The 57,671-nt window shown below is 58.8% G+C and carries 47 protein-coding genes, 1 tRNA gene and 5 pseudogenes (2 of these 53 running past the window's edge); 15 read left to right on the top strand and 38 right to left on the bottom strand.

Annotation, left to right across the window (positions count from 1 at the left end; genetic code table 11):
* From ACVIGB_RS40200 to ACVIGB_RS40135, 14 genes are all read right to left on the bottom strand, one after another.
* A protein-coding gene (locus ACVIGB_RS40200) for a hypothetical protein (RefSeq protein WP_456749292.1) crosses the window boundary here: on the bottom strand, nt 1-461 show its beginning. It extends 634 nt beyond the left edge of the window; the window shows 461 of its 1,095 coding nt (coding positions 1-461); the start codon lies at nt 459-461; its stop codon lies beyond the left edge, outside the window.
* 100 nt (nt 462-561) lie between these two features.
* Nucleotides 562-1,425, bottom strand: a complete 864-nt coding sequence (locus ACVIGB_RS40195) for a hydrogenase expression/formation protein (RefSeq protein WP_456718505.1) — start codon at nt 1,423-1,425, stop codon at nt 562-564.
* 20 nt (nt 1,426-1,445) lie between these two features.
* A complete protein-coding gene (locus tag ACVIGB_RS40190; protein WP_456718506.1) occupies nt 1,446-1,856 on the bottom strand; it encodes a hypothetical protein in 411 nt (136 codons plus the stop codon).
* A gap of 188 nt (nt 1,857-2,044) precedes the next feature.
* Entirely contained in the window at nt 2,045-2,335 is a 291-nt protein-coding gene (locus tag ACVIGB_RS40185) for a HypC/HybG/HupF family hydrogenase formation chaperone (protein WP_456718507.1), read from the bottom strand.
* A 16-nt stretch (nt 2,336-2,351) separates the two neighbouring features.
* Nucleotides 2,352-2,951 carry a HyaD/HybD family hydrogenase maturation endopeptidase gene (locus tag ACVIGB_RS40180; protein WP_456718508.1) on the bottom strand — a complete coding sequence of 200 codons (600 nt, stop codon included), beginning with the start codon at nt 2,949-2,951 and terminating at the stop codon, nt 2,352-2,354.
* Complete coding sequence (gene cybH / locus ACVIGB_RS40175; RefSeq protein ID WP_456718509.1) at nt 2,948-3,667, bottom strand: Ni/Fe-hydrogenase, b-type cytochrome subunit; 720 nt, start codon at nt 3,665-3,667, stop codon at nt 2,948-2,950. Before cybH ends, ACVIGB_RS40180 begins: the two co-directional genes overlap by 4 nt.
* Nucleotides 3,668-3,671: 4 nt before the next feature.
* On the bottom strand, nt 3,672-5,462 hold the full coding sequence (locus ACVIGB_RS40170) for a nickel-dependent hydrogenase large subunit (RefSeq protein WP_456718510.1): 1,791 nt from the start codon (nt 5,460-5,462) through the stop codon (nt 3,672-3,674).
* A gap of 13 nt (nt 5,463-5,475) precedes the next feature.
* A complete protein-coding gene (locus tag ACVIGB_RS40165; RefSeq protein WP_456724962.1) occupies nt 5,476-6,576 on the bottom strand; it encodes a hydrogenase small subunit in 1,101 nt (366 codons plus the stop codon).
* An 822-nt stretch (nt 6,577-7,398) separates the two neighbouring features.
* Nucleotides 7,399-8,661 (bottom strand): serine hydrolase domain-containing protein, encoded by a 1,263-nt coding sequence (locus tag ACVIGB_RS40160; RefSeq protein ID WP_456718511.1) that lies wholly within the window; start codon nt 8,659-8,661, stop codon nt 7,399-7,401.
* Between the two features lie 102 nt (nt 8,662-8,763).
* Nucleotides 8,764-9,444, bottom strand: coding sequence for a molybdate ABC transporter permease subunit (locus ACVIGB_RS40155; protein ID WP_456718512.1), 681 nt, complete (start codon nt 9,442-9,444; stop codon nt 8,764-8,766).
* Nucleotides 9,445-10,195: 751 nt separating this feature from the next.
* Nucleotides 10,196-11,176: a PDR/VanB family oxidoreductase gene (locus ACVIGB_RS40150; protein ID WP_456718513.1), complete on the bottom strand. Its 981-nt coding sequence runs from the start codon at nt 11,174-11,176 to the stop codon at nt 10,196-10,198.
* 10 nt (nt 11,177-11,186) lie between these two features.
* Nucleotides 11,187-11,939, bottom strand: a complete 753-nt coding sequence (locus ACVIGB_RS40145) for a GntR family transcriptional regulator (protein ID WP_456718514.1) — start codon at nt 11,937-11,939, stop codon at nt 11,187-11,189.
* Nucleotides 11,940-11,942: 3 nt separating this feature from the next.
* Nucleotides 11,943-12,938: an aromatic ring-hydroxylating dioxygenase subunit alpha gene (locus ACVIGB_RS40140; RefSeq protein ID WP_456718515.1), complete on the bottom strand. Its 996-nt coding sequence runs from the start codon at nt 12,936-12,938 to the stop codon at nt 11,943-11,945.
* 419 nt (nt 12,939-13,357) lie between these two features.
* Entirely contained in the window at nt 13,358-13,801 is a 444-nt protein-coding gene (locus tag ACVIGB_RS40135; RefSeq protein ID WP_456718516.1) for a hypothetical protein, read from the bottom strand.
* An 896-nt stretch (nt 13,802-14,697) separates the two neighbouring features.
* Here ACVIGB_RS40135 and dctA point away from each other — a divergent pair.
* The 4 genes from dctA (at nt 14,698) to ACVIGB_RS40115 (ending at nt 20,898) form a co-directional block, all read left to right on the top strand.
* A complete protein-coding gene (gene dctA / locus ACVIGB_RS40130) occupies nt 14,698-16,002 on the top strand; it encodes a C4-dicarboxylate transporter DctA (RefSeq protein ID WP_456718517.1) in 1,305 nt (434 codons plus the stop codon).
* Nucleotides 16,003-17,076: 1,074 nt separating this feature from the next.
* Nucleotides 17,077-19,755 carry a PAS domain S-box protein gene (locus ACVIGB_RS40125; RefSeq protein ID WP_456718518.1) on the top strand — a complete coding sequence of 893 codons (2,679 nt, stop codon included), beginning with the start codon at nt 17,077-17,079 and terminating at the stop codon, nt 19,753-19,755.
* The gene (locus ACVIGB_RS40120; protein WP_456718519.1) at nt 19,752-20,408 is read left to right on the top strand and encodes a response regulator transcription factor; all 657 of its coding nucleotides are present in this window, start codon (nt 19,752-19,754) and stop codon (nt 20,406-20,408) included. Before ACVIGB_RS40125 ends, ACVIGB_RS40120 begins: the two co-directional genes overlap by 4 nt.
* A gap of 103 nt (nt 20,409-20,511) precedes the next feature.
* A complete protein-coding gene (locus ACVIGB_RS40115; protein ID WP_456718520.1) occupies nt 20,512-20,898 on the top strand; it encodes a response regulator transcription factor in 387 nt (128 codons plus the stop codon).
* A gap of 855 nt (nt 20,899-21,753) precedes the next feature.
* On the opposite strand, the gene ACVIGB_RS40110 is transcribed toward ACVIGB_RS40115, so the two are convergent.
* A complete protein-coding gene (locus ACVIGB_RS40110; RefSeq protein WP_456718521.1) occupies nt 21,754-22,599 on the bottom strand; it encodes an Effector protein NopP in 846 nt (281 codons plus the stop codon).
* A gap of 445 nt (nt 22,600-23,044) precedes the next feature.
* A complete protein-coding gene (locus ACVIGB_RS40105) occupies nt 23,045-25,009 on the bottom strand; it encodes a glycoside hydrolase family 127 protein (RefSeq protein ID WP_456718522.1) in 1,965 nt (654 codons plus the stop codon).
* Between the two features lie 893 nt (nt 25,010-25,902).
* Here ACVIGB_RS40105 and ACVIGB_RS40100 point away from each other — a divergent pair.
* Nucleotides 25,903-26,211: pseudogene (locus ACVIGB_RS40100) on the top strand (transposase); the annotation flags it as partial.
* 89 nt (nt 26,212-26,300) lie between these two features.
* Here the strand turns inward: ACVIGB_RS40100 and tnpC are convergent.
* The 3 genes and pseudogenes from tnpC to ACVIGB_RS40085 all read right to left on the bottom strand — a co-directional run bounded on the left by tnpC (nt 26,301) and on the right by ACVIGB_RS40085 (nt 28,598).
* Nucleotides 26,301-27,143, bottom strand: coding sequence for an IS66 family transposase (tnpC, locus tag ACVIGB_RS40095; protein ID WP_456718523.1), 843 nt, complete (start codon nt 27,141-27,143; stop codon nt 26,301-26,303).
* A gap of 100 nt (nt 27,144-27,243) precedes the next feature.
* A pseudogene (locus tag ACVIGB_RS40090) lies at nt 27,244-27,300 on the bottom strand (hypothetical protein); the annotation flags it as partial.
* 497 nt (nt 27,301-27,797) lie between these two features.
* A complete protein-coding gene (locus ACVIGB_RS40085) occupies nt 27,798-28,598 on the bottom strand; it encodes an effector protein NopP (RefSeq protein ID WP_456718524.1) in 801 nt (266 codons plus the stop codon).
* Nucleotides 28,599-28,919: 321 nt separating this feature from the next.
* On the opposite strand from ACVIGB_RS40085, the gene ACVIGB_RS40080 reads away from it, so the two are divergent.
* On the top strand, nt 28,920-29,042 hold the full coding sequence (locus ACVIGB_RS40080) for a hypothetical protein (RefSeq protein ID WP_283805538.1): 123 nt from the start codon (nt 28,920-28,922) through the stop codon (nt 29,040-29,042).
* A gap of 437 nt (nt 29,043-29,479) precedes the next feature.
* Here ACVIGB_RS40080 and ACVIGB_RS40075 read toward each other — a convergent pair whose 3' ends face one another.
* Together ACVIGB_RS40075 and ACVIGB_RS40070 are read right to left on the bottom strand one after the other, a co-directional pair.
* On the bottom strand, nt 29,480-30,523 hold the full coding sequence (locus ACVIGB_RS40075) for an IS4 family transposase (RefSeq protein ID WP_456718525.1): 1,044 nt from the start codon (nt 30,521-30,523) through the stop codon (nt 29,480-29,482).
* Complete coding sequence (locus tag ACVIGB_RS40070; protein WP_456718526.1) at nt 30,523-30,930, bottom strand: IS4/Tn5 family transposase DNA-binding protein; 408 nt, start codon at nt 30,928-30,930, stop codon at nt 30,523-30,525. Before ACVIGB_RS40070 ends, ACVIGB_RS40075 begins: the two co-directional genes overlap by 1 nt.
* A gap of 149 nt (nt 30,931-31,079) precedes the next feature.
* Between ACVIGB_RS40070 and tnpA the strand changes: the two genes are divergently transcribed.
* Nucleotides 31,080-31,484 carry an IS66-like element accessory protein TnpA gene (gene tnpA, locus ACVIGB_RS40065; protein ID WP_456718527.1) on the top strand — a complete coding sequence of 135 codons (405 nt, stop codon included), beginning with the start codon at nt 31,080-31,082 and terminating at the stop codon, nt 31,482-31,484.
* Nucleotides 31,481-31,678 carry an IS66 family insertion sequence element accessory protein TnpB gene (gene tnpB, locus ACVIGB_RS40060; RefSeq protein ID WP_456749291.1) on the top strand — a complete coding sequence of 66 codons (198 nt, stop codon included), beginning with the start codon at nt 31,481-31,483 and terminating at the stop codon, nt 31,676-31,678. Before tnpA ends, tnpB (ACVIGB_RS40060) begins: the two co-directional genes overlap by 4 nt.
* 3 nt (nt 31,679-31,681) lie before the next feature.
* Here the strand turns inward: tnpB (ACVIGB_RS40060) and ACVIGB_RS40055 are convergent, their stop codons facing one another.
* The 9 genes and pseudogenes from ACVIGB_RS40055 to glmS form a co-directional block, all read right to left on the bottom strand.
* The gene (locus tag ACVIGB_RS40055) at nt 31,682-31,972 is read right to left on the bottom strand and encodes a tyrosine-type recombinase/integrase (protein WP_456718528.1); all 291 of its coding nucleotides are present in this window, start codon (nt 31,970-31,972) and stop codon (nt 31,682-31,684) included.
* Nucleotides 31,973-32,646: 674 nt separating this feature from the next.
* Nucleotides 32,647-32,808, bottom strand: coding sequence for a hypothetical protein (locus ACVIGB_RS40050; protein WP_456718529.1), 162 nt, complete (start codon nt 32,806-32,808; stop codon nt 32,647-32,649).
* 59 nt (nt 32,809-32,867) lie between these two features.
* Nucleotides 32,868-33,002: a tyrosine-type recombinase/integrase gene (locus ACVIGB_RS40045; protein WP_456718530.1), complete on the bottom strand. Its 135-nt coding sequence runs from the start codon at nt 33,000-33,002 to the stop codon at nt 32,868-32,870.
* Nucleotides 33,003-33,076: 74 nt separating this feature from the next.
* A complete protein-coding gene (locus ACVIGB_RS40040; RefSeq protein ID WP_456718531.1) occupies nt 33,077-33,403 on the bottom strand; it encodes a hypothetical protein in 327 nt (108 codons plus the stop codon).
* Nucleotides 33,400-34,638, bottom strand: a complete 1,239-nt coding sequence (locus ACVIGB_RS40035) for a tyrosine-type recombinase/integrase (RefSeq protein ID WP_456718532.1) — start codon at nt 34,636-34,638, stop codon at nt 33,400-33,402. Before ACVIGB_RS40035 ends, ACVIGB_RS40040 begins: the two co-directional genes overlap by 4 nt.
* 103 nt (nt 34,639-34,741) lie before the next feature.
* Nucleotides 34,742-34,897: an IS66 family insertion sequence element accessory protein TnpB gene (gene tnpB / locus ACVIGB_RS40030; RefSeq protein WP_456718533.1), complete on the bottom strand. Its 156-nt coding sequence runs from the start codon at nt 34,895-34,897 to the stop codon at nt 34,742-34,744.
* Nucleotides 34,894-35,061, bottom strand: coding sequence for a hypothetical protein (locus ACVIGB_RS40025; protein WP_456718534.1), 168 nt, complete (start codon nt 35,059-35,061; stop codon nt 34,894-34,896). The genes tnpB (ACVIGB_RS40030) and ACVIGB_RS40025 overlap by 4 nt, the downstream gene beginning before the upstream one ends.
* Before the next feature lie 26 nt (nt 35,062-35,087).
* A pseudogene (locus ACVIGB_RS40020) lies at nt 35,088-35,336 on the bottom strand (transposase); the annotation flags it as partial.
* Between the two features lie 600 nt (nt 35,337-35,936).
* Nucleotides 35,937-37,763, bottom strand: a complete 1,827-nt coding sequence (glmS, locus tag ACVIGB_RS40015; protein WP_456718535.1) for a glutamine--fructose-6-phosphate transaminase (isomerizing) — start codon at nt 37,761-37,763, stop codon at nt 35,937-35,939.
* A gap of 931 nt (nt 37,764-38,694) precedes the next feature.
* Between glmS and gmd the strand changes: the two genes are divergently transcribed.
* Nucleotides 38,695-39,780 (top strand): GDP-mannose 4,6-dehydratase, encoded by a 1,086-nt coding sequence (gene gmd, locus ACVIGB_RS40010; RefSeq protein WP_456718536.1) that lies wholly within the window; start codon nt 38,695-38,697, stop codon nt 39,778-39,780.
* On the top strand, nt 39,761-40,720 hold the full coding sequence (gene fcl, locus ACVIGB_RS40005) for a GDP-L-fucose synthase (RefSeq protein WP_456718537.1): 960 nt from the start codon (nt 39,761-39,763) through the stop codon (nt 40,718-40,720). Before gmd ends, fcl begins: the two co-directional genes overlap by 20 nt.
* A gap of 330 nt (nt 40,721-41,050) precedes the next feature.
* On the opposite strand, the gene ACVIGB_RS40000 is transcribed toward fcl, so the two are convergent.
* The gene (locus ACVIGB_RS40000) at nt 41,051-42,190 is read right to left on the bottom strand and encodes an MFS transporter (RefSeq protein WP_456724964.1); all 1,140 of its coding nucleotides are present in this window, start codon (nt 42,188-42,190) and stop codon (nt 41,051-41,053) included.
* A gap of 1,166 nt (nt 42,191-43,356) precedes the next feature.
* Nucleotides 43,357-44,247: a sulfite exporter TauE/SafE family protein gene (locus ACVIGB_RS39995; protein WP_456718538.1), complete on the bottom strand. Its 891-nt coding sequence runs from the start codon at nt 44,245-44,247 to the stop codon at nt 43,357-43,359.
* A 446-nt stretch (nt 44,248-44,693) separates the two neighbouring features.
* Between ACVIGB_RS39995 and ACVIGB_RS39990 the strand changes: the two genes are divergently transcribed.
* Entirely contained in the window at nt 44,694-44,912 is a 219-nt protein-coding gene (locus ACVIGB_RS39990; protein WP_456718539.1) for a hypothetical protein, read from the top strand.
* Nucleotides 44,913-45,088: 176 nt separating this feature from the next.
* Here the strand turns inward: ACVIGB_RS39990 and ACVIGB_RS39985 are convergent, their stop codons facing one another.
* Complete coding sequence (locus ACVIGB_RS39985; protein WP_456718540.1) at nt 45,089-48,193, bottom strand: efflux RND transporter permease subunit; 3,105 nt, start codon at nt 48,191-48,193, stop codon at nt 45,089-45,091.
* A gap of 803 nt (nt 48,194-48,996) precedes the next feature.
* On the opposite strand from ACVIGB_RS39985, the gene ACVIGB_RS39980 reads away from it, so the two are divergent.
* From ACVIGB_RS39980 to ACVIGB_RS39965, 4 genes and pseudogenes are all read left to right on the top strand, one after another.
* Nucleotides 48,997-49,072, top strand: a tRNA-Ile gene (locus ACVIGB_RS39980).
* A gap of 408 nt (nt 49,073-49,480) precedes the next feature.
* Nucleotides 49,481-49,830, top strand: a pseudogene (locus ACVIGB_RS39975) (antitoxin Xre/MbcA/ParS toxin-binding domain-containing protein); the annotation flags it as partial.
* Nucleotides 49,827-50,041 (top strand): annotated as a pseudogene (locus ACVIGB_RS39970) (RES family NAD+ phosphorylase); the annotation flags it as partial. The pseudogenes ACVIGB_RS39975 and ACVIGB_RS39970, both read left to right, overlap by 4 nt.
* 231 nt (nt 50,042-50,272) lie before the next feature.
* The gene (locus ACVIGB_RS39965) at nt 50,273-50,527 is read left to right on the top strand and encodes a hypothetical protein (protein WP_456718541.1); all 255 of its coding nucleotides are present in this window, start codon (nt 50,273-50,275) and stop codon (nt 50,525-50,527) included.
* A gap of 18 nt (nt 50,528-50,545) precedes the next feature.
* On the opposite strand, the gene ACVIGB_RS39960 is transcribed toward ACVIGB_RS39965, so the two are convergent.
* The 5 genes from ACVIGB_RS39960 to ACVIGB_RS39940 all read right to left on the bottom strand — a co-directional run.
* Entirely contained in the window at nt 50,546-51,823 is a 1,278-nt protein-coding gene (locus ACVIGB_RS39960) for a type II toxin-antitoxin system HipA family toxin (RefSeq protein ID WP_456724965.1), read from the bottom strand.
* Nucleotides 51,798-52,124, bottom strand: coding sequence for a helix-turn-helix domain-containing protein (locus tag ACVIGB_RS39955; RefSeq protein ID WP_456718542.1), 327 nt, complete (start codon nt 52,122-52,124; stop codon nt 51,798-51,800). Before ACVIGB_RS39955 ends, ACVIGB_RS39960 begins: the two co-directional genes overlap by 26 nt.
* Nucleotides 52,125-52,481: 357 nt before the next feature.
* On the bottom strand, nt 52,482-53,252 hold the full coding sequence (locus ACVIGB_RS39950) for an SDR family oxidoreductase (RefSeq protein WP_456718543.1): 771 nt from the start codon (nt 53,250-53,252) through the stop codon (nt 52,482-52,484).
* Between the two features lie 515 nt (nt 53,253-53,767).
* Complete coding sequence (locus ACVIGB_RS39945; protein ID WP_456718544.1) at nt 53,768-54,325, bottom strand: hypothetical protein; 558 nt, start codon at nt 54,323-54,325, stop codon at nt 53,768-53,770.
* 2,210 nt (nt 54,326-56,535) lie between these two features.
* Nucleotides 56,536-57,671 carry the 3' portion of a Fic family protein gene (locus tag ACVIGB_RS39940; RefSeq protein WP_456718545.1) on the bottom strand. 82 nt of this gene lie beyond the right edge of the window, so only the last 1,136 of its 1,218 coding nucleotides appear in the window; its start codon lies off the right edge, out of view; its stop codon occupies nt 56,536-56,538.

Below are 57,671 nucleotides of genomic sequence, written 5' to 3'. Positions count from 1 at the left end.
GGCATGCCGATCGCGGCCAGCCCAGCCACAATTCTCGCCGTCGCTTCGCGTCGAGCAGGACCGCAGGCCCGTTGTCCGCTACTGATTAGTGCTGACATTCCCCGCATCACGGAGCGAATCGCGGCGGCACTTGCGGTGTCCTGCGCAAGATGTCCGACCAAGAGGCCCCGCAGCAATTCCGCGATGCGCTCGGCGACGACCAGCGTAACACGATGCTGCCTTGTCGTGGGGCTGATCGCTTCGTCGCGCGCCGTCTCGATCGCAGACAGCAGTGCCGCTTGCTGCGCAACGGCACACAATGCGAAGAGCCGCGGGATCTGTTTGAGCAGCAACGAGGCCGGTTTGCCAGCGAACAGCCGCGCGAGCGGTGGCCGGACCCGCGGCAGGATCTCGACCGCGTCAACTACATCGGCAGCAAGCCAGACCGTGACATCGATTTTGTTGCCGATCGCGAAGCTCATATGCACCGCTGCGTCATTAGCTCGCACAAGACATGTCGGCAGCAGCCGTCCGCGCGCAATCTGCGAGATCCCACCGGATTCCAAGCATTCTTTGAGTTCTTCATGTGAAGTATGTCTCCATAATTTCCTGCAGGCGCTCGGCGGAGTCCTCGAAATCCTCGTCGGCAGCCAAGGCAACGATCGGCACGTCTCCGACCTCCACCGTATCAAGGATGACGTTGTCCAAAGAATTGAAGTACTGCACCGACCAGACGTTCCTCACCCCGGTCGCCTGCACGCGGCATGTGCCGTAACCGCGGAAGATGAGCTGGACCGGACCATTGCCCAAACCTTGCTGCAGGAACGCCAAGTCCACAGCACTCATCGGCAGCAACGTCAGATTGATAACATGCGCTCGCATGCCCGACCGCCAGACACGCGCCCGCTCCCGTATTTCCGCTAGCACCGGGAGCACGTTGATGGCGCCGTCCGGCGCCGCGCCAATCACAAGATCGCCAGACGTTAGGTCAGTTGCGGCGCGCTGCACAATCTGCGGGATTGCCCCAACCTCAACATATTCGTGGGTCGGCTCGGACCCGATACGCACGCGCCAGATTCCCGCAAGGACCGCCTCCCGGAGTTGCGCAAAAGAGCCATCTGGCAACGCAACCACGCCGGCGACCTCGCCCTCGCCGAACACTTCGCCAATCAGCTTGCGCTCGAGCTCGCTGAGATTGGCGAGGCCGTACAGCTGCGTCCGAGTGCTCTGCCTCTGGCCGCGAGCGGCAGCGGCGACATTCGACAACAGCACCGTGGCATTCGGATAGTTCCTTGCAAGCTCGTTGCCGTCGCGCCGGGCGCACTTGGCTAGCGCCTCTATAGTCGTCAGCCCGCTATGGAATACATCGAGACTTTCCGTGCCCGTGGCAGACTTGCTCACCACCTGCTCGGCGTCCTCGGATACGACCCGGACCGCTGTCTTCATGATGCGATGTCCCGTTGGATCTATCGGGAGGCATTGCCGGCACAAATGCTACCAGCGTACAGCCAAACGATCGGTACGAGGATGCAGTCGATCTTGACCAAACGGACCAGACGCCTGCCGATGAGGCAGAGCGTATCGTGCCGATGGCACAAAATCAGCGTCGATCGACGACGCAGGCCGAGCCGTCCGACCAGCTTTCCAGCCAACGCATGCGCAGGCACTGCGCCATGCACGCGACGCCGAAAAGCCTCGATCAATTCAGGAAGGCATAATGCGACATGGATGGCCCGGCGCGAATGTACGGCATCGACCGCCAGCAGCACTTCGGGCGCGTTCGCGGAAGCGTGCGTGACCAGGCGTGCATCCGCGCCGATGCTCTCCACCTCGGACGGACAGGGTGCGAGATCATGCCGCGCCGGCTGGAACTTCATCAGGCTCCTTTCTGATAGTCCTTAGTTTGAGCTAGGTGGGATGTAGCAAGGCACGTGCCAATCATCGCCTCGCTGTGAGGGAGACTGGAATCAATCGATCGAAGCATTTGACCTTTCCATGCAGAAGGTGCGCGCGATTGATCGATTTGCGGGCAGGCGCAGTCACCGCAACATCGGCAGCAGAACCGCTAACGTAGGTGCTCGGGCAATTGCGGCTCACGACCGATCAGGTCTGCAAAGAAGGGATCGCAGTCCTGGCCGTTACGGCTGGCGTCAAGCGCGTCGAGTGCTTCCGAGATCAGCCTTGCTTCATCCTCATCCAAGAGCCGCACGGCGCTATCGATATGAACGAGCACCCTGGCGCCGACCGGGGCCCCGTAGAGCAGCATGACCGAGACACGCCGCTGTTCATTGCGGTACTCACAAAGTGCCGTGATGTCGTCCGTCTCAATAATCGTCATTGGCAAACCAAGGCACATGATCAATCGCGAGCCGCTAGATCGGCTGCGCTCCCATCTCATAACTTGCATGGTCGATATTGTTCGCCAACAACCGTTCTGATGCAGGCAGCGGCGCCGTTCGCAGTGTGGCCGGCGAGCCCCACTGTGCCAGGAGTTTGCAAGCCAGTTCAATCGCCGGCGCAATCTGGAAGCGCACCGGAGCTGTCAGCGGACCGCCCCAATGCTCCAGGTCCAGCGCCTGACATCCGATGAGAACGAGGTGTCGCGGGCAGCGGCCAAGCAGATCGGCCACACTCAAGACCTCCTGAAAGCCGGTCTGATGTAGGCTTATCTTCTTGGCACCAGCAAATTTTGGCACCTCGGCATCCCGCATGAGCTTCAACTCTCCGGGCGGGAGTGCAAAGTCGATGGCATCGAACACGATCAGGCAATCGGCCTGCTCAAGATAGCTCACGAGGTAGAGCCCCTGCGTGCCGCCATCAAGGATGGTGACGTTGTCAGCGACTACATAGCGGCGATGGAACTCCTCTACCGCCCGCACGCCGAACCCCTCATCGGCCCACAGGATATTGCCGATGCCAAGCACAAGGATCCGCTGCTTGTTCTCCGGAACTGGTAACCGCGTGCCATTCAATCGCGAAACTCGCGCTCACCCGAAATCATGGAGGAGATGCTCCGGCGCGACATGATGTCCTCCCGGATCACTGCGTAGATGTGAACCAGAACAAAGACCAAGATCACCCACAGGCCGAGATGATGCCAGGTATGGACGTCCTGGCTATTCGGCCAGATTGAAAACACCCAGCCGAACAGCCTGTCCTGCCAACTGTCGCTACCGGCGCCCTGCCCATAAAGTGCAAAGCCTGTGACGATCATGAACGTGATCGTTTGCGTAAACATAAGGAACATTGCGAGCTGAGCCAGGCGGTTGTGCCCGACGCGTCGGTCGGGCTCAACTGCAAGGAACGCGTACCAGCGAATCTCGTGGTGCACTTCGCGCCAAAAGCACCCGCGCCAGAGCGGAACGTAAAAGATCTGCATGGCATGCCGATTTCCAATCAGAGCCGAGTAAATGCGCAGAAGAAAGCCGACGCTGAGCACATATCCCGCAGAGAAATGCACAAATCGGATATAGCCGAACAGGAAATAGCCGCTTGCCTGTCCCGACATCGCCGGTGTGCCCGTTCCAATCAGATAGCCGGTTAGGGCCAGCATCAGAATGGCCGCCGCATTGACCCAGTGCCACAGTCGCACCGGCGCTTCATAAACGTAGGCGCCGCGACGGCCGATACTGCGCTCGGTCGGTGCCGCATCGACGGCAGCGGGGGGCTGCGGAGCCTTGTTCAGCATGGCCCTAACGGACATTGACTGAAGCCATCTCTTGGCCGTCAAGACTCATGACATGGGTCGAGCACGCCAGGCACGGATCAAAGGAATGGATCGTACGCAAGATCTCCAGGGGTCGCAGCGGATCGGCCAACGGGGTGCCGATCAGGGAGGCTTCAAAGGCGCCAATATTGCCCTTGGGATCGCGAGGAGATCCGTTCCATGTCGTCGGCACGACACATTGATAGTTGTCGATCTTTGTGTCCTTGATCCTGATCCAATGCCCAAGCGCACCGCGCGGCGCCTCAGTGAAACCGTAGCCCATGGCCTCCTTGGGCCAGCTTTCCGGCTTCCATCTTGTGACATTGGCAGTTGCCGTATTGCCTGCCTTAATGTGGACGACCAACTTATCCTGGAAGTAACGCAGCTGATGCGCCGCCCACTGACATTCGAGTGCCCGCGCCGCGGTGCGGCCAAGCGTCGAGAACATCGCCGTCAGGGGAAGATTGAGTCCCTTGAGCAGTCTGTCAGTCGGCTCCTTGAACTCGGCTTTGCCCTGCGCATAACCGATGATGTATCGCGCCAAAGGCCCGACCTCGACGGCGTGGCCGCGCCAGCGCGGCGCTTTGATCCACGAATACTTGCCGCCTTCGTCGAGTTCCTTGATATCTGTCTTACTGCCCTTGGCTTTTGGCCCGAGCTCGAAACTCGGTTCGGTGATGCCATCCCATGGATGCAGTCCACAGCAATCGCGCGGGTATTGATACCACGAATGCGTGACGAACTCCTGGATCTGCTCCGGATCACTATGATCGATCGGCAATATCTCCTTGAGATTGCCATCAAGAATGACGCCGCGCGGCAGCTTGAGATTGTTCGCAGAACAGTCGTTGGCGTTTTCGAGGATGTCGCCGTAGGACATTACGCTTTTGCTTGAAAGTCCGCCGCCATGGAGCCAATCCTTATAGAACGAGCCGATCATTGCGACGTCGGGCAGATAGACCTGCTCGACAAACTCGATCGAACGGTCGATGATCGAGGATACGAGATTAAGTCGCTCCATGTTGATCGCACCCACCGCACCAGTTCCGTCGATGTTGATCGCGCAGGGCACGCCGCCGACCAGCCAGTTCGGATGCGGATTCTTGCCGCCATAGACGGCCTGGATTTTGACGATCTCCTTCTGGAAGTCGAGCGCTTCTAGATAATGCGCCAGGGCCATCAGGTTCGCTTCCGCTGGCAGCCTGTAGGCCGGATGCCCCCAATAACCGTTCTTGAAGGGACCTAATTGCCCTGATCCGAAGAATTTAGTCAGCCTGATCTGCAAGTCCTTAAAATAGCCAGGGGACGACAACGGCCACGGTGAGATGGACTGCGCCAGCGCGGAGGTCGACTTGGGGTCGGCTTTGAGCGCGGAGACCACGTCGACCCAATCGAGCGCGTGCAGATGGTAGAAGTGCACGAGATGATCATGCACGAGCAAGCATAGCTGCATGATGTTTCGGATCGAATTGGCATTCTCCGGAATGGTGATCCCTAGCGCATTTTCAACCGCGCGCACGGAGGTCAGCGCATGGGTGCCGGTGCATACACCGCAAATCCGCTCAGTAAACGCCCAGGCGTCGCGCGGATCACGTCCGCGCAAGATGACTTCGATGCCACGCCACATCGTCCCGCTCGAAACCGCATTGCGGATCACGTTGTCGGAATCGACATTGGCTTCGACACGCAGGTGGCCTTCGATCCGCGTCAATGGATCGATGACAATTCGTTTGCCGGAGCGATCGAGATTGTGCCCATTTGGTATCTGTCCGGCCACCGTCGCCCTCTTCTCAATTCCGGCTACTTTTGTGGGCTGTGCGATCCGGCTTGTTGGTCAACCGCTTCACGGCGGTGACCGCCGCATGGGCGGCGACGGTCAGCCCAACAACCCCGGCAGCAGCCATGCCGATCTGATCGGCGTTCTTCTCAATGCCGAACTGCTTGATGGTCGTGAGTCGGTCGTAAAACGAACCCTTGTCCCAAAAGCCGTCCTCGGAGCAACTGAGGCAGCCGTGGCCGGATTGAACCGGAAATGAAACACCGTCGTTCCACCGAAGGGCCGAACAGGCATTGTAGGTGGTTGGCCCCTTGCAGCCCATCTTGTAGAGGCAATAGCCCTTGCGTGCGCACTCATCGTCCCACTCTTCGACGAATTGGCCGGCATCGAAATGGGAGCGTCGATAGCATTTGTCGTGAATGCGCTCGGAATAAAACATCTTTGGGCGCCCTTGGCAATCGAGCTCCGGAAGCTTTCCGAACGTCGTGATGAAAGTCACCAAGCCGCTCATGACCTCTGCGATAGGCGGACACCCGGGTACCTTGATGATCGGCTTGTTCTTGATCACCTGATCGATCGGCGCTGCGCCAGTCGGATTGGGGTTGGCCGTCTGCACGCATCCCCAGGACGCACACGTGCCCCAAGCGATGATCGCCATCGACTCTTCCGCCATCGACCTGAGCTTTTCAACGAACGGCTTGCCGCCGTCAATGCAGAACATGCCCCCCTGCTTCAGCGGCGGATTACCTTCGACCGCAAGCACATACTTGCCTTTATACTTGGCGCGGGCTTCCTCCAGGATGGCTTCAGCCTGGTGTCCAGCCGCCGCCATGATCGTATCGTCATAGTCGAGCGAAATCATCGACAGCAGCGTGTCTTTGATCAGCGGATGGGCCGAGCGGATAAAGCTTTCCGAGCAGCAGGTGCACTCGAGCCCGTGCAGCCAGATCACGGGGACGCGCGGCTTGGTCTCCAGGGCGTCGGCAATAGTGCTTGCGGCAAGCGGACCAAGTCCCAAGCTTGCGGCCGTCAAACTGCAGAATTTGTGGAAACTACGACGCGTGATGCCCTGACGTCTGATCACGCTGTAAAGCGTCTCCGTTGCCCCACCCATGAACCCTTCCATGTGAGTCGTCGTCGGCAGTAACGAACCGCTGACGCAGCAGCAAGAAACAGGCCATCGGAGCGCAACGCTTGACTGGTTGCTAAGCCAGCCTTTCGACTCTTGTCCTATCGGCGAGCCGGCCAGCAAGCCCCAGGCTCGCGCCGTTGAGCCCTGTCACGCCAGTGATGTCGGGCTTTGAACGTCGATGTGAGAACTTCAACAGAGCAGCACAATGATTTGCCAATCCAGGGCGACCACGTCATACCCGCTTTTGCACGATCGGAACACGCGCGCGCATGCCCATTGTTGAAGGAGTTGGTGCAGTTGACGGGCACCGCGCCAGCCGTCCATCTCAATCAGACTTGCTCTCTGCGGACCAATGGCGGGTTCGATCCGCGTCATAGTCCGACTGCGGAAACACGCCAAAGTGGCGGCCCAGCGCCGCACAGAACGCGATGCCGAGCCGCGCAGCGTACATGCTTTGATTTGCAGGGCGGATCGATCCGATCTGTCTGTCATTCAATGTGGCTGCCGCTCGGCATTACCACGGGATCGAGCGCGAAGGTCTGGATGTTCTGAAGCGATCATCTAGGAGTGCATCGCGCGAACCAATCGACGGCAAGGCGCGGTCCTCTTAGCATATCACGACACCGCACTCACCTGCGAGAGTCTCTTCGCGATGCCGGAGGCGTCGCGTTCGTTCCTAGCACCGGCGCAATCTGGCCGAGTATAGCGGGCGCTGACGCTGACGTTCAGTCATCGGTGTCCAGCGGCAACGCCGGTTGCCAACTAGCCAAAAACCGTCGTCGGGCTCGTTCAACGCCGGGCGAATTATCGAAGTATTCCAGCATAGACGATGTACTGGACTTGTTCGCGATAGTACTTCCGGATTTCTCCGGGCGCGGCCGTTCCGACCACCACGATCAGACGCTCCTTCGGGTCGCAGAAAAATTGTGTTCCGTAAGCGCCGGTCCAGGTGAACTCACCTGGATTGCCCGGAACCGCCGAGATACCCTCGCTTATGCGCACAGCCACTCCGAGTCCAAAGCCGAAGCCGGCACGATGCGCCTCCACATTGGCGACCTTATTCTTGATCTCCGGCCCGAGGTGGTTGGAGATCATGTGGCGCACCGTCTTCGGGCCGAGAATGCGCTGCCCATCGAGCTCCCCGCCGTTTAGCAGCATTTGCCCGAAGCGCACATAGTCACCGACGGTCGCAAACGCGCAGGCTCCTCCGCAGTCAAACATTGTCGGACTTTCGAGGAGCTCGATCTCTTGAGGCTTTCCAGTCAGCGGGTCGTCTGGAAACGGATGTGCGAGGCGCTCGCGTTGTGATGTGGATAAATGGAAAGTGGCATCCTGCATCCCGATCGGCTTCCACAGGTTGCTGGCAAGATAGTCGCCCAATCGTTGTCCGCTGACCTGTTCCACAACAGCTCCGAGCACGTCGGTCGAGAGGCCGTATTCGAATTCCGTCCCCGGTTGGTGCGCTAGCGGCAACTTGGTAATGGCCTGGATGAAAGCCTGCTTGTCACCCTTTAGCGGCGGGGCTGCAAAATCCGGGTAGAGACGCGCCACTTGGTCTGGACTATCTGGAGGCACGCCATAGGTGAGACCTGATGTGTGCCGATAAAGATCGTGGATGTAGATCGGAGAACTCTGCGCTTGATACTTTAACGAACCGTCAGGCCGTGGCACCGCGACCTTCATGTTTGCGAATTCCGGGTAATAATCCGTGAGCCTGCTCCGTAGAGGTAGGCGACCTTGCTCCATGAGGGTGAGCCCGGCAACGGCCACCATCGGCTTGGTCATAGATGCAAGCGCGAACATCGCATCGAGCCGCATCGACGATCCTTTTGCAGGATCAAGTTGGCCATACGCCTTGTAATGAATCAGCTTGCCGTCTCGGGCGATTGCAACCACCGCGCCCGGCACGCGCTTGCTTTCGATCTCACGATCGAAGAACTCGTCTAGCTTGGCAAGGCGTTGCTGAGAAACTCCAACGTCATCGGCCATAGCCTCGGGCAGAGGCGCTGAATGCACTGAATTGAAGCTGATTTCAGCAACCACTGCGGCCATAACAAGCTTGTTCATTCTATCTTCGCCAATAGACGGAGCTGGCTTGCGCTGCTCCAGCTCTGGCATGTCTGGTCTGACAAGCCGAAAGCCACTCGATCCGGTCTGGCGCGCCTGCGCTCATGTGCTTCTCGTGGCACCGCGTCTGTCGAGGAGAGCTAAGGTGAAGATGACCGCAAAAGCGAACATCACCATACCGCCCGCAACCACACTCGCCTCGCGCCAGCGTGATGCTTGGACGTAGTCTATGACGTAGGCTGACAATACCTTGGTGCGCCCAGGAATATTGCCGCCGATCATCATCACGACACCGAATGTGCCGATCGTATGAGCAAAGCCAATCACAGCGGCTTTGACCAACTCCAATCGCGCCAGCGGCAAACCGATGGTAATGAAGGCTTGCAACGGAGAAACTCGCGCCGCGGCTTCCAGCGGAGGGTCGCCCATCGCAACAAAGGCGTTGCGGATCGGCTGCACCACCAAAGGCAGCGCCGAGATCACCGATCCGACTACGATTCCTGCGAAGGTAAAGGCGAGCGAGCGCTCGCCCCAGAAAGAAGCGAGAAGCCCCCCCGGTCCGCCGGGCCCGAGCAGCACGAGAACGCAGAAACCGAGTGCCGTCGGCGGTAGCACCAGCAGAAGCGTGATGATCGCTGCCACCGCCTCGCGCAGAACAGTATGTGAACGCGCTAGCCACCACGCGAGCGGCGCACTAATCACCAGGAGGATCATGGTCGTCACGCTGGCGAGCTCGATCGTAAGCGCAACGGATTGCAAAATCTCTGCCGAAAACGCATCCATGGGTGTCAGCCCCCCAGTGAGAGACGGTCGCCGCCTCGGGGCAGTGATCGCCTGCACATCCGGCGCGCCGAGGCATGGGGCGCGCAGCGCCTCTTAGTGGTGCGGACCTTCGCAGCGGCCACTACATTGACGCGCGTCGTTTTCGCGAGCAAGAGCAGCGTCGCAAACTTCATAGGAAACTCCTGTCCCGGGGCCGCTTCGACCGGTCTTGACGGCGGCAGCTCCTCGCTCGTCATCAAGCAATCTCTGTGCCGCTTGCGCAATGTGGTGCACCCTAGGCTCAAGGTGAGAAAATACGCACAGACGAGGAGGTTCGCTGTGGAGTGGATCTTACGCTCTGTCAGGTTTGCGGCATCTTTGTTCCCGAGCAGACAGCGACGGCACAATGATGCGGCAGAGTTTGACGCCATCAGGGTTGTTATTGGATCTTACGGCGCTTCATGATCACTCGACGCAATCCTCAACTGGATTCTGGTTCGAAAATTGCCCCGGCCGTTTAGAGTTCGCTCGAACGCGAGCGCGGCTGAACGCAAGCACAACCCGCCGCATTCCCATTTACGATAATGGACGCGGCTGGTAGCAAGAATATCGGAATTCATGCCTTGCTGGACATTGCCGCAAAGGACCTCCAAGCAGCGACGCCTTCATCCGGTAATCATGTGCGCACCGTGATAAACGAGCGCACAACCTTGCGACATGCAGCTAGTTGTGCCGGAGGCAGGACCTGCCGCCGAAAACGGTTTGCAGCGACCTACAGAGCGTCCGGGCGGTGCCGTATATCGACCGTGATAGTGCCCCGGGCGCGAGAGACACATGCACAGATCTTTTCGTTCGCGCGCTTCTGCGGCTCGCTGAAGAAGACGTCACGGTGGTCAAGCTCACCGTCGATCTTGACGATGTCGATGGCGCAAACGCCACACTCGCCGCGCCGGCAATCCGCAATCACCTGGCAACCGGATTCATTGAGTACGTCCAGCAGCGAGCGATCGCGCGGAATTTTGATCTCGAGATTCCGATCGACAAAGCGGACCCGAAATCCTTCAGTCGGCAGGGAGCCGCTCGACCCGAAGGTTTCGTAGCGCAGGTCGGACAGCGTTCGTCCTGCGCTATCCCAGGCCCGGCGCGCGGCATCGAGCATCCGCATCGGACCGCACAACAGGGTCAAGGCATTGGGCGGCAGCGAGGCGAACAGATTATCGAAATCGAGCCGGCGCCCCGCATTGCCTGCATGGACAATAAGCCGCTCGTTCAGCAAGGGGGCGAGTACATCCAAATAGGTGGCTTGCTCGCGGGAGGGCACAGCATAATGCAGCGTGAAATCGGCATCGCGGCGGGCGAGCACCTGAACTGCCCCAACCAGTGGCGTAATGCCGATGCCGCCCGCGATCAGGCAGTAGTGCCGGCGTGCCCAGTCGATCTGCAGCAACGAGGCAGGCAATGTGATGCTCAGCCGCGCACCCGGCGCAAGGGACCACATGTACCGCGAGCCGCCGCGGGTGTCCTCGGCGCGGCGCACCGCAATACGATAGCCGCCTCGGTCGGCTTCGCCGACCAGCGAGTAAGACCGCGTCTCTGGGCGCCCATCGATAGTGACAGCGACATTGATATGGCTGCCGACCGGATAGGTCGCGCCATCAAATCTTTCCGGTCTGATTAGCAACTCGCGGATCGAAGGCGTCAGATCGCGCGTCGCGACAAGGGTTGCCGGTATCCAGCTTTCAACGAACCGCATGCAGATTTCTTTACTCGCCTGCCATCCTGATAAGCGCCAGCCCCGGCAGTAGGTCAAAATGCGTCTTGTTCTGGAGCACTAAGCGCAAATTGCGCGCCGCCACTCGCGCATGCTCGCGCATGATCGCCTCAGCGCGCGCACCTTCGCGGTTTTCGATTGCGTCGATCACGACGCGGTGTTGATCTTGCGCAATCATGAGCGTGTCGCGCGCGTCCGGCAGTGTCGATTGGGTCATCACAAAGCCGCTTGGGGAGGCAAAGGGCAGCGCGGAGGCGCGATCCACCTGCCGGATCAAGGGCGGGCTACCCGACAATTCGGTCAACATGGCGTGAAGGCGCGCATTGAGTGCGACGTAGGAGGAGAAAGCGTCCACAGAGATTGGATCCTGCCGCACCACGCCGTCGATCTCGTCAAGGCATCGTTTCAGGGGCTCGAGATCGCGCGACGAAGCACCGCGCTCGGCTGCAAAACGAGCGGCGAGACCTTCGAGCGTGCCACGCAGCTCAATCGAATCCATGACATCTCGCTCGGAGAACGTCTTCACCATGAAGCCGCCAGAAGGAATCGCTTCCAGAAGTCCCTCCTCCTCCAGGCGGACCAATGCCATCCGCACCGGGGTGCGCGAAGCGCCGGTCGTCTCAACAGCCTGCAATTCGGAGATCCGCTCGCCCGGCCGCAAGTCGCCGGACAGGATCAGATCGCGCAAGCTGAGCTGGGCACGTACAGTTTGTGAGACGGAGCGATCGCTTTCGCGCTCGGCCATGCCCTACTCCGCGGCCTGCCGACTGTGCGATGGATTCTCGGCGTCGATCATCCGGTCTACCAGGCGGCGGGCCCACATCGCGCCCGCATCGATATTAAGATTGTAAAAGGCGCGGTCAGGATTTTCGTCAATCGCGCGCTGCTGCGCCTCGAGGATGACCTCGTCCTCACGGAAGATGCCAGAAACGCCTTGGCGGAGCTCGGTGGTCAGGCGCTGTTCATTTAAGCGATAATTGCGCACAAATGCCCAGAAATAATGGCAGCTCGTTTCCGTTTCGGGCGTGATCGTGTTGAACACAAGACCATTGACGCCTGCAGCGCGATTGCCTTCGGGCGCGCCGGTTCCAGTGGGCGCCACACCGACGTCGATATTGATCGTGCACGGGGCTTCGAAACGAATGATTTGCCAGCGGTCCACCGGACCAGGTTTTTGCAACTGCTTGGCCCAAAATGGCGGCGCGGTAATCTCCTTCATCCAGCGCGTCACGGTGGCGGTCTTCTCCCCATGAGTGACGTCAAACGGCGCTTCCGCGATGGCGTCATTGCCGATACTGGCGCCGTGCACAAAAGTTTCGTGCGTCAGGTCCATGAGATTGTCGATAACCAGACGATAATCGCATTTCAGATGAATGGTATCACCATCGCCGGCCCAAGCGGGATCATCGTTCCAGTGCATGTCCGGCACCAAGGCCGGGTCGGCTAGCGCCGGATCACCCATCCATAGCCAGACGAAGCGATGGCGCTCGACGACGGGATAGGCACGCACACAGGCGGAGGGATTGATCGTTTCCTGCGAGGGCATGAAGGTGCAGCGGCCCTGCGCGTTGAATTTCAGACCATGATAGCCGCAGACGACGCTGTCGCCCTCAAGGCGGCCTTTTGAGAGAGGCACCAGTCGATGCCAACAGGCGTCCTCGAGCGCTACCACTTCGCCATTGGTGCGCCGATACATCACCACGTGCCTGCCGCAGATCGTGCGCGGCAACAAGGCCTGCTTCACGTCGGCATCCCAAGCGGCCGCGTACTAGACGTTCATCGGAAAGCACTGGCCCATGTATCAACCTCTCCAAGCTGGACACTTTATGTATACAATAGTCAGTAACTTCGGTTGAAGTGTGGCCCTAGATACGCAGTTGAGTGGAAAATTCAGAAATTATGTATACAGAAATGGTCCTAGATTGACTCATCAGCTTGGGTTAGCGCGCGGCAAAACGGCAGTACCCGCTGAGTTCGACCTCGCCGGCGCGCATGTCCGACCGCATCTCGCCCCACAATCTGCGCTGTCCTCATATGGCGATCTGCTGGGTCCCTAGCCTGATCAGCACCGGGCACTGCCCGGCCGGCAGTACAGCCCTCGCCCTTTGCCGGGATCGGACGTGGAGGCCATAGTGCCGAGACCGGCCCGCACTCTCGAATCATCTAGTGCGTCGCGCCCGCGATCTTTGGCAGCCCTGCGCCATATGCACGGCGCTTCTCAAGCGTGCGGCTCCAGATAAGCGCAACCTCCAGCGTGCCCAGCAGCCGCGCGATAGCCGAGATCGGATCGAGCTTGATACCTCCAGGTGAAATGGGCAGCGCGAATGGCAGCACTTCATTAATGCCGACATCATGCAGAAGCGCGCCCCGAAGCGATAGCAAAATCCGATGGGCGACATTCGACACCCAAGCTGAAGGCGCCATTGGTCCGTGCAAGCGGCCGCGACAGTCGGTAATGGCCTCCGCCAATTTGCCGAAGCGCGCCTCTGCACTATTTACGATAGTGGCAGCCCCTCCCCCAATGCGCACGGATGGCGTGAAGGCGCGTTGCTCAAGCATCGCGCATGCTTGAACAATCCGATCAAACCACGGAAACAGTGCGCCCATTCATCTTGCGCCGCGGCAGCCTCGCTGCATGCGCCCGTGCTCGGAGATTCTCATCGAACGACGATTCGGTTCTGTAGCGCGCGCCTACATGCGGGAGCTTTCGCAGCATGTGCGGTGTTCTCATTCGATTTGAAGCCCCTATGTCAACGCCGGTGGCGCCACACCCCTGGCCAACCGCGAGGCCGAGCAGCGGCGACGGTAGCCCGTCTTGAGGTGCCACGTTGTCACTGAAATCGGCAACAGACGGAAGGACTTCAAGGGTCATAAGATTGCTTCTTCTTGGAAGACCTCTGCGAGCTCTTGTACGCACAAGCAGATGTCCGCCTTCTGCTGAACTGTGCGGTCGCATCACCTGGAGACAAATGCCCCGCGAACGGACATGCTTTGCCGCTAGCGAAAATGCAGCGCTTCCATCTCAGAATTTGCAGGCAATCGGGTTCTAGATCTTCGATTTGCCAGACATCCATTGCGTGAATGCCTACGATCGAAACTATCGATTTTACCAATCTCACGCAGTGTCGCATCAATCTTATCAGTCAGCGCATACCGATCACGCTAGGCTTCTAGGTCGAGAAGTGCCCACACTACGCTCAGCCGACCAAAGATGCGTATTATGCCGCCACGTCATGTTCGGGCTTGCGACCGCGGTGCGAGCATTTGGATCGAGCCAATGGCGAGTTTATCCGCGAACACTTGATTGGCCGCAGATCGGGCTTCTGGTGCATATCTTGCTTAGCAAAAAAAGATAACGTAACTGGACGCCTGCCTTTGGGATGACGCGCCGCCTCGCGGATCGTCTTCAATCGGACACGGCTAAAACAACGAGCCTCGCATGATGCTGTCGCCTCTCAACGACGCGGCGGCTTGCATTCGAGTATATTCGGGAAGGAAGCGTCATGACCACCATGGCAACCGCGGCACCCGCGCGCGCGTCGCAGACTTGGTATAAGATCCTCTACATCCAGGTGTTGATCGCCATCGTAGTTGGTGCCTTGGTCGGTTGGCTGTGGCCATCTGTCGCGACCAACGATTGGGTCAAGGCGCTCGGTGACGGATTCATCAAACTCATCAAGATGGTGATCGCACCGATCATCTTCTGCACCGTCGCATCGGGCATCGCGCACATTCAGGATGCAAAGAAAGTCGGTCGCGTCGGCGTCAAGGCATTGGTCTACTTCGAGATCGTCTCCAGCTTTGCGCTGCTGTTGGGCCTTATTATGGGTAATCTGGTCCAAATCGGTCATGGCCTTGCAGTCAAGCCGGACGCTGCAGCGGTCGCCAATTACGTCAAGCAAGCCGAAGCCTCCAAGAGCGTCGATTTCATCCTCAACATCATTCCCGATACCGTGGTTGGCGCGTTCGCTCGCGGCGATGTTTTGCAGGTGCTCCTGTTCGCGATCCTGTTCGGTTTTTCTCTGATGGCGCTGGGAGCACGCGGGGAGCGGCTGCGCGGCATGATTGACGACGCCGCGCACGCGGTGTTCGGCGTAATCGCCATCATCATGAAAGCAGCTCCGATCGGGGCCTTCGGCGCCATGGCCTTCACGATTGGCAAGTTCGGGCCGGCGGCGCTCGGCAATCTGATCGGTCTGATCGCGCTATTTTACGTAACGGCTGGGCTTTTTGTGGTGGTGGTGCTCGGTGTTATCGCGCGCATCGTCGGCTTTTCGATTTTCAAGTTCATTGTCTATATCAAGGACGAGCTTTTGATCGTGCTCGGCACTTCCTCCTCGGAAAGCGCGCTGCCGCAATTGATGGAGAAACTTGAGCGGCTCGGCTGCTCCAAGCCCGTGGTCGGCCTGGTGGTCCCAACTGGGTACTCCTTCAACCTTGATGGCACCAACATTTATATGACGCTTGCTACATTGTTCATTGCCCAAGCGCTCGGAGTCGATCTCACCTTTGGCCAACAGCTCACGATCTTGCTCGTGGCAATGCTGACCTCCAAGGGGGCAAGCGGCGTCACCGGCGCGGGCTTCATCACGCTCGCCGCAACATTGTCGGTCGTCAACCCGGCGCTGGTACCGGGTATGGCAATCGTGTTCTCGATCGACAAGTTCATGAGCGAGGTACGCGCCCTTACCAACATCACTGGCAATGGCATTGCAGCCGTGTTCGTATCCTGGTGGGAAGGCGAGCTAGAGCACGCGACGCTGGACGCTCGGCTCAACCGGCCCACCACTGTCGACACAAGGAGGTAGGCCCCGGATCGTGGTCGCCGTCATTGCAAGACGCGTCGAATCCAAGCGCAACCGCATTCACGATTCTTCGTAGTTCAAGGTCGGCACAGCGCTTGAGCTGCGAATCGGAGCTTTCTCCCACGGCATCCCCAGAACGCAGCTCTTGCTCCGCGTCGCGCCCCGGCAGTAGCCTGTGAAGGTTACCGCACGCGAGAAAGGAGCTGCAATTTTAGAAAGTCATTTCAAGCGTGGTCTTTCAAGGTCAAGGCTCTTGGCCAGCCGAGCGCCTGTGCAACATTGCCGAGCCAGACAGTAAGACTGCGAAAGAACGTATCCAGCGTGACGGACCAAGGTGTTGGCCTGCCCACAAATGCCCATGTGCGTGGTCAACACACTTGCCTCGCCCGGCCGACGAGGCGGTAGCGTCTTCCGTGCAACTCAGTACTACCGTGCGTATCAGATCGCGATGGATGTGATCAGCGTGGACTAGATTGGCACCTTGACTGAGACGAGGCAGCTCGCAGAAGCAAGTGTCGGCTCGGCGTCATATACGCGCTCTCGATTCCGGCTGACGTCTCGTCGGCACCGAGCCTGGGCGGACATGGCCGCGAGGCATAGATAGCAGTTGCATAACTTCGCCTTGCTATCTCGGCGCATTACATTGCGCTCCCTTCCGCATGATCGATCGCGAGATGCGTGGTCCCGCAGCTTGCACCTTGCCTTTCCGGGTTCGACGAGGGGCCTGCTTTTTCGGCCGCGACGTCCTGGCTGAACTGAAGTCCTTGTCCTCGTCGTGGGTGCCACTGGGTCGCGGCGGCGGTCCTCGGCCGCAGGCTCGAATGCCTGCCCCGAGGTCACCGGCGGCGGAGGAAAGCAGACAACCCAGCCTCGATTGTACAGAGGTCAGCGCGGAATATTGAAAGGTTTAGGACAACTATACGTACGTTTGTAATGCGTCTTCCTTCGGCGCGTGCTGAGTTCAATGGAAGGCATTCAATCCCGGACCCGCTCACGAACGTCTGTCGGCAGCGAAAGGATTGCCCCATTTTTGCCTAAAATGTTATAGCTCTCCCGCCGGAGAAAAGGCCGGACGGTATGAAAATACGTAGCCAGATCAGCAGTTTCAAAGTTTCAGCTCCTCAGTTTACCTTCGGCAGCATAACGTTGGCCGTGGTAACGCTGGCTTGCTTGTACCTTCACGCGCAATTCGCTGCGACGGCGTTCGCCTATTTGTTAGTCGTATTGCTGTTTTCGTTGATGGGCAGCCTCATCGCGTCATCCGCGCTTTGTGTCGTGGCCATCGTAGCTCTGGCTTACTACTTTGCGCCGCCAGCGTTCAGTCTGCGGATCGATGACCCACAAGATCTTCCGGTGGTCGTTGCGTTCTTCATTGTCTCGATCATCGGAACGCACCTGATCGGAAAAGTCCGCCAGGAAAGCCAAGCCGCGCGTGAGGCCGCAGCCAAACTCCGGATCAGCGCGGCCGATTTGGAGGACCGCGAGAAACGCTGGCAAGCAATCTTTGAACACAATCCGGCCATGTACGTCATGGTCGACGAAGCCGGTACCGTCCTCAATACCAATACGTTCGGCGCGGCACAGCTCGGCTATGCGCGTTCCGAACTGATCGGCCATTCCATCCTGGGAGTCTTTTTGGAGGAGGATCGCGAGTTAGCTCGCGAATGCATTCGCGCCTGCCTTGAAGATATCGGTCAATCGCGGACCTGGGAGGCCCGGAAAGTCAGGAACGATGGCTCGGTACTGTGGGTACGTGAAAATGCCAAAGCCATGCTCTGGGCTGATGACCGGCCCATTGTTCTGATATCCTGCGAAGATATCACGGCACGGAAGCGGACCGAGTCTGCCCTGCAGCGGAGCGAAGCACATTTGGCCCAGGCGCAGGAGCTGAGCAATACGGGCAGCTTCGGCTGGAACGTCGTCACCGGCGAGGTCTTCTGGTCAAAGGAGACGTTTCGAATATTTGAGTTGGACCCGCAGACCGTTCCGTCGCCGCACCTCGTCGTCGAGCGCACCCATCCAGATGATAGGGCTTCGGTTCAAGAGGTCATTGATCGGGCGATGCGAGATCCGAAGGATTTCGAACATGAATACCGGCTGCTGCTGCCGGACGGCTCGGTGAAGCACATCCATGCGCGGGCACGAGCCACGAGAACAGCCAGCGGTGATATTGAGTTTGTCGGAGCAGCGACGAATGTTACCGCGGAGCGGCAAGCAGAGCAGAAGCTGCGCCGCAGTGAGGCCTATCTCGCCGAAGCCCAGCATCTCAGTCACACGGGCAGTTGGTCCTGGGACGTTCATGGGCTCGATTTTGTGTATCGCTCCACCGAGGTTGATCGTCTGTTTGAGTTCGATCCGCAAGAGACTGTATCAATAGAGACCATTCGCTCGCGCATCCATCCAGACGATCTCCCCGGGCTCCAGGAGGTGCAGCGCCAGGCTATCGAGCTCAAGGAAGATCGCTTCGAGTATGATTTTCGAATCCTTCTGAAAGACGGCGGGATGAGGCGCATACACTCCGTTGCGCATATCGTGGTCGGCAACGATGGTTGCGTGAGCGAACTGATCGGAACGCATATGGATGTGACCGAGCAATACGCCGCCAGAGAGCGCTTGGAAAAAACACTGGCTGCGCTGCGCGAAAGCGAGCAACGCTTTCGCGATTACGCTGAGACGGCTTCCGATTGGCTCTGGGAGACTGGGCCGGATCACCAGGTTACGCGCTTGTCCGAGCACACCAGCGCTGCGGGAATCTTAGCGACAGGATTGATGGGTCTGCTCCGCTGGGACATTGCGTGCGATGTGGAAGAGGAACCTGAGAAGTGGCGGCAGCACCGGGCCACACTGGAGGCGCATCTGCCGTTCCGGGATCTGGTCTACCGTACTGTCAACCGGACCGGATCTCCGATCTACGTTCGGACGAGCGGCAAGCCCTTTTTTGATGCGAACGGCAAGTTCCTTGGCTACCGCGGCGTCAGCACCGACATCACTGCTATTATTCGCGCAGATCAAGCCGAACAACAGTTGCGGAAGGCACAGGCGGAACTTGCGCATGTGACACGTGTGACGACGTTAGGAGAGCTGACAACCTCCATTGCCCATGAAATCAACCAACCACTCGCTGCTATTATCAACAACGCCGATGCGTGCCTCGGTTGGATGGGCCGCGAAACTCCTGATCTTTGCGCGGCGCGCTCTTCGGTTGAGTGGATCATCGATGACGCAATACGGGCAAGCGAAGTGATCCGTCGCGCACGCGCTCTTGCGAAGAAGGGCGAGATCGAGATGGTGCCGCTCGATATCAATGAGGTCGTTGGGGACGTCATTGCGCTGGTGACACGAGAGCTGGTGAGCCACCAGGTGGCGTTAAAAACCGAGCTGACGGCAGCGCTGCCTATGATTCTCGGTGACCGGATTCAGCTGCAACAAGTGATGATCAATCTGGTGATGAACGGGATCGAAGCCATGGACGCAGTCACGGACCGGACGCGTGAGTTGCTGATTCAGTCATCTATGGACGATATGGGGCATGTGCAGGTGGCCGTGACAGATTGGGGCGTCGGGATCGCCGAGAATGATACTGACCGCGTGCTAGATCCTTTCTTCACCACGAAGTCCAGCGGCCTTGGAATGGGTCTTTCGATCTGCCGGTCGATCGTTGAAGCTCACGGAGGACGGCTGTCAGTGGTGCGCAAGCAGCCGCCGGGCGCGACCTTCCAGTTTGCCCTGCCGTTGCATGAGGAGGTCGTCTCGTGACGCGACGCTCGCCAACCAGCAAACCCGAGGCCTCGACAACGGCGACCGTCTTCGTCGTCGAGGACGACATCTCCATGCGTCGGTCGCTCATCAACCTTTTTCGATCGGTAGGCTTGGACGTCGCTGCATTTGGATCGGCCCGCGAAATGCTGCAGAGCGCACTTCCGGATGTTGTTAGCTGTCTGGTTCTTGATGTCCGGCTCCCAGGCTTGAGCGGCCTGGAGTTCCAAACTGAGCTGGCGAAGTTGAACATACATATTCCGATCATTTTCATTACCGGCCATGGCGACATTCCCATGACCGTCAGGGCGATGAAAGGAGGCGCGGTCGATTTTCTTACCAAACCGTTTCGCGATCAGGAATTGCTTGACGCGGTGATCGCTGCGACCGAGCGCGACCGCAAAAGACGGGAGGCCCAGCAAACCGTCGCGAAGCTGCAGTCCCTATTTGAGACCCTAAGCCCGCGCGAACAAGCGGTGATGAAGCTGGTCGCTGCCGGCCTGATGAACAAGCAGGTAGCCGCTGAGCTTGGGCTCGCCGAGATTACGGTCAAGATCTACCGGGGACACGTAATGAGAAAGATGCGTGCCCGCTCGCTGGCCGATCTGATCAGAACGGCTGAGACTCTAGGGATCGGCGCCAAATCGTCCTGAACAAACCTAAGTATGATTTTACAATTTCGTCACTCGAGCCCACTTTTCGCCCAGGGTCGCTAATGCCTCGGCAACCGTTATTCCCGCGCCAGGAGGGATTGTCTTGTCCACGCCTTTGATTTCTGTCGTTGACGACGACGCATCTGTCCGTGCGTCGACGGAGAACCTATTGAAATCGCGCGGCTACATCGTTCAAACATTTACATCGGCGGAGGATTTTTTGACATCGCCGCGGTTGAACGAGACCTCTTGCGTAATTACGGACGTGCAGATGCCGGTTATGAGCGGCTTGGACCTGCTGGCGGAAATGCGGACTCGCGGTTACGGGGTGCCGTTCATTTTCATTACTGCCTTCCCGAACGACCGCGTGCGCGCCTCAGCCTTGAGCGCAGGAGCGATTGGCTTCTTGGCCAAGCCCTTCGCCGGACATGCACTGATCGAGCACCTCGATGCCGCACTGAAGGAAAACCGCAACGGAGGACGCACTTGAAACGAACAGCCGGCGGCGAGTCATTTCAGCCCTGAATGTTGAGATCCGGTCGCGAGCTCGGCGCGATCTTATTGAAGCGGGCTCTCCGAAATCAGGTGGCACCAGCGGCAGTCGAGGTCGTATTGCCTTCTTGGCCCGTGAGCTGTCCACCAGGCATCAGGCCGCTCAGAACGACGTTGCCACCAAGAGTCGGTATACTTGGCACCTCTAGACGCCGCTCGTCTCTGCTTTTTGGCACTTCAGGTGACCTTGCGCAGAAGTTATTCGACAAGCTCAAGCGCTTCTTCGCTCAGATTCGTAGCAGCTAAATGCGATTGCGACATACCGCCTGGCGCAACAAAAGAGCTTCGTTCAACTCAGAAGCTCTCTGTGGGGCCATCGTGAGAAATCATGCGTGTTTTGGGTGACATTGATTGGCGCGCGAAAGCTCTGCGCGAGCTCCTTCGGCTACGGCGCCAGTCGGCATATTTTTGCCCTGCTTGTCTATGGTGCCTGGCATCGCTCCGCGCTTTTCTTCAGACCACCCCTTATGGTGGCCTCTTCGACCCTCCCCAACTCCTGCCCATGTTAGATGGTGTACAAGCACAGCCAAGCCGCCCAGATACTCATGCGAAACGCCCGGCAGCCTAACGGCGGCCAGGCGGATCTTGGTCTGATCCGACGCAGCCCATCACCGGATGCGAGCCATTCCATTGCGCATCGGATCGGCTGCTCAGTAGGCACTAAACCCGGCGACGCGGCTGCACTCTCGACGGACTCGAAGCCAGCAGGCTCTCTACGGGCTGCGGCCGCAATAGGCCGCTTACTAACGCAAGATTTTCCGAAGAGCGGCGCTAAATAGTCTAGATGACGATCTTATGTAAGATCCTCTCGCCACATGAAATCGTCCTCGTAGTCGTACGTTGACGAGCTTACTGCATTCTCGTCATCGCTACCGTCACTGTCGTCAGCTTTTGAAAGGTACCGGCCAGTGGTGCCTTTCCGCTGCCATTCACCATCACTGTTCCTTATCCAATTGGCCGACTTTTCTGGGTCGAGAACCATGTTGTCTTCATCAACCTCGACGAACCCCATCTTTGCCGCACGGGCTCTTGCTTCTGGATTAGCCGGACGCAAATTGAGCAATGGCCTTTCGCCGTCCATTCGGAGCTGGTGCTCAAGCAAGATATCGCCGGCGTTCTCGACAAGCGGATGAACGACTTGAAGGTCCACAGTTGATGTAGTCCCAGTTCGCCCAGGAAATAGCTGCTGCCATCTCTTGACGTCGAACTCCGTCATGCTGTCGCCGCCCTCCATTCTTAGAAGTCCGACACTCTTGTTCCCCAACTGGTAGCTGAAGTATCGCGCGTCGTCGGAATCTCGGGTTGTTCCATAGTCTTCGGCAACTTCTGCAGTTCGCCTTGCTCTAGCGGACACGAAGTCGGAGCACTCTTGCGGGTTATCGGCGAGGTACTTGACTTCGTCGCCATGATAGGGCTTCGCGGCTTCCCGGAATGATCTGCGATCTTTGAATTCTATCACAGGAGGAGTTGAAACCAGCGAATACGGTCTTGTTGCTGATGATGAGCTGCCGCTTGACCCAGATTCGCCCAACAGCATGTTGGTGAACGCATCCGCAAAGCTGTTTGCATCCGCTTGCTCGTCAGCTTCGGCAAAGGGCGGTGATTGGTAGTAGTACGAGCCGTTGATGCGATTATACATGGCGATTGGTGCTCCCGTCGGGCATAGATTTCTGCACTTGGTCAAAGGCCTGTTAGGCCGTGTGGAGCTGATAGGCAGCCTGGCTTACGAAAACCTGGCGTGGATCCCGCTAATCGTACTTCACTCTGGCTTGTCACCGTGCTTGCTTCCAAACGAGCACGGCGTACGCTCAAGCCATTGGCGCTCAGTAGGTTTGATGAGGCCGCGAGCAAGTCCCAGAATGCCTCTTCACGAACAATTGGATCGTTCGATGTTGGCCTGCTGACTCCAAGCGGATCGTTGGCTTTCCAAACTCCCACCGCACCGCCTCATATCCTGTTCTTCGTTTCGATGGTTCAGTGCAGGTCGTAAGCGGGTCGTCTTAAATAGATTGACGATGTCCAGGCTTTGACCGGCGATATCGCCTATCTAACTGCGGCTCGTGGAAGCGCGCCCTTTGTCAGCGTCAGCGCTCATTTATCCAAATCCGCATTTCGCCTTCGCCGCGGTTAGCCCAGCTGAACCACGGAATGAATGTCAACCGCTGCGGTTCTAGCTGTCCAGGCACCCTGTCGTAGTGATAAAGTGCCGTTTCTTCGGATTGCGTGTGTTGCAGTCGCACTCCGTCAGCCTGCAGCAAAATCTTGCCCTTGAAGAGACCAGTTCCGTCGACAAGCGAAAACTGGCTGTCTGCATGAAGCCAAACGTTGTGTAACTCGGTCCCGTTGTCGACTTCCTCAAGGCAATAAACTAACGGGCCACGCTCTATGGCCACCTTGCCGGCCAAATTGCGAACTTGCGGATGGCCGTAGACGCGACGCACTTGCATCGGCAGCAATAGTTTGACGCGATCTCCCTGCCTCCATGTCCGGTGGATGTGCAAATAGCCATTTCGCGGCTCGCAATTGATACGTTCTCCGTTCAGGCTCGCCGCCGGCGCGCTGCACCATTGTGGTAGGCGCAGAGCGAGCGTGTGAGAAATTGGCAGTGCGGATTCGACGGCGATCTCCACCTCGTCTTTCCAGGGATAGTTGCCGTTCATGAGCAGTCGCAGCTTAGCCCCGCCGACCGACATTTCCACCCTATTGCCGACGTAGAGATTTACATAGAGCGCATCGGCGCGGAGCGTATAGATATAATGACCAATCGATGCGAAAAGCCGTGCGATGTTCGGTGGACAGCATGCGCAGCCAAACCAGGGCCTTCGCACCGGCGAGACATGATTATAAATGCCATTGGACCTCAGCGTTTTGGGATGCATTTCGAGCGGGTTAACATAGAAATAATGACGACCGTCGAACGCGATACTGCCGAGAACGGTATTGTAGAGCGCGCGCTCCATCACGTCGGCATATTGACCATCCAGCTCCATCTCCAGCATACGACGCGCGAACATCATTAGGCCAATGGACGCGCAACTTTCCGCGTACGCCGTATCGTTCGGCAGATCGTAATCGCAGCTAAACGCTTCGCCCGCGCTTTGCGAGCCGATGGCTCCGGTGATATAGATCTGGCGCCGCACCATGTTTTGCCACAGCCGTAGGCAAGTCTGACGTTGCTGATCGTTCTGACGCAGACGCGCAAGATGCGCTACCCCAGTCATGAGGTATACAAAGCGAACCGCATGGCCGGTGGCAGTCCGCTGCTTGGAAAGTGGCAAATGCGCTTGGCTATATGCTTTGTTTTTTAACATCCAGGGCAGGCCGCCTGATTCGGTGGCACAGGATTGCCGGCGCTTCTCGTACTCAATGTCGTAAAAATGTGGCTCCGAGCCGCGTTGCTCCACGAAAAAATTGGCTAGCGTGAGATATCGCTGCTCATGCGTCACTTCGTAGAGGCGCGCCAACGCAAGTTCAATTTCCGGGTGGCCATCGTAGCCATGTAGCTGATCGCGTTCCGGGCCGAAAACCGTGTCGACGTGGTCAGCAAGTCTGCAACCAACCTCGAGCAATCGCCGTTTGCCAGTCGCCTGAAAGAAAGCGACACCCGCTTCAATCAAATGGCCGGCGCAGTAAAGCTCGTGGCACTCCGCTAGGTTGCTCCAGCGCTCCCGAGGCGCGTTCAGTATGAAATAGGTGTTAAGATAGCCATCGCTACATTGGGCGGTCGCAATCAATTCAATCAGCTCGTCGGCAGCCTTCTCCAACTCTGGATTGGGTGCCTGGCATAGTGACCAAGCAACCGCCTCTAGCCATTTTGCGACGTCACTGTCCTGAAAAACCGTTCCATGGAACTCGCCTCTCGCATCTCCTGCGGCGATGCGGAAGTTCTCCACCGCGTGGCTCGGTATCGCCTCGGGATTGCGATCGTTCAGCACCTCCCATTGGTAGGGAATTGCCACTTCCCTTACCAACTGCTGACATTTCCCAATCAGCGGATCCAAGACGTGTAGGTTGTGAAGATCGATTTCGGCCACATTCCGCTCACTCATTTCGTTCCTCCCTGGTGGGTCGGAAGGGCGCCTAGCAAGGCAAGCCAACTCACCATGATTGCGTTGCAGGGGTTGCGGCCGGCTGCACAGTCCTATTCCGGAAGCGAGCGTTGCAGTGACAGAAATGGAGAGGGTTCTCCTGCGGCGTCGTACGACCAGACATGTGCGGGCAGCGGCTTGTTCGAGGAGCGGGCCAGCAATTCCCATGCCGAGAATGAGGGCTGTTCTTCTGGTCGATCCGATCTGCGGCTCAGCGATAAGCGCCCGTTGGTCCGCCCAACCAACCGGATTTACCAGTCGAGCTAAATCCCGCATCGCCGCAGCGCTGGGTCGATCCTGGTATACGAACCGATCGGCTGTCCCCGGGCAGATAATCGCCCACGACCCTCGCCCGCCGCAGATACAGCCGGAACGCCGCTCCTTTCGTCGCGACCAGCCGCCCGCACCTGATCCGAGGCCTTCAATACGCTGCGCGGGAATGTCCGGTTTCGAACAATCCTTTGATGACGCGTAGCGGGTGGGCGGACCGCAGGGCGCGTGAAACCCAAGTCGGATCGAATGGGCCGCAGCTACGCAGGATTCAACGGAGACACTGGGACGTTAATCCTAGGCAATCCCGACGGGTCGAAGCGCATGCTCAGTGAGCGTCACGAGAGGATCACCGGTTCCCGGGCTTGACATGCGCGGAGTGCTCTGGATGGCGCGGTCGGGATGATTGACGCCGCTGGCGCGCGATGATGGGTTGATCCCGGTTCGGAGCGGGCAACGGGGATCAGAATGACCAGCGAGTCGCAGCTGCGCGAGAAGCTTCGGAAGATCGAGGCGTTGTTCGTGGGTGCCGGAATTGCTGGTGAGCGCCTTGCAGCGGAAGCCGCACTGCAGCGGGTGCGAAGGGGCGCGATTTTGCGGCCTGGATTGGTCTCACGCCTAAGCAGAATTCTTCCGGAGGCAAGGATAGGCTCGGCAAGATCTCCAGGATGGGCCGGCGAGATCTGCGACGCCTCCTTGTGCTTGGTGCGACCGCCGTTGTGCGATGGGCAAGACGCTATGGACCGCCAGCAGGATCCTGGCTGGCAAGAATGCTCTCGAAGAAGCCTCCAAAGCTAATCGCGGTCGCTCTAGCGAACAAAATGGCGCGTATCGCCTGGGCCTTGATGGTCCGCGGTGGCGCTTACCAGGCTCCAGCGTCTGGCGTTGCTTAACGCAAGGCCAGAAGCGGAGAGACGTCGGGAATGTGGTAAGGTCTAACGGAGGGTTATGGGCAATCGGTCAGGGACTGGGATTGGAAGAATCAACAGGTCGATGAGTGCCAGCGAGCACGCGTAGCCGAATTGGATCCAATCCACGCATTCCATAAGGGCCCGCGACGTGTCGAGGTCGCATTACGAGGCCGGACACACGTCAGCACCCGACCACATGCCTGTTCCGAAGTTATATTTTGCTTGCATTCACTGGGGCGTCCACACACGTCGACCTGCAGGATGCCGCGGTACTCCCCGAACAGCCGCTTGGCGCGGATCGCCTTGCGATCCTCGGCGAACACGTAGATCACCGCCGGCGGCGCCGGGCCGCCCCATGGGCGGTCATCGGTGGCGATCGCCCAGAACTGGCAGACTTTGGTTCTGCCACGGCCGGGATCGAGGACTGGCAGCGGCGTCTCGTCGGCAAACAGCCGCGGGTAGGACATCACCGCGTGGTGCAACAGCGCGTGAAGCGGCTTCAGCCACGAGGCGAGGCGGCCCATCCACGAGGCCAGTGTTTGCCGGTCGAGCGTGACGCCTTGGGCGGCAAACATCTGTTCCTGGCGATACAGCGGCAGCTGGTAGCCATATTTCGTCACCGCGACGTGGGCCAGCAAGGCTTCCGTCACCATTCCACCGTCAATCGCCTGGGTCGCGGGTGCCTGTACCACATACTGGCGGCAGCCCCGGCAGCCGTACCGCGGACGCACGATGCGCTTGATCCGGTACTGCATCGGAATGACGTCGAAGGCTTCCTTGGCGGTCTCCCCGATCTTGTGCAGCTGCTCGCCGCAGCAGGGGCAGCTGTGGCTCTCGATATCGATCACGACATCGATGCGCGGCAAATGCTCCGGAAGCTTCCCGCGGTTGCGTCGCGCCGGTCGCTTTTCCACGGCCCTCCGCTCCGTCAGGCAGCCCGCCTCCGATCACATCGTCGTTGGCGGCGGCACGAGCCGCCTGTGCGCTGATGGTGAAGAGAGACAGCTGTCCGATATCGAGTGTCTCGGAGCGCGCACCGAAGATCGCGCGCTTGTACTGGGACAGGATCATCAGGAGCTTGTCGTTCTCCTGGATCGCAGCGTCGCGGTGAGCGATCGCTGCATCACGCTCGGTTGCCAGCGTGCTGCATTCCTCCGACAACGCTGCAAGCCGTGACGATAGCCCCATCACGGTTTGTCGGAGCATTGCTGGATCGGAAGGCAAACCACTCATGCAGAGTAATTCTACAACAACTCCGCATGAGTGACGAACGCCTCTTGATAATGATCAACCACGTCGTACCGGCTGATCCACAGGTCGCATCGGCACACGCTTGCAGTCCGAGCCATCGCCGACCTTCCCGCTTCGCGTCTGCACGAATTGCTGCCCTGGGAATGGAAGCTCCCGCGCCAAGCCGACGAGCCCACCGATCAGCAAGCTGCCTAACCTTCACGCAGCGATATCATAACGCTACCCGGGTTCGATCCTAGGTCTTGATCGTAAGCCGCAGATGTCGGTTGGTCTGCGCTCCTAGTCCACCTCGTTCATGGATTGGTGGAGATCTCACGTCACATAAAGTCTCCATCCGAGTCGGACTCTGACGATGATTCAGTATCGCTGGCGTATTTGGAGAGATACGTCGAATGCTGGGTATCACGCTGCCATTCACCATCCCTGTAGCTCCAGGGTCCGGACCGGGTTGGGTCAAGTACCATATCGTCTCGGTCCACATGGACGAAGCCCATTTGTTCTGCACGGGTTCTCGCATCGTCATTCGCAGGACGCCAGTTCACCAGAGGCCGTTCGCCGTCTTGCCGAAGTTGATGCTCGAGCAGAATATCGCCGGCATTCGAAACGAGCGGATGAGCAACCTGGAAATCCACGATGGACGTGACGTCAGTTCGACCGGGAAACTGTTCTCGCCAGCCTTGGCTGTTGAAGTCAGTCATAGGAAATCCGCCTTCCGTTCTTTGGAGACCGACGCTCCTATTTCCGAGTTGGTAGCTGTAATATCGGGCGGCGTCCGAATCTCTTCGGATGCCAAAATCCCTAGCGACGTCCGCCGTGCGCCTAGCCCTTTCGGATACAAATTGTGAGTATTCCTGTGGATTGTTGGCGATATGATCGATTTCTTCGCCATGAAAAGTCCTCACCTCTCGCCGGAATCTCTCTTGGTTGATCTCGATAATAGGAGGTCTTGGATTGTTGTAATAACTTGGACCCGAGGATGAGCTGGCGTCGGAATCCTGCAATCGCATTCTAGAGAATGCGTCCGCGAAGTCGTCGGCATTCCCGTGCTCCGGGGAGCTTGCCCGATTATATTCATCATCGGATGGAACATCCGACCAATTGTTAATTCGACCGTACATGACGACCACACTCCTATGGATGTTGCATTGTGTTCAGGTCGTTAGACCTGACTCCGCTGATAAGCAGCTTAGCTGTCCGTAAGCTGACGCGGGCAAATAAAGGGAGGACTAAATTCGGTGAAACGACAGGGCGAGGCGCGCAGTCCGGCGCCGCGCTCGCCGGGGCGTCTTCATAAGTGCGTCCGTGAAGAAGTGTCCAAGCCGTTGAGTGAGAGTCGGTTTTTGGCCCCGCTGCGATACGAGACTGCAAGCTTTTCACGGCGGAAGGCCGGAAAGCCTGCAGAATAGCCAGCCGTGATTCCTTCGTAGCGGAGGCGCGCGATGCGCCCGAAGAAGCCGGAAACGACGGGGGAAGGCGACCTGTTTCGCGCCAGGTTCGATCGGATCATCCACCTGAAGCACGAGCAAGGGTTTACTCGTTGCTTTCTTGAGGCGTTTCCGTGATCAGGATCTTTTCGATGCGGTGCGGCTTGGCATGGAACGCGACCAAACTCAGTGGCTCTGCGTTGCCATTCAGGGCGGGTGAAGCCTGACCACGGGCCGATCTTGAGTAGTCGATTAATTGTAATTGCGAAGTTCGGTGTCATACATCCTGGTGCGCGTTAGACTCAGAGCAGGGGCCGAATGCGTCAATGCTTATTCGTTCCTGTGCCTTGCCAGAAAGAAAGTGGAGACATCGGCAGACATTATAACGACGAGCGGCCCCTGAGGGGTCGGCAGTCACCTCCGATTTTTTCTGCACTATCACCTCGCCGCAATCAGCCCGCAACGTGATGACGCTGTTCATAAACAGGAAGGGGCCGCGGCTGTTCGGCTCAACAAGGAGCCGCTAAGCGATGGCGCCCGCAAGTTCGTTGGTATCCGTCCGGTGAAGCTTTCAATTACCCACATCTTCGGATTGAACCGATAGCGATGCCGAAGGCGACATCTTGGAATTTGGTCAGACCACGCCAGACGACGATGTTTCCTGGGGGATGGTCGCGTGTGCGAGCGAGATAACCGCCGAGCATGGCGATCTGCAAAAGGTAAGTTTCGAGCGTTCGGCGAACGATGCGCGGTCTGGAACGCGCCGCATCGATGCGGTCGAGTGTTTCTATCTCGGCAGGGGTGAGGACAGTCTCAGGTCTCGCATCCGGTTGAGCGCGCGCGGACATGGTGATCCAAAAGATGCGCCAGCTGACGACAGTGATGAGGGCGAGCAGCTTCACCAGCCGCTCGGCAGTCTGCAATCTCGCATCCTCGGCGCGGCAACCAGATTTCATGATCTTGTGGAAGACCTCGACCTTCCAGCGCAAGGCGTACCAGTCGAGCTTTTCGACAGCGGCTGCGAGATCGTCGATGGGCAGATTGGTCACAAGCTTCCAGTCGATCGGATCGCGATCCGAAGGTGGGTCAACCTCCATGGCATGAATGTAGACGAGGGTTTGCGGCGCGTAGCGCTTTTGCTTGCCGACAGGCGGCAATGTCTTCACCGAGGCGAACTTGATCTGCAAGCAAGCAGTTTCGCCATCTTCACCGCCAATCGCGACCTGGTGGCGACCAGACCAAGGGACCGCGGCGAGTTGGGCGAAGACACGATGGGCCGCATCCGTCGGCGCGGCTTCCGGTGGTGGCTCGGCCAGCCGATTGGTCTGAACGCGCACAAGAAACCGCGTACCGAGATCCTGCGCCAGGCAAAAGAGTTCGTAGATATCGCTTTCCCGGTCGCCCACGTGCACGCAACGCTCGGGCGAGCCCATAAGCGCGATGGACTGGCGCAGATTCTCGAGCCAGCGATAGCTTTCCTTGGTCTCGATCGGCACGCGCGTTTGGTTCACGAGCCGCCTGAGCGCGGCCGTTCCTTTGAATTTGCTGCGGGTCCAGAACTTCACCGCCGACAGGCCGAGCGGAGTCCCGCTGGTGGTGGCGACCAGACTCGAATGCATCAACACACCGCACAAGTGTGGGTGGTGGGTTGTCCGGCCTTATAGCGCCCAGCGTTGATGGTCTTCGTGTACCCGATCTTGCCGGGCGACTCGCGACTGTAGATGAACTCGGTCGTGTCCTGAAGGATCAGGACAGGCCCTTCGCTGGCTTTGAAACGCGCTGCAGTCGCAGCGAAATGTCCCACCATCACGCCGTGTTCGGTGACGCGCGGATTATCGAAAAATCGATAGGCCGCCTTCGTCGCAGCCCAATCGCCACAGGCCGCTGGAACAGGCTTACCCGGTGCGGCGGAAAGCTGCTCCAGGAACCGCCGTAAACGACGTTGCAAACGCTTATCCGGAAGACTCGCTGCAGCCGACTCGGCATCTTGCCAGCCGGCCGCGCCGGGCTCCGATCCAACATTCATCCATGACGCCCCAGTGATTCGGCGTCATGGACAGAATCACGCCCGATTCACATTGGGCAAGCCCGCCAGAAGATGTGGGTAATTGAAAGCCGGTGAAGACCGGTGAAGGGCGCCTTGCCGAATGAGGCGCGTTGTTGAGAACTGTCCTTATGGACAGTGATAGGCGCAGTGCCCAAGTCGAGCGGCTTGAGGTGGTGGACACGGGCCGGCGGCGGCGCTGGTCCGAGGACGAGAAGCTCAAGATCGTCCTGGAGAGCTTACAGGCGTCGCGCCAGGTCGCGGCGACAGCGCGGCGGTATGGCGTTTCGCGCTCATTGCTGCTGCGATGGCGACGGTCGTTTCGACCTGAGCCCAAGGATGCCGCCGATCAACCTGGCTTCGTACCGGCGATGGTGGTCGCGGAGCCGACGCCTTGTCCAGTCGCGCCGGCCAGCAGCGGCGGGGCGATCGAGATCGAGTTTGCGAGCGGAACTCGGATGCGGATCACGGGTGCGGTCGACGCGGCGACGCTGAAAGCCGCCGTGGCGGCGCTGGCAGATGGGCGCCTACGGTGATCCCCATTGCGTCGGGCTTGCGGGTGTGGATTGCGACCGGTCACACCGATATGCGTCGCGGCGTGAACTCATTGGGCTTGCTGGTGCAGGAAGCCCTCAAGCGAGACCCGCACTTATGTGTCGGACGAGATTATGTGGCGGAGGCGCCCGAACGCCAGCCAGGGCCGGCCACCCAGGGCTTCTCCGCCACATAATAATCAGATGTTGGCCAGCAGTTGCAGGATGGTGTTGTTCGGCCGGAAGCGCGCGCTGCGGTTGCCTGAGACGCCCGCCTTCTCGAGTCCCCGGCGCATCATCTCGACATCCGCAGCGGCGTATCGGTGGGTTGTGGCGACCTGAGCATGGCCAAGCCAGGCCTGGATCGTCAGGAGGTCCACGCCTGACCGGAGAAGCTTCATGGCGAGGGAATGCCGGAAGATGTGCGGCGATATCGGCTTGCCCTCCAAGCTTGGCGTCGTGGACCCGGACTGGGAGGCGGCACGCCGCACGATGTGTGTCGCGCCGAAACGCGTCAGGCGCTCGCTGTGGACCCCGACGAAGATCGGCCGCGGTTGTGTGTCCAGGTAAAGCTGGCATGTTCAGCAGGAGATAGTCCTGCCGGGGTAGAAGTCAGAGCCCCGTAGTTTGAATAGCAGAGGAGATGGAAACAGAACTTCTGAAGCCTATCGACAAGGTCTCCTAGAGGGGGATCCACGAGTCATCGGGCTGTAACAACAGTGAACGCGTTGTGGCCTCGAAATGATCAAATCCGAGGGCCGAGCCCGCAGCCGCGGGGCGAAGGCAGCGTGAACAGCCGAACACTGACCGATACGGCTGTTTATCTCGGCGGGGTAGAAGCGACGGCACGGTGACAAGGACATGCTGAGCAACTGGAGAAACCCTCCTCGTCCCGGCGAGAAATCGACGGAGAAAGGTAGGCCGTATAACTGGCGACACCGGGAAATCGGCCGAAGGCGAGAGGTTGGCGGCTGGGTTCGGAGTAGCGAGGAAGCGGAGTAATGTCCGTGGAGCAAAGGCGCCCTGCCATTTGTGACGTCTCCAACGTAAGGAAGGCAAGGACGAGATGACAAAGGCGTCCATCGATTTGCAGGACTTGAGGAGGAGGCTAAGGGCAGCAGTGCTTGAACGTCTGCGCGCCGTTGGTGCCACAGCCTGAGCCTGGTCACCGCGAACCGGCCCGAAGATCGTGCGGTCGCAGAGGCTTGCCATTGTCAAGACCCGCGAGCTTGCGGGCCTTAGCGAAGTTGCTTTGCAGGCCGGTCGCCGACAGACGGCAGCCTCGCGAGCTGAGGAAGAAGGCCTCGCCTTTGGGCCTGGGAAACACGGTGTCGCGCTCACGGGCGTATCGATGAAGAGCTGCCTGGGTCGTTGGGTGAACAGGAATCAGGCGGTCTTACAGAACTTGGTTTTACCGACAAGGACGACCCCATTGGTCAGATCGACGTCGCCGCGATCAAGGCTGACCACTTCGCCCGATCGTAACCCCGTGCTGGCCAACAATCCGATTAGCGTCGCCATCGTGCGGCCCCTGAGAGGGTTCCCTGGCGAAATGAAGTTGCATGCGTCGATAGGCGACGTCAGCTCAGCCTCACTTAGGATGCGCGGCGGCGGAATCGCCCTGGACCGCGGGAAAGCTTTGCGCTCCAAGACCTCGGTCTGGGGGCGTAGACGACCAGATACCCGTAGAATCGGCGGAGCACGCCGTGACGGACCGCGCGGCTGTTGGCGGCGCCACCGAACGACAGGACGAAGTCCAGCGCCATCGTCCGGGTGGCGGGCGCACCCAGCTGAGATCGCTCGACGTAGCGAACGAAAGCCCGCAGCGTGCCGGCTTGCTTGTTGAAGGCGTAGCCGAGGGAGCGGCGCAGCTCGATGTAGCGCTCGACCTTGTCGTCGAGGAATGCGGCGAAGGCGGTCATGCGGCGCCTCCCGGAAAGGGGAGCGCGACCTCAGCGAGCTGCGAGGCCGCGACCGTCACGTACAGCGCCGTTGTGTTGATGCTCCGGTGCCCTAGAAGATCGGCGACCTCGTTGATCGGCCTTCGTCGCCCCATGAGCTGGGTGGCTAGACTGTGGCGCAGGAGATGTGCGCCTCCGACGGGACCGAGTTCGATCCCACCATGCTGCAACCGCTTCCGCACGATCCTCGAAACAGACGACGCGTACTTGAATGGTCCCACGGGCGGCGTGAAGGACAGGAACAGATGCTGACTATCGACCTTCGGTCGAGCCCGTGGGACGTAGTCGGCGAGCGCGGCGCCGGTCTCCTCGATGAGCGGAGCCACTCGGTCACGCTTGCCCTTGGTGCGCCGGACAAAAACCTCGCCAGCTCGCCAGTCGATATCCCGGAGCTGAAGAGCGCGTGGCTCGCCGTTGCGAATGCCTGTGGTGGCGAGCAACAACAGGACAGCTCGATCGCGAAGGTCTATCGGCGTCGCCTTGCCGATCGCATCGATGGCGCGGCGAACATCATCCCACGAAAGCCGGGGCGGTAAATGGGCCAGTCGCCAATATGGCATTCTTGGAATGACGGGAGCCAGATCCTGCTCGTGGTGGCCACCCCAATGCAGAAAGCGGAGAAACGTTCGGATGTGAGAGATAGCCGCCGTGCGAGTGCCGGAGGTCGCCGAGAGTGACAGCCGATACTCGACAGCGGCAAGGATATGCTCTGCCGTCAACGCCTCGAGGTCTTGGCCAGGATGGCGATGGCGGAGCCAATCCAGAAAGCGCCGTGCGCCCAAGAGAACGCCATCGCGGGACCTTGGCTCAAGGCCTCGTACCCTGCTCAGATGGTCAGAAAAGAAGCGCGAAAGCGGAGCATCCGGATCATCGACTACAATGGGCGTCGAGGCAATGAATCGTTCGGGCGCCACCCGTCGCGCGTGTTGGAGCGCAGACACTGCCGCAATCCGCGGTGAGTCCGTGGTGAATGTGCGTAGATAGCTATCGACGATAGCTTCGCCGATCGGCCGTGAACCGCAATGCGCTGCAGAAAAACGGCCGAACCGCGCGATCCGGCTCAGATAAAGCTTAGCGGATGCTTGCTTGTAACCGAGCGAGAAAAAGTGCCCCGCGATGCGATCCATCTCGGCGCCGAGCGCCCCGTCACGAAGGCGTTTAAGCACCCCACGGTACGAAAAATAGGACTCGAGCATTGTGCCCCTCCGGCGTAACGGCGCAGGTGGATCCCACGTCCGCACGAGGGGCACAAAATATTATGTGGCGGAGGAATCCAGCCGTGGCCGGCCCTGGCTGGCGTTAGGGCGCCTCCGCCACATAATCTCGTCCGACACATAAGAACGGATCGGCTCCAAAGGCCTCGCTCACCAGCATCGCCAGCGAGTCCATGCCGCGGCGGAAATCGACCGGCTGCGTCGCAATCCAGATCGACAACCCAGCTCGAAGCCCGATCATCGACCAGCCGTCCCGACCGCCGCCAGCACCTCGCACAGTGCCTGCCGGTCGACTGTCCCCCTAACACGGATGCGAACCGCGCCGACCTCGATCTCGATCGTCGCATGCTCCTCACAAGGGCCGCCACGGTCGGTGATCGCGACCGGCACAAAGCCAACTGGCATGCCTCTGTCCCCGTGCTCCGCGACCGCGACCGCGTGGCCTGGCGACGCCACAGGAACAACAAGCTTGGACTGATGTCGTGTCGCCGCGCCACCGCGGACACGCTCGCACCCGGCGCAAAACTCTCCGCGACAATCGTCGCCTTTGCATCGGTCGACCAGCGCCGACGCCGGCCCGTCCCGGTGATGATCTCGACACGCTGCAGCGTGTCAGCGCCGTGTTCGAGGATAGGTATATGCCTATCCTTATCGCTATCCTTACGACTATCCTTGGACATTGTGACCTCGCGACAAACCATTCCGCGAGATCTTCCTAGCCGACCAGATCAACCTTCAGGCGTGGTCTCCGCATGACGCTCACCATGCTCAAGTTGGCCGACATGGCGCGCATGCTGGCATTTTGAAAAAAGTCAGTTGCCGCGCCTACGCGCTGCTAATGAGCTAGCCGCGGCGGAGGAGCCCGAAGCTCCCTACGCCGGTCTGCTCGTCGATTTCGGCAAGGGCGCGAGGATACCGAGCATCGGTTCTGAATCGGCTTCAGGCTGATTTGGCCCTGTAGAAAGGGGGGCCTGGCCCCCATCGGCGTTAGTCAGGGGTTACGATGATGACCCAAACAAGATTGAATCTGCTCGTCCAGCTAATCGGTCTATGATTGACCTGTTGATGCCGGGATCGTTCTCCTTCGAAGCTCACCTGTCTGGCCGATCAGCGGAGCCAGGGGCGGCGCACCAGGATTGCGTGAGCGCGCAACCAGACAGAAGCTACAAGCAACTTCGGATGCAACTATATCGAGAACTTGTCCGGCTCCGTCATCCACGACCAACACAACGGAAAGCAAACCCAACAGCCCGGGAGGCTCCGATATTACCACTGCGGCTTCATTCGACAGTGACCGATTTGGCGAGATTACGTGGCTGATCTACGTCCGCGCCTCTTACGATGGCGGCATGGTAAGCCAAGAGCTGAAGCGGAATGGCATAGACCATCGGCGCAAAGTTTGCGACCATCTCCGGCAGCACAATGGTCATGAGTGTGTCTAGCGTCGCTTCCAAAGCGCCCTTCGCATCGGTGATCAGAACGATCTTGCCGCCGCGAGCTGCAACTTCTTGCATATTCGATACGGTCTTCTCGAAGAGCTCGTCGTAAGGCGCAATCATCACCACAGGCATGGCCTCATCGATCAAGGCGATCGGTCCGTGCTTGAGCTCGCCGGCGGCATACCCTTCTGAGTGGATATAGGAAATTTCCTTCAACTTGAGTGCGCCTTCCAACGCCAGGGGGGCCGACGTGCCACGGCCGAGATAGAGCACGTCCCTCGAGTTGGCGATATCACCCGCGAGTTTTTCGATCTGCGGCTCGATCAACAGCGCCGCAGCAATCAACCGCGGCACTTCGATGAGCTCGCGCACGAGCTTCGATTCATGGATCTCTGACAGCTTACCGCGCTCTTTTCCTGCTGCGACGGCAAGCACCGCCAATACCATCAGCTGGCAGATGAATGCCTTCGTAGAAGCGACGCCGATTTCTGGCCCCGCCAGCGTCGGCAGCATGGATTCGCTCTCGCGCGCAATCGTCGACGTCGGGACGTTGACCACAGATATTGTGTGCAGGCCTTGGCTCTTGGCGTATCGCAACGCAGCTAGTGTGTCAGCGGTTTCGCCGGACTGCGAGATGACGATCACGAGATCGCCCTGGCGCAAAGGCGCCTCTCTGTAGCGGAACTCGGAGGCGACATCGATTTCGACAGGCAAGCGAGCCAACCGCTCGAACCAGTATTTGGCGATGTGACCGGCATAATTTGCCGTTCCGCACGCGGTAATCGAGATGCGCTGAATGGAGTTAAAATCGAACGGCAATGCGAGCGGCAAGGCTACGCGCTCGCCTGCGGTATCAAGATAATGCGCCAGTGTTTTGCACGCCACTCTCGGCTGCTCGTGAATTTCCTTGGCCATGAAATGGCGATAGTTCTCTTTATCCACAAGGAGTGACGATACGCCAGGCTTTGATGTCTCCCGCTGGACGACGGAGCCGTCTGCGCCATAGATCACGCAGATCGCGCGGGTAAGCACGGCCCAGTCGCCGTCTTCAAGATAGGTAATGGTGTCCGTCAACGGCGCGAGCGCGATCGCGTCCGACCCCAAATACACTTCGCCGTTGCCATGTCCGATCGCGAGGGGCGATCCCTTGCGCGCACCGATCAAAAGGTCGTCGTGGGCCTTGAAGAGGAATGCAAGCGCGAAGGCTCCGCGCAGCCGCGGGAGCGAGGCTTGCACTGCATCCTGCGGCGAGTAGCCATTCTTGAGATAAGATTCGACGAGATGCGCCACCACCTCCGTGTCCGTCTCTGAGCGGAAGTTGGCCCCATCCCGCTCCAGCTCGGCTCGCAACTCGCGGAAGTTTTCAATGATCCCGTTATGAACGACCGCGACATTTTCCGTAGCATGCGGATGAGCATTGCTCTCGGTCGGTTTTCCATGAGTCGCCCAGCGGGTATGACCGATACCGGTATGACCCGCGGGCGGACAATACCGCAGCCGCTCCTCAAGGTTTCTCAGCTTACCTTCAGCCCGCCGGAGCTCGATATGTAGCCCTTCGAGCGTCGCAAGGCCTGCGGAGTCGTAGCCACGATATTCCAATCGCTTGAGCGAAGCGACCAACTGCCCGACGACCGGACCACGCCCCAAGATGCCGACAATTCCACACATATCGACTAATGCCGCCCAAGCTCAAAGAGCCCGACGTCCCCGACAGGAAATCTGGTCATGAAATTCGCTTTCGACAAAAACTGACTTTCGCTGGATAGCGACGATGGCGTCATTGCCGCACGAGGCCGCCGCAAGGATACGTCGCGCAAGTAGTGTGGCGTCACCTTACAACGTCCTGCTCTCGCATTCACGCAACCGTTCTAGGGTTTGTCGCGCTGGTGTAATAGGCTCATCAGCCTCTGACGGTTTCCAGCTATGTTGGTCGGGATGAGACTAATTGATTGCCACCGAAGCTCCATTGTACGAACGTAAGCTTTCGATATCGAACTTATTCGAAGAACTATACCAACGTTTGCTGCATTCTCACATTTCGTGCTTGCGTCGACCATCCGCCGCTTACGCGAACGGGCCGTCAGCAGAAGAGCGATGATCATCGTCGATGATCCTGCCGCCCAAACTATGGGTTCCGTTCAGAAGAAAGATCGGGGCATTTTGTAGGGCTAACGTTGTTGATGCGCAGGCTTCGCCGTGCGCTGGCTTGCGTGCCAGAGTTCGGACGAATACATCGACTACCGCGGCTTCAGCAAGTCACCCTCTTGCACCATGGCCACACCGAGCGAATGCACGCATGCGCCCAATGAAAGATAGAGAACACAGACTTTCGGCCTCTCTCATTGACGTGCGCACGTAGCGGGGTTTGTCATCTGCGAGGGTTCGTCGGCTTTCATTTTGAAGCTCGATGGCAGTCCCCCCTGCAGCACGATATAAATCAATGTATATAGTGTGCGTTCCTGCACGATGTGTATGACTAGATCTAACGATCGGCTTCCTCTGATTGCGGGTGAAGTGCGCCGGCGGATTTCTCGAGAAGCCCGTTTCGCAAAGGACGATTCGAAGGGAAGCTTTCTTTCCAGCGCAGCTAAGAGAGACCATGGCGGTTCAGGATTCGAAGCGGCGCGTTGCGCTGATCACCGGCATCACCGGGCAGGACGGCGCGTACCTCGCCGAATATCTGCTTGGGCTCGGCTATACCGTGCACGGGGTCAAGCGCCGCTCGTCCTCGTTCAACACCGCCCGCGTCGACCATCTCTACCAGGATCCGCATGCCGACAACGTGCCGTTCCTGATGCACTATGGCGACATGACCGATTCGACCAATCTGATCCGGCTGATGCAGCAGATCCGGCCGACCGAGATCTACAACCTCGCCGCCCAGAGCCACGTCCAGGTCAGTTTCGAGAGCCCGGAATACACCGCCAACGCCGACGCCATCGGCGTGCTGCGCCTGCTGGAGGCGATCCGCATCCTCGGCATGGAAAGGGAGACCCGGTTCTACCAGGCCTCGACTTCGGAGCTGTACGGGCTCGTGCAGGAGGTGCCGCAGAAGGAGACCACGCCGTTCTATCCGCGTTCGCCCTATGGCGTCGCCAAGCTCTATGGCTACTGGATCACGGTGAACTACCGTGAGGCCTACGGCATGTTCGCTAGCAACGGTATCCTGTTCAACCATGAGAGCCCGATCCGCGGCGAGACCTTCGTGACGCGCAAGATCACCCGCGCCGTCGCCCGCATCGAAGTCGGCCTGGAGACCAGGCTCTATCTCGGTAATCTCGATGCCAAGCGCGACTGGGGTCACGCCCGCGACTATGTCGAGGGCATGCACAAGATCCTGCTGGCGGACGAGCCCGGCGACTTCGTGCTTGCGACCGGCGAGACGCGCTCGGTCCGTGAGTTCGTCGAGCTGGCATTTGCGGAAGTCGGCCGCAGCATCGAATGGCGCGGCAAGGGCGTCGAGGAGATCGGCGTCGATAAGGCGACCGGCAACACGCTGGTGCAGATCGACCCGGTCTATTTCCGTCCGACCGAGGTCGATCTTCTCATCGGCGACGCCAGCAAGGCGCGCGCCAAGCTCGGCTGGGCGCCGAAGACGCCGTTCGCGCAACTGGTAAAGGAAATGGTCGCCAGCGATCTCGTCGAGGCCAGGCAGGATGCGGCCAATGGCAAGCGCGGCGTTTGAACTGAAGGGCAAGACGGTTTTCGTCGCCGGCCATCGCGGCATGGTCGGCTCGGCGCTGATGCGCCGGCTGGCGCGCGAACAGGCGGATCTGCTGACCGTGTCGCGCGGCGAGGTCGATTTGCGCGACCAGGCCGCGGTCAACGCCTGGTTTGTCGCGAAGCGGCCGCAGGCGGTGTTCCTCGCCGCCGCCAAAGTCGGCGGCATCGTCGCCAACAACACGCTGCGGGCGGAATTCCTCTACGACAATCTGGCGATCTCGACCAATGTGATCCAGGCGGCCCACGCCAATGGGTGCGAGAAACTGATGTTCTTCGGCTCGTCCTGCATCTATCCGCGCCTGGCGCCGCAGCCGCTGCGCGAGGATTCGATGCTGACCGGCCCGCTGGAGCCGACCAATGAGCCCTATGCCATCGCCAAGATCGCCGGCATCAAGATGGCCGAGGCCTATCGCAGCCAGTATGGCGCCGATTTCATCAGCGTGATGCCGACCAATCTTTACGGTCCCGGCGACAATTATCATCCCGAATACAGCCACGTCGTCGCCGCGCTGATCCGCCGCTTCCACGAGGCCAAGGTTTCGGGTGCAGGCAGCGTCGTGGTGTGGGGCACCGGCACGCCGCGCCGTGAATTCCTCTATGTCGACGATCTCGCCGACGCCTGCATTCATCTGATGAAGACCTATTCCTCGCCGGAGCTGGTCAATATAGGCACCGGCGAGGACATCACCATCGCCGAGTTCGCACTCATGGTCGCGGCCGCCATCGGCTTTCGCGGCGAGATCAGCTTCGACTCCTCACGCCCGGACGGCACGCCGCGCAAGTTGCTCGACGTCAGCCGGCTCGCCAAGCTTGGCTGGCGCGCGCAGACTTCACTGCAGGAGGGCATTCAGTTCGCGTATCGGGCGTATCTCGCCGACAGCAGATGGACGGCCCCAGAGTAACCGCGTGTCCCGACAAGCGGGCGCAGGGCCGATCCCAGAATTACTCGGCGGTGAACGTCCCAACATAGCCGGGCTATCCGCTCGCGCAAACGATCAACTTCGCCGCGCAGTCCACCCAGTTCGCTAACAACAGCGCTCGGTGGGACGCCCAACATCCGAGTGACCGGTGTGTCAAAGCCACGGCTCAGTCAGCCGACTTGCAGGGACAGAGGCATGATCGACGTGCTGTTCTACACCCATCAAGTTGCGAGCTATCGACGCTCGGCACGAACGCCGCCTCGCGACCGGCCACTAGCTCGACGCGTGTCGCTGTTGCCTCTGGACCGACGCTTAGAGAGACTCTGCCATCACCATCCGCGCCGACAGCGTCGCGATGCACATGAGCACGCCTAACATCGCGAACGCCAACGGCAAGCCGACCATGTGTGCGACGAGCCCGATGCTGGCGGGACCGACCAGTATACCCGCATACCCAGCTGTGGTGATGACTGCAATCGCAACGCCTACGGGCATCACTTTCTGTTTGCCGGCGCGTCGACACAGTACGGGTACAACATTTGAAATGCCCAATCCAATAAGCAGGAACCCCGCCATGGCAATCAACGCAATCGGCGCGGCCACCACAGCCAAGAAGCCGGTCAAGATTGGCACGGTCCCGAGCATCAATGTGGTACGGTCGCCGAGTCGAGCTACCATGGTATCTCCGCTGAGACGGCCTACGGTCATCGCAATTGAGAAGAGCATACAACCAAGGCCTCCGTGCGCCTCTGCGAGGAGGCCTTGTCCAACGAGAAGCAAAGCGCTCCAATCAAGCATTGCACCTTCGACGAGAAAGGTGATAGCCGCGAGTACGGCTACTAGCAACACACTGCGATTGGGCAAGACAAACAACGGTTCCTGCCGTCTCAAACTCATGGCGAGCAATCGCGGCCAAGCTGACATAATCGCGATCATCATTATGGCCGAACAGACCAACGTCGAGATAAGCGGGCCACACTGCAGCGAAAGGAACGAGGTCACCGCGGCAGAGCCGGTGAATTCGCCAATGCTGTACTGGGCGTGGAAGCCGGACATCAATGGACGTCCAGTGGCGTGCTCCAATTCGAGCGCATGAATATTCATGGCTACATCGATCGAACCAAGTGAAACACCGAAAGCAAACAGCATGGCACCGAGGCTGAGAGGTGTGCCGGCAACTGCAAGCCAGGGCAGGATGAGCGAGATGCCAAGCCCACCCGCGATGATGATGGGCTTGCTGCCATAGCGCGCATTCGACACACTGGTCGAAAGCATAGCGATGACGGACCCCGCTCCGAGACAGAGTAGCAGAAGACCAAGCACGCGGTTATCCACCCCGAGCCGCTCCTTCGCGAGCGGCACCAAAGGCGCCCAGGCCGCGAGGCCGAAGCCGGCCACAAAAAATGCGAGCCGCGTCCCGAGCAGGCCGGCAGACCAATTGGCAGATGGTATCACAGACGCTCCTGAGAGGACGGGCTCGCGAGCGCGGCGCCTCTCATCCGTGCGCGACGCCTGCAAGCGGCCCGAAGCTTGATGATGGCGGCATCAAGTTGACCATCTTCATCTCTGCAAACGCGATGCCGTCGCAAAACCGGCCCAGGTCCTGGGGCGCAAACGCCAAATGAGAGTGATTGTCGAGCTCCATCCGGCGTGTCGCGCAATCTTTCTGGGATAGACTAGCCCTACGAGCGACAATCGTCTTTGCTGGTACCCGACGGTCGGAAGCGCAAAGCTCACGGATCCCTGTCGCAAAACATACAAAGCCCAACGCGCCCTGCCCTGCACTGACTCACCTCGAACACGGTCGTCAGTTTTTATGACAGAACTTTTCAGCCAATCCGGAAGCTCTCATCATTTGCAACGGCCCTGCGTTGCAAGATCAATACAACGAGCATCACCAGAGCGGGCTTCCAGATCAACACCTAGCTTTGTTCGGCACTGTCGCGGAGGCCAAGGACTCCTGCATTCGTGCGGCGTGCGCGACGCCTCGGGCCTTGCGTCTGGCTTCTCCGCAAGCGCTTCCGTCACCCAATGAGCTCAGCGAATTGCCACCTCGTTATATGGGAGAGATTGCGCCGAATGCGACGATGGTAGAAGCTGAGCAGGCTGAACGTGCGCGCAGGGATCTCTCGGACGCAATTAAGTTCCCGCTGATGACGAAAAAGACATCTCCGCCGCTAAAGCCGCCGGGGACGATTGAGCCGTAGAAGGCGATGACCGATAGGACGGCGGTCGCGCGCAAGCCGTCAATGTCGGTCCGATACTTGTGAGATTCCATTTATTTCCAGCTTCAGGCTGGTGATTCCCTATGCCGTGCCAAATGTCTTCGCATTTCGGGTGATCCGCTCTTTCTGGGTAGTGTGCACTGACGAAGATCACCACCATTTCGAGTGGAACGGCGAGAACATCAGCCTCCAAATGTCCTGGGTTTTCCTCTGATTTTGGATATCTGGCCCGTGCGTTGGGTTGTCCTTGGAGCAATCAACCGGATGTCCATGTCGTTCCCGTCGACCCCGAAAAGGGCCAGCGCGGTGTCGCGAGCACATCAATGAGCTCTGCAATCGCTTGGCCAGGTCCAGGACGGGTGCCTTCGACATCGAGGCGCGCTCTGGCATCGTTCAAGCGCTTATATCCGCAGCTTGCCGAGGTCGCCGCTCAGACCAGCTCGAACGGCGCGTGGTAAGGAAGAAATATAGCAACCAAAGATCGATCAATATCGTCGCCGCTAGCACGCTATAAGCCCATGCGCTCTGCACTAGATTGAGCTCGATCAGAACCCGTGACAAACCGAAGCCCACGATCCAAGCATCGAAGCTCATGCAGATGCGTCGAAATATCTCCGGATCAAGTCGGCGAATGACGTAGGATCCCAGCGGGATGCCGAGCACAACGCTGGGTACTAAGACATGGAGAAGACTGCCGCTTTCGGAAATGAACAGACCGAGCTTGTAATAGACGAAAGCGGTCACGCTCGATTCCGCCACGCGCACCAGGGCAAGGCCGGCGCGAAATTCGTTTTTGACCAGGCCTTGGTTGTTAAACAGCATCGCCAAGGGCGGGCCGGAGATAGTCGTCACCGAATAGAGGATGCCCAGCATCGATCCGAATGGCAGACCGATCAGCCAGCTTGCTTCGATAGGGCGGCGCCAACCGGCGGCTTGCAGCAGGATCAACGGTAGAATGATCGTGTAGGTGGCGAATTTGATCCAGCCCGGCTGCAGTGAAGCCAATGCATAGCCGCCAAGCGCAATGCCTGGCAAGAGTCCAACCAAGATGGGAAACACGCGTCTCCAAACCGCCGGTACGCCCTTCAGATTGATGAGGAGCACGTAAACGTTGACGAAGACTTCGACGATGACAATGGCAGGATTGAGAATGCGATTGGTGTAGAAAACCAGCGCAAGCGGCACAGTGAGCGACGAAAAACCGTAGCCGATGGCTCCGTTTACGAAAGCCGCAAAACACGTCGTTGCGGCCAGGAACCAGATAGAAGCATCAAACCCAGCCATTTCCTTAACTTTCTCACGCCAGATGGCGTCCAATCCCGTTGGGGAATCAGACGTAAACATTGGTCTTCAGGATTGCGAAAGATTCTGACCACTCGCTTACGAGCTCCCGCTGCCTTGATAATGGCGATGGCCGCGGTCAAGTGCAGAGCTTCTACATTTGCTCCCTGTTATGGGCTGCAGTTGTGCAACAAAAGCGGCGCTGTACTTCCCGCTACCTAGCTAAATCACTCAGCATGCGCCTCGGTTTGCTCCACCAATGGTCTTCGTATCGAACCCGCAACTGCGTCGGCATCCGTATAAGCGCGGACAACCAGTTCTCCAACCCCACAGAATTACACTTGTCGGCAGCCACCCTAAGGCGGATCAGACTGGAGTTCATCTCTTTCAGCTAGCAATTCAACGCGGTCAGGCGAAAGCAAATAAATTCTCCTTCAAGGGTAATTTGGATGATGGAAAAGCTGCCTTTTGCTCGAGAGCGCATTAATTCTCTCCGCGCCCGGCGCGGTGAGCCAGCGTTCGGCTGCGGTGAACGTCGGCAATTCATCGTGGCGAAGCAACAGCGGATTGTTGACGCGTTCGTCGAGCGCCCGATGCGCACCAACCTCGGCAGCAATGGCGCGAAGATCTTGATGCGGGCCGTTCGCCACGCCGACATCTTGAAATGATCTTCTTTACCCTCGATGAGGTAGTCTTTTGCCGCGGGCGAACGATAGGTCGAGAGGAGCGCAGCCGCGAGGGACCGTCCTTTGGTCCCGTCACGAATTTCGGGCGCGTCAGATCACCGCGTTGCAAGTAACGCCCTGGCCTAGCAGCAATCGGTCAATCCGGCCTGATGTTAGCGTCATTGCTCCGCCGGCTGGGCCTCAGCAGTGCTGGTGAGGTCGAACTTGGGGCCCTTCTTCGCGTGACCGGCACTCGCATCGACACGGTGATCGGAGGCGATCGCGACATAGACCGCCGGCAGGACGAAGAGCGTGAACAGCGTGCCGATAGACATGCCCGCGACGAGCACCAGCCCAATCGAGAAGCGGCTCGCGGCGCCAGCTCCTGTTGCCGTCAACAAAGGTACCAGGCCTGTGACCATCGCCGCCGTCGTCATCAGGATTGGACGAAGTCGGACGCGAGCTGCCATCTCTATAGCCGAGCGACAATCAAGTCTCTCCTTGAGCTGCAGCTCGTTGGCGAACTCAACCATCAGGATCCCGTGCTTGGAAATTAAACCGACGAGCGTCAGCAGCCCGACCTGAGTGTAGATGTTCATCGTCGCCCAGCCAAAGAATAGCGGTATCAAGGCGCCGACAATTGCCATGGGTACACTGATCATAATAATGAGGGGATCGCGCAGACTTTCGAACTGCGCCGCAAGCACCAAGAATATGACGATCAGTGCAAATGCGAAGGTGATGGCCAGTTGGTCACCCTCGTGCACATATTGCCGGGCGTCGGCAAGGAAGTCGTGGCTGAAGCCTGCGGGCAGCTTCTTTGCCTCCGCCTCCAGGAAGTCCACGGCTTGACCGATCGTGACCCCGGGCATCGGCACAGCCTGAAAGGTCGCGCAGCTGAGCTGGTTGTAGTGGGTGAGCGCGTTCGGATCAGTCGCAGTCTCGACCGAGACGACGGTAGACAGCGGAAGCATCGAGCCCGTCGCTGTCTTTACATAATAGTTCCCAATCGCTTCCGGAGCCATGCGTTTCTCGCGCGGCACCTGCGGGATCACCTGGTAGGAGCGGCCCTGCAGATTGAAGCGATTGATGTAGTTTCCGCCAAGTAGGATGGCGAGCGCGTCACCGATATTCTGCATGGTAATGCCAAGATCGTTGGCCTTGGACCGATCGACCTTGATTCGCACCACCGGCTGGTTGAACTCGAGGTCAGAGTCGCTGACCATGAACAGACCGCTCTTGCGCGCGGCGTCCTTCAGTTTCGACATCTGCTCATAGACGGATTGGAAGCCCAGCGTCGAATTGATCACCATCTGCACCGGTAGGCCGTCCGATCCGCCCGGAAGTGCCGGCAAGTTAAAAGCAAATGCGTTAATACCTTCGATTTTGGACAGCTCGGCTTGAACAAGGGACCTAAGCACGATCGATGATCGCTTGCGCTCGTCCCATGGCTTCAGCAACATTCCGGCCATGCCTGCCTGCGAGCCGCTACTACCGTTGAGCACGAAGGTCAAATCGGTCTCGGAAAACTTCCGGAATGCCCTTTCGAGCTTGGCGCCGTAATAGTCGAGATAGTCGATATTGGCATATTTCGGCGCCTTCGTTAGTGCGAATACGATACCTTGATCCTCCTCGGGTGCAAGTTCCTTGGAAGTATGCATATAGAGAAAGCCGACGAGGCCCAGCATGGTCAGCGCAAACAGCCAGGTAATTGGGCGATAGTCGAGCGAGCGATCGAGCTTGCGGCCGTACCAGCATGTCATGGCGGCGAACACGCGGTTCACGAATCTTGCAAACCGTCCCTCCTCGGCGCTCTTTAGAAAGACCGAGCACATCATCGGCGACAGCGTCAAAGCGATCACGCCAGACACGATCACCGCCGCGGCCAGCGTGAACGCGAACTCGCGGAACAGCGCACCGGTGAGGCCACCGAGAAAGCCGATGGGTGCGTATACGGCCGCCAACGTAATCGTCATGGAGACAACGGGGACCACGATCTCGCGCGCTCCCCTCGTGGCGGCCTGCAGGGGCGGCCGCCCCTCTTCTAGATGACGATGGATATTCTCCACCACGACGATCGCGTCGTCGACCACAAGACCGATCGCGAGCACCATCGCAAGGAGGGTCAGGAGGTTGAATGAAAATCCCAGCGCCAGCATCAAGCTGCAGACGCCAACGAGCGACAGCGGAATGGTGACGACGGGAATGATGACCGATCGCAGCGAGGCCAGGAACAGGAAGATCACCACCATCACGATCACGATGGCCTCGATGAGCGTCTTTTCCACTTCATCGATCGACGATTGGATGAATTTCGTTGAATCGTAGGCCACCTTCATCTTCAGCGATGGCGGCAGGTTACGCTCCATTTCTGGAAACAGCGCGCGAACGCCTCGCACTATATTCAGCGGATTGCCTTGCGGGCTCGCCTGCACGCCGATGAAGACCGCGTGCTCGCCGTTCATGGCCACACTGACGTCTGTGGTCTGCGCTGCAAGCTCGACTGTCGCAATATCCTCAATGCGCACAAAGCCCCCATCAATGGCTTTGACGATCATGCGCTTGAAGTCATCAACACTCCGTAGATCGGTATTTGCCGTGACGTCGGAGATCGTGAAATATCCCTTGGTCTGGCCGGCCGCCGTCTGGAAGTTATTGGCGGCGATTGCAGCCGAAACATCAGCCGGCGAGACGCCGCGCCCTGCCATTTTCGCAGCATCGAGCCATAGCCGCATCGCAAAACTTTGGCCGCCCAGGATGTCTGCCGCGGCGACGCCGTCAACGGTTGACATAACCGGTTGCACGACGCGCGAGAGATAGTCGGAAATCGCGCTGGCCGTCAGTTCCTCGCTGGAGAAAGCGATATACATGACAGCGGTGGCCTGACCCGTTGCCTTAGTGACGACTGGATCGTTTGATTCCTTCGGGATTAAATATTTGATTGAGTTGACCTTAGAAAGCACCTCGGTGAGCGCCTCGTTAGGATCGAAATTCAGCTTTATGTAGACTTGGATCGTCGACGTACCGAGTACCGATGAGGAAGTGATGTAGTCGACGCCCTCGGCGGAAGCGACGGCCTGCTCCAAGGGAACGGTGATGAACCCCTGGATCATGTCGGCGGAGGCGCCAGGATAGGAAGTCGTGATATTGACGACCGTATTGGACAGCTTGGGATACTGCCGGATCGGCAGAACGGTGGCCGCGCGAAGTCCGATCAGCAGGATCAGGAGACTGAGGACGACAGACAACACCGGACGTTTGATGAAAAGTTCGATAGATGCCATCTCGACTCGCATTCAAGGTAACGCAAATTCGCGAGCAGGTCGCGCTACCCGCGGCTAATGCGCGTAATATTTGGGAACTGGAAACGCCTGATCCAAAGGGACACGCAGGGAGCTCAGTTCTGCGCTTCTTGCATCGTGGTTGCTTGGATGAACATCGGCCCTGCCCTTCTCGTCACTGACCGCGACCTCAAATTGCGGGAGCATTTCCCAAGTTAAACATCCATGTCTTTTTTTGCGCCTAAGCAGCCTGCGGCCCGCCTCAAGACGTGGAATTGGGCTCACCTGTTTCCATGTAGTTTCGTCCTCAGGCCTTGATGGAACACAACGACTTCCAGCAAGGAATCAAGCCAGTTCAAGGCTTCGCTTCGATCGCTCGTTCGTATGATCCAGCTTCGATGTCGAAAGTAGAATCGACCTGACGGATGCTCAACTCTACAAAGGTGAGTGGGTAATATAGGATGGGCTGTCAAACCTATACCAAGGTTTGTCAAACGGAACGCTGAAGCCACGTCGCCCCCCCCTCAACACCAGTGAAGAGCTCGCTGGGTTGGAAAACCCTATCTTTTGACTCCGCGCCGGCGCAGCCTGCTGATTCTATGCACGTCGCGCGTTTTCATAAGGACACATGATAACAGCGCCAAAGCAGGCCCTTGGACTGAATTGACGCTTCGAGCTACAGAACGGGAAAGGAACGTCTGCGGAGAAGTGCGAAGCGCGGGCGCGGAAGCGTGACTGAACCTTGCCGGAGCGGCAGACAACCTGTAACGATGCCAGCATGCCGCGCCGCCGCCTTTCAGTGGCGGGGGCCTGTAGCTCAATGGTTAGAGCCGGCCGCTCATAACGGTCTGGTTGCAGGTTCGAGTCCTGCCGGGCCCACCAGCGGCGATTTCCTCCGACTGTAGTCCACTTTAAGAACGACTCGTTCGGGCTATAAGAACGACTCGATACCGATCTCTAGTCTAAGAACGACTCGATTTCATAAGTCATCGCCAGATCATCTCAAATCGGCAGAAAATCTCAAACCCAAATATTAACGCTGCGCTGCTTTCACCGTGAGTACGGTAGGCGATTTCGCCGTGATCGCAACTATGGTCAGCGGCCGCTGGGCCGTCGGCTAGTCCGACAGCGCCGATCGGGATGCGAGGATGGTATTGCCGCTTGTGGTGCTGCTGCTGCAGGTAGTGCTGGAGATGATGATGCCGGGGACGATGCCGATGCCGGGGCGATCATCATCGGCGTGCCGACGAGCAGCAGCACCATGCTGATCATGCGGCGCCGATGATCGGCGCACGCCGCATCACAAGCACCCTGGACGCCCACGAACTGCTGCTGGACGGCCTCTCCGCGCTGACCCACTTAGTCAGTCACCTCCTCTTCATTCAAATGGACTCGTTGGAAACAGCCCTCGGAATGAGCCTTCGCACCTTTCAGCGACGCAGGGGTGCTCCAGAAAAGCCGCTCAGCTCCTGGCCAAGGCCACGGACGTGTTCGGTTCGCAGGAAGAGGCAGAGCAGTGGCTCGAGCGTCCAGCCATCGGTCTTGACCAGCGCCGCCCGATCGATCTGCTTGCCACGCCGGTGGGCATCGAGCTCGTTGAACAGTACCTCAAACGCCTCGCATACGGCCTCTATGCATGACGCCTTCTACAGAGCGATTAGGAGGCGGTTGGCTCATCGCTTGGCGTCTCGACCAGGGACGCTCTGCGTCGACTTCGGATAATGGCGAGGGCGCGTTCCAAGGTCGGCGACCGATGGAACAGCAAAGGCGCTCGCGTCGTGTATTGCGCTTGATCCTGCGACCGCGATCCTCGAATTGGCGGTTCGCAAAGGCTTCAAAGCACTCGACACTCCGCCGCGTTTTGACCGAGCTTCATATCGCCGTCGTGTTTCCCTCGCTCGCGTCTTGCAGGATGCGGTCATAGAATCTTCGGCAACAGGAGTGCCGACGATGAGAGCCACCGATATCGCAGCCTACTTTGTGAAGAAGATCGCCAAGCCAATTTAGTTTGATCTTGTTTGTGGACGCGACCACCGCTTCTATGCGATCGAGCCGACTGCAGTCGAAGACGACGTCATCCATGTGCTGGTTTCGCTGAAATACGAGATGTGGGGGCTCGAGAAGCGGAAGCGGGACGAGTATCTCGGGGCAGTCGCGATCCCCTTTTGTGACGGCGACACCGTGGAAGGCGTCTTCGATACGGCCATTGCAGTCGCCGCCTTTGGGGAACGAAGTGAAAAGATCCACACCGGCGGAGACGACGACAACCGAATCCGCCGGGCCTACGCAAAGTACGTGGAGCGTTCAGAAGCGCAATCGGCGCGACCGCGGATCTAGATCTGGGCAGCACCAAGCTCATGGGTTAGCCAGGGAGGGCCTCGGAACGTGGCCGGGATCTAGAACCGGGCTCATCTCCTCGATTTTGGCATCGATCTTACTAAGAACAGCGGCCGGAACGACTTCCCGCTCTGGGAGCTGCCACCAATGGTCGTTCACCAACGATACGACCTCCTCGACGGCCGAGATTACCGCCGGTTCGGGTAGCCGCGCGCGATTGGCGAACTTTCGCCAGCGGTCCGGAGTAAGCGCTTTGAAGGATTTCTCTCCTCCCAAAGAGAGCGCCATATCGTCCTTCGGAAAATAAGCGGTGGTTGATAGGACGTCGTACACGGGGGCGATGGCCGGAGTGCAACCATCACCTGGGTATATTGTGGACCAGTTCTTCAAGTGCATGTCGCCGTTGCCGACGAGTGCGGCAAGTGCCAGTCGGCGAACGAATTCGAGTGCGGCGTCGGTCGAAACCGCCACGTTCAGCGCGGAAGCGATGTCGTGGTATGATGCGTCATCGTATTTTTTGGATGGCTGCCGACCGAAGATCTGAGCGAAGTCTTCGATGTGAATTCGGGTACCTTTGGGCCCACGGTCGAACCGCTTCACCAGCAAGACCTTGCCGGTCGACAGCGTATTGAATTCTTCGGGAATTCCCTCGAAATCGGATTTTTCCACAAGCTCGCGTTCCCGCACATCCATTCCGAGGATTTCGGAAAGCGCCAAAATGGCGAATTCGTTTTCCGACAATCCGGCAAGATTGGTCGAGGGGAATTTTGCGATGTACTGTCCTTGCTCGTCGCCGATAGGCAAAGTCAGCCCGCCACCCTTGCCCGTGTTTTTCATCACGGAGAGCTTCATCTGAACTCCGGCCAAGGAAAACCGCGCTTTGATCTCACGTGGATTGTCTTGAACGGCTATCGTGGTGCTGCCGTCGCTCGGCACGACGCGCACTGCACCTGGCAGGTCTTCGCCAAGCGCCGCCAGGAGGTCGAAATCGTTTCCTTGCCTCACTGTTCCCGCGTGGTGCTTTTCCATCGCCTCGCGAAGCTTGTCCTCGGGCAACATATTCGCGAAGAACGCGGGCAGCATGTGTGCTACGGGCTTCGGATCCTTGCGAAGGCCACCATCGGCGGAGCGGAGCGAGAGGCTTAGTATCGGGGGCTTCGCCATAGCTCGATAGGCCGGATCGAGACTGAAGGCATTGAAATCGCCTGGCGTACGCACGACCGTTCCGACCTTGAGGTCTTGAAGGAACACGTCCAGCGACTGGATGGTGTTAGGAGCGCGGACCCGGGTGCTCATCATCATCATCATCCATATCGGTGGTGAACGCTGGTCGGTCCTCGTCTTCGGACGGCCGAAGGAGTGCGGTGACGCCGGGCACCATGGCCTGTGGGATCAGCATTAGCTCCATGCCGAGAGCGCGCGCGACGTTAATCAGCGTAGTCGCCCGCGCAGCGGCGTTGCCCTGCTCAATATCGCGGTAACGCGGCCGGGAAATGCCCGCGCGTTCGGCCACCTGCTCTTGAGTCAGGCCCGCTTGCTTTCTTGCATCCCGGAGGAGGCGTCCTAGCTGTTGGGTTGCTTCCGAGTTCCGTTCCATGATCTGTTTACGTATCTTTTTTATTCTATAAGATATGCAAAGGTATCATTTGTCGCCAACTTCGTCAAGGCTTAGATCTGTCTACATATCATTGTACAATAAAAAGATCCTCAAACGTATCTTCAAGGCCAAAGCGCGGTTCCCAATGCCTGAAGCAATCTCGACCAGCGCTGGGCGAACCACCGCGTCCGCATGGACTTCTACGACTCCCGCCGCCCAGCCAAAACGGCGTCGAGCAAGTCTTCGACGGCGCCGGCGACACGCCCAAATCAAGGAATTTTTTTCATATTTTTTTCAAGTGCAGGCAATAGGTCCGCCGCGGGCGGTTTTGCCCCAGAGCAGATCCAAGCTGGTTACCTACGCCGGTAGTTTAACTCCGGTCAGCTTGCCCAACTTATCGATGAGTTCGTCCTGGAAGCTCGGATCAGTCGCCTCATTGGCCGGCTCCTGTTGCCGGAGTTGATGCCAGTAGCGGCCGCTAACTAGCGCGGCCGGATCGTCGCTCACGGCCAGCCAGGCTTGCGTCTTCTGACCCGTTTCGACATCTACCGGGGCGCCCGCGCCACCCATCTTCGTGCGCGCCCAGCCTGGATCGACCGCGTTACTTAGGACGCTTGGCCAGCGTCGCGCCAGCGCGGACGCAAGCGCGACGAGGTGCAGCTTGCTCTCGGCGTAGGCCCTGGCCGAATCCCAAGACCTTTTGGTCCAATCAAGGTCATCCAACGAGCCTTCCCCGCCACGATGCAGCCCGCTGCTGAGATAGACCAGTCTAGCGGGGCGCTCGATCAGTGCCGTCAGCACGTAGGGTGCAAGAGTATTGATCGCCAGCGTTCCAGCATGGCCTTCTGGAGTCGAACCACGACTCCGCTGTGTGTAGACGCCCGCGTTATGGATGATCGCATCCATGCGCCCGATCGCGTTCACTTGGTCCGCGATGCCTTTCGTCTCGGCGCCGCTCTGCAGGTCCCCGACCACAACTCGTTCGGAGCGCAACGCGAGCTCTCCGAGGGCTGCGGCCCGATCCGCCGATCGCGCGTGCAACACCACTCGATGCCCCTGATCGAGAAGCGACTGCGCCGCCGCCCAGCCGAGACCATCCGTACTGCCGGCGATGAATACGATCGCCATGCGCTGCACCTCCGGATGTTTCGGAACGCACTCTACAGCACCGGTGCATCACTTCCGATAGCGCTCGCCGCTGACGTCCCGCGTTGAGGAGAGTCAAAATCGCAACGATTTGCCAACCATAGATGCTTTCCGAGCCGGCCGCTAACCAATCAAAAACCGATCCGCCTCATGTTCGCGTCTCGAAGCTGAATGGGGAAATCAAACATGACGGGATCAGCAATTCTGGAGAACGTGCGTCGCTATCGCGCAATAGCTTCGCTGTGCCGTCAAGCCGCAGCATTCCGCCCAGTCCAACGAATCTCATTGCTGACACAGGCCGACGAATGGGAGCAGAGAGCGGTTGGTGAGATCGAAGAATACTTTGGCGCCCAAGACTCTCCGATACCGGCTCAGCTCTCAAGCAGCGTCAATTGACCTAGAGCTAAGTACGAAAGCGGACACGCTTGGCACGTCAGGGGGACAAAGTCGCCTAGGTGCTTGACTATTTTGCCGCGAGTTAGTCATGCGCGGCGGGATCAACCTCGACCACCCGGCTTTGTGGGTTGTTGCAGGGCGCTTCCTGGCCTCGATGCTTGAATGAGCGCCAGATTCTTGCTCGCGATGATCGAACTCTTTGCTGCGACCTCGCGGTTGACATCACGAACATGATCAGCGTCGGTTAGTACCCGCGCTGGCAGGTCCGCCCGCCCCAAGAGAACCGCCGCAAATCGGGGCGTAAAGGCTAACCATATCTCCACCGATCTGTCGTGGAGATCGGTCGGACCATTGGACGTCTTAATGGCATTTGAGCTGCCGATGATGTATTCGGAATTGCTTGGAGCCTCGGCGATCACCAACGACTTTTCTTGAAAGGCCCTCAGCAATTTTCCGCTTGATTTCCTGAGCGCGCGCCCGGCGATCTCCTTCAGGACGTCCGGGTTATCGAGGCTATCAATGAGACGGGCCTTCTCATCTTCGGGCAAAGGGCCCTTTGTCCGCTCGTAGTCAGCTATCGCGGTCTCGACCCGGGAGCGGAACGTTTCGGGCTTCAGAACCCGCGCGTGCATATGCGAGTCGTTCTTATAGTGGACCAACAGCGGCGATTTCCTCCTCCTCCTTATGCGGACACTCTGAAAACGACTCGATTTCGTTTTGAAAACGACTCGATCTCAGATCTCACTGACATAGCTTACGAATTTCGCCTCGAATTTTTTCGCCGATTTTTGGCTGCGAAAAAGTGAGCGAGTCTATTTGCGATAGTTGACCCATCTCGCTCCTCAAAGGAGCAGTCGGAAATCATGCTGGGCGCCCCGGCGGTCACCAAGATCGAGGTCGTCGCTTTGCGTAGAGGTTACTCCCACGTTGGGAGCGTGCAGGCAAACGCTCCTCCGTCCAGGACTTAAGCCACCCCATCCGGTTATTCCACCAGCTCCCCGGCTTCTCCTCCGCATTGGCGAGCCAAGTCTCCGGCTCATCGCTTCGATTGTAGGCACTACGCACCCGTCGTCAGTACACAAGCGGCCTGTTGCCCCGAATACGATATCCAATTGACACCATAGTTGGTCTCGCGGATGAATTCGTCGAAAGCTAATCTTTCATGCTTCTCGAACCCTACGTAGTTAAAGTATTCGTCAAACACGATAACGCATCCGGGACGAATCTGAGACTTGAGCCCCGTATCCGGCCGGGGATGAGCGAACTCTTCTGCTGGTTCTGCTGGTCACCGCCGGCACTCGACGATGCCGATGATCGGTATGTCGATGATCATCAGCAACATGATGGTCATGCCGTCGAACAGCATGTTCATAGTGCCGATGATCGGTTGATCATCGGGTATCTGGCACGTCGGCCTCGGCCCCGATCGGCGTCCAATTCAGTCAGGTCTCCGCCGCGCTACGTCACGATCCGGCTGGTAGGCCGGTCCGAGAGAATCCTGTCGTCCAACGCGATCGAAAGCCTCGTTCTCGATCACCAGAAGCGCGACATCTGCTTCACCGTACCATTTGGCTCTTCGTCACTGCGTCGGTAACTAACGCTAGCAGTCTGACAACGGGACACGCCGCCGCACTTTCTGAGGAGAGTCAGACTTCTGCTCAACAGACTTATAATCTTCGTTCGCTGAGCTCGAGATTGCGCCTGACGAGCCCGTTCGTCGATCGCGCGTCTGGCCGCGGGAAAAGCGTCCAATTCTGCTGCAGCGGCGCTGTTGGGCCAAGCCGCTCCCTCTTGCGGTCCGTGTCAGGAACCTCGCTTTTCGAAGAAGCGGCCCTCGTAGTCCGCGCTGATCGTACAAGCCTGCCAAGCGTCAACGACGATGCGGGAGGCCAAACCGCAAGGATCTGCGGCGGTCACTTCCTCCGGCTCAACTAGACCAACGAAATGCAACCCGGCATCATAAATGGCGGTCGACCAGTCCCGATAGATCCTAAGAACCTTCCGGTTGAATATAGCACAAGGTCTTGATGCTTCTGGACCACCTCTACGATCCCACTCTTCAGCCCGGGGAGGCATCACCTGCCTCACCAACGCCATAAGCCCTTCATCCACAGTTCTCACATCGGCGCCGTGTCCATGCCGCTTGTGACTCGCTCTGCCTTCCAGAAGCTTAAGCTGGAACGCCGCCGGCGATCCTGACGGGACGCTCGTTCGAGGCTTCGTCAACGAATCCTTGGGAAATCGCCAGAGCCGAGGTCTCGAAGGCAACGGATTCTTTCCGATGAAATGAACCGGCGCCGCCCTTCGCCGGAACGTTTCAAATTGTAGCGATCGTTTGCGGCACTCGTTCAGCGCTGCCGGCCAATCCTCGAAGCACACGCGAGAGCTTCTCCCGCGCACGAAGAAACTTTGCCGCAGGCGACGTGCCTAGCCGGCGCCAAAAATGGAAGTGCGACGTGTCCTCGGCCCATTCAAGCATCTGCAGGCGGAAACTGCCTTATCGGGACTGCCACGTAATCGTCTCAGGACCGGAAGATCCGGCGGGCCCGGGCACCGTCACCTGTATCGACGTCGAGACCGGCACGTTCGTCGGTAACGCTCGGATCGCCGATCGGTACGATCGTCCGATCGGGGACGAGGAAGTTACGCGGATGGTCGGGGGAGCATACCGATTGGCCTCGATCGCGGTGGATTTGGAGACGGATCTCCTGTCTCGCCGCAGCAGGCGCATTTCGGATATCCTGCGGACCCGCCGACGTCGCTGGCGTCGCCGCTGCCGCGCCCGACTGCACGCTCTCGGCTGATTTTTCGCGCCGCCCGCGTCTTGCAGGGCCGAACCATTAAAATCTTGGGCACGAATGTAGCGAGATCACGGCCACTTCGGGCCGGCCGAGAAATCATCCGGATCAGGCTCGTCCGGATCGACCTCGGTAAGGATGGGTTCTTCGCCGAATGGACGATTGATGATGGCGAGAGCTTCGGGAGCAGCATAGACCCGGTTGCGCGCGTAGCCGGTCCTCTCTTGCAGAATACCGGATTGTTGTAATTGCGCGATGGCCTGGTTTATCTGCGCAGGTGAGATATCGAGTAGTTGGCCGAGCCGCTTCGCCGTCACGACGGGATAATTGTGAAGTTCGTCCAAGGCTCGCATGGCCGCAGATCCCTTTCGGAATTTCCGGCGCTCCCTCCAGCGCTCGGACAATTCCGACAGCGCCGTCCGCGTTCGAATGAGTTCTTCGACGGTACCGGTCACGGCCTCGGCCATGAATGTGATGATGGGCTCCCAGTCAAGTCGTTGTTGAGCGTCCTTAAGCGAAGCGTAGTATGTGCCCTTTTTGCTTTCGATGTAAGGCGAAAGGTACAGAGGCACATGCTTCTCCGCCGCCATCATGAGCGGAAGTAGAAGGCGACCGACACGTCCATTGCCGTCGCGGAAGGGGTGCACCGCCTCGAAATGGGTGTGTGCGATCGCCATGCGCGTGATGAACCCTTGCGTCATCTGCTGCATCCCCTCGTTCCGAAGGTAGTCGACCGTTTGGGCGAGGCAGTTGGGGACATCGGCAGGAGGCGGAGGGTTCAGATTTGAATACGCGATGTCCTTGTTTCCGCCGATCCACACAACCCGGGTGCGGAGGTCGCCGGGAACATCCTGGTAGTCGGGATCGTCCTTCATCACAGCGCGATGGAGATCCTTGATCAGGTCCATCGTGAAGACGCTATAGCCGTTCCTGGCGGCCCTCGGGATGAAGCCATCCAAGGCAACGGCGTAGTTACGGACTTGGCGCGCTTCGTTCCGGGCGCCATCGTCGCCCGTCTCCTCGACCGACAGCAATTCGTCGAGTGTGCTCTGGGTGCCTTCGATCGACGACGAACTGATCGCCTCGCGTCTGGTCAGGACCCGGCTGACGATGTAGGGGTCCTTCATCTGGACCGCTATGGCGTCGACCTTGCCGAAGGCCGCTTGAGCGGCTTCCACGGCCTTGGTCGCTCCGGGGGCGAACACGC

The sequence above is a fragment of the Bradyrhizobium sp. USDA 4341 genome, assembly GCF_054063755.1.
Note: the sequence above shows the minus strand (reverse complement) of the source record. Positions and strands in the feature narration are given on the sequence as shown.

Excerpts from the sequence above, each read along its gene's own strand:
- ACVIGB_RS40195 (WP_456718505.1), bottom strand. The coding sequence starts at position 1,425 with ATGAAGACAGCGGTCCGGGTCGTATCCGAGGACGCCGAGCAGGTGGTG.
- ACVIGB_RS40190 (WP_456718506.1), bottom strand. The coding sequence starts at position 1,856 with ATGAAGTTCCAGCCGGCGCGGCATGATCTCGCACCCTGTCCGTCCGAG.
- ACVIGB_RS40185 (WP_456718507.1), bottom strand. The coding sequence starts at position 2,335 with ATGTGCCTTGGTTTGCCAATGACGATTATTGAGACGGACGACATCACG.
- cybH (WP_456718509.1), bottom strand. The coding sequence starts at position 3,667 with ATGCTGAACAAGGCTCCGCAGCCCCCCGCTGCCGTCGATGCGGCACCG.
- ACVIGB_RS40165 (WP_456724962.1), bottom strand. The coding sequence starts at position 6,576 with ATGGGTGGGGCAACGGAGACGCTTTACAGCGTGATCAGACGTCAGGGC.
- ACVIGB_RS40160 (WP_456718511.1), bottom strand. The coding sequence starts at position 8,661 with ATGAACAAGCTTGTTATGGCCGCAGTGGTTGCTGAAATCAGCTTCAAT.
- ACVIGB_RS40155 (WP_456718512.1), bottom strand. The coding sequence starts at position 9,444 with ATGGATGCGTTTTCGGCAGAGATTTTGCAATCCGTTGCGCTTACGATC.
- ACVIGB_RS40150 (WP_456718513.1), bottom strand. The coding sequence starts at position 11,176 with ATGCGGTTCGTTGAAAGCTGGATACCGGCAACCCTTGTCGCGACGCGC.
- ACVIGB_RS40145 (WP_456718514.1), bottom strand. The coding sequence starts at position 11,939 with ATGGCCGAGCGCGAAAGCGATCGCTCCGTCTCACAAACTGTACGTGCC.
- ACVIGB_RS40135 (WP_456718516.1), bottom strand. The coding sequence starts at position 13,801 with ATGGGCGCACTGTTTCCGTGGTTTGATCGGATTGTTCAAGCATGCGCG.
- dctA (WP_456718517.1), top strand. The coding sequence starts at position 14,698 with ATGACCACCATGGCAACCGCGGCACCCGCGCGCGCGTCGCAGACTTGG.
- ACVIGB_RS40125 (WP_456718518.1), top strand. The coding sequence starts at position 17,077 with ATGAAAATACGTAGCCAGATCAGCAGTTTCAAAGTTTCAGCTCCTCAG.
- ACVIGB_RS40110 (WP_456718521.1), bottom strand. The coding sequence starts at position 22,599 with ATGTATAATCGCATCAACGGCTCGTACTACTACCAATCACCGCCCTTT.
- ACVIGB_RS40105 (WP_456718522.1), bottom strand. The coding sequence starts at position 25,009 with ATGAGTGAGCGGAATGTGGCCGAAATCGATCTTCACAACCTACACGTC.
- ACVIGB_RS40085 (WP_456718524.1), bottom strand. The coding sequence starts at position 28,598 with ATGTACGGTCGAATTAACAATTGGTCGGATGTTCCATCCGATGATGAA.
- ACVIGB_RS40080 (WP_283805538.1), top strand. The coding sequence starts at position 28,920 with ATGCGCCCGAAGAAGCCGGAAACGACGGGGGAAGGCGACCTGTTTCGC.
- ACVIGB_RS40075 (WP_456718525.1), bottom strand. The coding sequence starts at position 30,523 with ATGCATTCGAGTCTGGTCGCCACCACCAGCGGGACTCCGCTCGGCCTG.
- ACVIGB_RS40070 (WP_456718526.1), bottom strand. The coding sequence starts at position 30,930 with ATGAATGTTGGATCGGAGCCCGGCGCGGCCGGCTGGCAAGATGCCGAG.
- tnpA (WP_456718527.1), top strand. The coding sequence starts at position 31,080 with ATGGACAGTGATAGGCGCAGTGCCCAAGTCGAGCGGCTTGAGGTGGTG.
- ACVIGB_RS40045 (WP_456718530.1), bottom strand. The coding sequence starts at position 33,002 with ATGGCGACGCTAATCGGATTGTTGGCCAGCACGGGGTTACGATCGGGC.
- ACVIGB_RS40040 (WP_456718531.1), bottom strand. The coding sequence starts at position 33,403 with ATGACCGCCTTCGCCGCATTCCTCGACGACAAGGTCGAGCGCTACATC.
- ACVIGB_RS40035 (WP_456718532.1), bottom strand. The coding sequence starts at position 34,638 with ATGCTCGAGTCCTATTTTTCGTACCGTGGGGTGCTTAAACGCCTTCGT.
- tnpB (WP_456718533.1), bottom strand. The coding sequence starts at position 34,897 with ATGATCGGGCTTCGAGCTGGGTTGTCGATCTGGATTGCGACGCAGCCG.
- ACVIGB_RS40025 (WP_456718534.1), bottom strand. The coding sequence starts at position 35,061 with ATGCCAGTTGGCTTTGTGCCGGTCGCGATCACCGACCGTGGCGGCCCT.
- glmS (WP_456718535.1), bottom strand. The coding sequence starts at position 37,763 with ATGTGTGGAATTGTCGGCATCTTGGGGCGTGGTCCGGTCGTCGGGCAG.
- gmd (WP_456718536.1), top strand. The coding sequence starts at position 38,695 with ATGGCGGTTCAGGATTCGAAGCGGCGCGTTGCGCTGATCACCGGCATC.
- fcl (WP_456718537.1), top strand. The coding sequence starts at position 39,761 with ATGGCAAGCGCGGCGTTTGAACTGAAGGGCAAGACGGTTTTCGTCGCC.
- ACVIGB_RS39995 (WP_456718538.1), bottom strand. The coding sequence starts at position 44,247 with ATGGCTGGGTTTGATGCTTCTATCTGGTTCCTGGCCGCAACGACGTGT.
- ACVIGB_RS39990 (WP_456718539.1), top strand. The coding sequence starts at position 44,694 with ATGATGGAAAAGCTGCCTTTTGCTCGAGAGCGCATTAATTCTCTCCGC.
- ACVIGB_RS39985 (WP_456718540.1), bottom strand. The coding sequence starts at position 48,193 with ATGGCATCTATCGAACTTTTCATCAAACGTCCGGTGTTGTCTGTCGTC.
- ACVIGB_RS39960 (WP_456724965.1), bottom strand. The coding sequence starts at position 51,823 with ATGAGCACCCGGGTCCGCGCTCCTAACACCATCCAGTCGCTGGACGTG.
- ACVIGB_RS39955 (WP_456718542.1), bottom strand. The coding sequence starts at position 52,124 with ATGGAACGGAACTCGGAAGCAACCCAACAGCTAGGACGCCTCCTCCGG.
- ACVIGB_RS39950 (WP_456718543.1), bottom strand. The coding sequence starts at position 53,252 with ATGGCGATCGTATTCATCGCCGGCAGTACGGATGGTCTCGGCTGGGCG.